This window comes from Exiguobacterium sp. EF_C8, from assembly GCF_054956715.1.
On sequence record NZ_CM143264.1, the window covers coordinates 90,001 to 147,671 of the forward strand.

Consider the following 57,671-nt stretch of genomic DNA (forward strand, 5'->3'; position numbering starts at 1 on the left):
CCCGCGACAGGACGGAAAGACCCCATGGAGCTTTACTACAGCCTGATATTGAGGCTTTGTGCATGATGTACAGGATAGGCGGGAGACGTCGAGCCCGGAGCGCCAGCTTCGGAGGAGTCACCCTTGGGATACCGCCCTTCATGCATAGAGTCTCTAACTCGCAGCCGTGATCCGGCTGGAGGACCGTGTCAGGCGGGTAGTTTGACTGGGGCGGTCGCCTCCTAAACAGTAACGGAGGCGCCCAAAGGTTCCCTCAGAATGGTTGGAAATCATTCGTAGAGCGCAAAGGCAGAAGGGAGCTTGACTGCGAGACCTACAAGTCGAGCAGGGACGAAAGTCGGGCTTAGTGATCCGGTGGTTCCGCATGGAAGGGCCATCGCTCAACGGATAAAAGCTACCCTGGGGATAACAGGCTGATCTCCCCCAAGAGTCCACATCGACGGGGAGGTTTGGCACCTCGATGTCGGCTCATCGCATCCTGGGGCTGGAGTAGGTCCCAAGGGTTGGGCTGTTCGCCCATTAAAGCGGTACGCGAGCTGGGTTCAGAACGTCGTGAGACAGTTCGGTCCCTATCCGTCGTGGGCGCAGGAAATTTGAGGAGAGCTGTCCTTAGTACGAGAGGACCGGGATGGACGCACCGCTGGTGTACCAGTTGTTCCGCCAGGAGCATCGCTGGGTAGCTACGTGCGGACGGGATAAATGCTGAAAGCATCTAAGCATGAAGCCCCCTCCAAGATGAGATTTCCCTTTGAGTAATCAAGAAAGACCCCTCAGAGACGATGAGGTAGATAGGTCACGGGTGGAAGCATGGCGACATGTGGAGCTGAGTGATACTAATCGGTCGAGGCCTTGTTCTAGCAGATGCTTGTTGATAACTTCAGTTTTGAGGGCGCGAGCCCGTCGTCTGGTGACGATAGCCAAGTGGTCACACCCGTTCCCATGCCGAACACGGAAGTTAAGCACTTGAACGCCGAAAGTAGTTGGGGGCTTCCCCCTGTGAGGATAGGACGTTGCCAGGCACTTGACCGATCTGCAGATTGCAGGTCGGTCTTTTTGTGTAATTATTTTAAAGGAAAAGGAGCTTTTTCATGAAACACGAACTTCCTATTGTACATGCACTTCAACGTCACTTAGATCGAACGCCCATCTCATGGCATGTTCCTGGACATAAGAATGGAACTCTGACACCTCTTCCTGACTTTTTTAAATGGGACGTCACAGAATTACCTGGTCTAGATGATTTTCATCATCCGGAAGAGGCTATTGCAGACGCAATAGCTTTGCTTCAAAAAGTCTACGATGCAAAAGCGAGTCATTTCCTTGTGAATGGTTCGACTGTTGGGAACTGGGCGATGCTTGCAGCTGTAGCAATAAGAGGAGAGCGTGTTTATGTACAGCGTAATTCGCATAAATCGGTATTTAATGCACTCGAATGGTTAGGAATCGAACCGATCTTTCTTGAACCAGATACCCATAAAGAAACGGGAATCAGTGGTCATGTTTCACGTGAAACATTAAAGGAAGCGTTTACGAAATATCCAGGAGGAGTTAGCGTGTTTATCACTTCACCGACATATTACGGAGAAGTGGCTGATATCACGTCACTCGTTCAGCTCACGACGTCGCACGGACTCCCTTTATTAGTGGATGAAGCACACGGTGCACACTTCGGTAAAGCATTTGGTGTTCGTTCTGCATTTGAATTAGGAGCAACCGCTGTTGTCCAGTCTGCCCATAAAACGCTTCCTGCACTGACGATGGGAGCATGGATGCACGAGCGATTTTCGGAAAAGATGAGAAGAAAGTTACAGCGAGCGCTCCAAGCGTTTCAAACCTCAAGTCCTTCGTATTTGTTACTGGCTTCATTAGACTATGCCCGTTCCTATCGTGAACAATGGACAGTTGAAGGTATGTCAGATATTCAGGTTAGTCACGATGCGTTTATCGAATCACTTCAACGGTTCGATCATATGACCGTCCTTCGCTTCGATGATTGGTCACGGATGACATTAACGTATGAGGGATATTCAGGAGATGCGTTGTTGCACGCGTTACGAGCTGTTCAACTCGATGCGGAATTTGCTCTAGGAGATCACGTCGTCTGTATTTTGCCACTTCGTCCGCTAGCAAAGTCTGAGCAGGATGACTGGGTTCATCGTGTCGAACGCGCTATTCAAATGATGAAATCAGAAGGAATTCCTTTGAAAAGGTATATCGAGCAACCAATTATGGGTAAAATACAGGTATCTGCTTTAGCTTGTTCTTATGAACAGTTAGAACAAGCAACAGGTACGTTCCGTCAGCTGGATGAGTGTATCGGTCATGTTTCACTCGAAACCATTATTCCGTACCCGCCAGGCATTCCGTTGATCGTCAGAGGCGAACGCATTACGGCGGAACAGGTACTATGTTTACGACATTATCAAACCGTAGCCGTTCATTTGCAAGGGGGCGAACAATTGCAACAAGGAGCGTTACGCGTCATAGAGGAAGGGTTTGAAAGATGAAAGGTACGTTCATTACTGTCGAAGGACCGGATGGTGCCGGGAAAACGACACAACTACAATTGCTTAATGATGTGTTAAAAGAAAAGGGTTATAATGTCATGATGACCCGTGAGCCAGGTGGCACACGCGTTGGGAACGAAATTCGTTCATTGATTTTAAATCCTGATTTTGAAGAAATGAAAGAGATGACGGAAATTCTGCTGTATGCAGCGTCTCGTGCCCAGCATGTCGAAGAATTGATTCGACCGGCGTTAGAGGCAGGCACAATCATCTTATGTGACCGATTCGTTGATGCCTCACTTGCCTATCAAGGATATGGACTTGGACATCCGATTGATCTCGTGCGTCATATTAATGATTCTGCAACAGGTGGATTAGCGCCAGACCGGACGTATTTATTTGATTTAACGGTAACGGATTCTAAAAAACGAATGATGGACCGGGGAGCACTTGATCGAATCGAGCAACGAGATGATGCGTTTCGTGCCCGTGTCTATGATGGTTTCAAACAGATTGCGGCATCGGACCCAGAACGGGTACAGATTGTACAAGCCAATCGATCGATTGAAGTGATTCATCAGGACTTAGTGGAAGATGTCATTACGTATTTAGAAGAAAAGGAGAGATTCTCATGAAAATGGTCATTACGATTGTTCAAGATAAAGACAGCTTACGTTTGGCGGAAGCGCTTGTCGAGCATGATTTCCGAGCAACGAAACTAGCAACGACAGGTGGTTTTCTTAAAGAGGGAAACACGACGTTCATGATTGGTGTACAGAGTGAGCGTCTCGATGATCTGTTACGATTGATCAAAAAGAATTGTTCGAGTCGTGAACAGATGGTCTCTCCAATCTCACCAATGGGTGGTCATGCCGATTCTTATATCCCGTACCCTGTTGAAGTCCAGGTAGGCGGGGCAACGGTCTTCGTCTTGCCAATCGAAGGGTTTCACCAATTCTAATGCAGACGTTTCATGAACTGGAACAGACACAATCGGTCATTTCGACGATTCTTCAAAATTCGTTACGAAACGATCGAATCAATCACGCTTATATCTTCACTGGAGACTATGAGCCGCTTCTACTTGAAGCGGCTCACTTGTTCGCGAAAAGCCTTTTTTGTGAGACCCCGGTCGATGTGGAGCCATGTGGTGTCTGTCGTAGCTGTCGGCGGATGGAAAGTGGTAACTTGGTCGATTATTATGAAATCGAACCAGATGGCGCGACCATCAAAAAAGAACAGATTCAACAATTGATGCATGATCTCTCACTCCGAGGACTTGAAGGCGATCGTCAGATTTATGTCATTACACAGTCCCATAAGATGACTCCCCAAGCAGCGAACAGTTTGCTGAAGTTCTTTGAGGAACCAGGAGAAGGAAAAGTTGCCTTATTGTTGACGAATCAACCTCAACTCCTTTTACCTACGATTCGATCGCGGGGACAGTTATTAAGTTTTCGTCCAGCAGATCGTCAAATGATTGGCGAGGTTTTATCTGAAAAAACGGGACGGGACCACGAGTTGACGCAACTGGCAGCGCGTGTCTATCCAAAAGTCGAGGATGCAGAAGAAGCATTACTCGAAGACTGGTTTGTAAATGCGCGAGCGTCAGTGTTACAATTGATGGAGGAATTAGCGAATCGTCCGGCTGATTTACCACTGTTCGTACAAGAGAAATGGATGGGACAATTCAAGAACCGTCAGGATGTCCGAATTGGTCTTGAACTCGTCACTTGTTTCTTCGAGGATGTCTTACGCCTGAAACTGAATCCGGCGTGGGAAGGTATGACCTATACGAATAGTAAACCCCAACTTGAACAGATGGGGTCCAAGAGCCAGACGACGATCACCCGCTGGTTACAAGCTGTGCTTGCCGCAGTCCGACGGGTCGAAGCGAATGTTAATCCCCAATTAACAGTTGAGCGTCTCATGTTTGACTTACAGAAAGGGTAGAGCGACATGCTAGAAGTAGTAGGCGTTCGCTTTAAAGAAGCGGGCAAAATTTATTATTTTGCACCTGGACAAGAGTCATTATCACGAGGACAAGCAGTCATCGTTGAGACGGTACGGGGCATTGAATATGGCGAAGTGGTCATCGCCGATAAACAAATGGACGAAGAAGATGTGGTGTTGCCACTGAAATCCATTCTTCGAATTGCTGACGATAAAGATGCAATGATCGTCCGCGAAAATAAAGTCGCAGCGCTTGATGCGCATGCGGTATGTGTCGAAAAAATCCGTGAACATAAACTCGATATGAAATTGGTCGATGTCGAGTACACGTTTGACCGCAATAAGGTCATCTTCTACTTCACGGCAGAAGGACGTGTTGACTTCCGTGAGCTCGTCAAAGATTTAGCGGCTGTTTTCCGGACACGCATCGAACTCCGTCAAATCGGTGTTCGAGATGAAGCGAAGTTACTTGGAGGCATTGGTCCATGTGGTCGTGTCTTATGTTGTTCATCTTTCCTTGGTGAGTTCGAACCGGTCTCGATCAAGATGGCAAAAGATCAAAACCTGTCGTTGAATCCGACGAAGATTTCAGGGGTGTGTGGTCGTTTAATGTGCTGTCTAAAATATGAGAACGATACGTATGAAGAGATGCGCCGTGACTTGCCGGACTATGGAAAACGTTTGACGGTACCTGAAGGCGAAGGACGCGTCGTTGGCTTGAACATCCTCGATCAAGTCGTTCAAATTGAACTGAAGGATCGTTCCCGCGTCTTGACGTATTCGATGGAAGAACTATTATCCGTTGGTGCCGTAAAACCAAAACGACCAAAAGAATAACGGGGTGCATACGCGTGGAGAGAGTCGATAAAAAAGAAATCATTACGCGTGTCGATGCGATTGAGCAACAGATTCATTTGCTGACTGAGCATCTGAGCGTGTTAAAGGATCAGCTGGCTTACATGATGGAAGAGAACCAACATCTGTATCTGGAGAATCATCATCTTCGGGAAAAAGTCGAACGCGATGAACAACAGCCGGTCACGGAAGCGGAAGAAGCGGAAGCAGGCGTTGGTGCGGGCTATGACAATCTCGGACGATTGTACCAGGAAGGGTTCCACATCTGTAACTTGCATTATGGACAAGTACGAAAAGACGGCGATTGTCTCTTCTGCTTATCCATGTTAACGAAACATTGAGAGGCTGACTTCTACATGAGTCAGTCTTTTTTTCGGAAAGGAAGGCACGACATGTTTGAACTATTACCAGACGAACGACTTGATTATCTCTTAGGACAAGAAGGGAAAATCATTCAAAGTCCATCCGTCTTCTCCTATTCACTCGATGCGGCATTGCTCGCACGATTTGCATGGGTTCCAATTCAACAGGGGCGGATTGCCGATCTTTGCTCTGGGAACGGTGCGATCCCACTCTTTTTATCCTACCGGACGAAAGGGCAGATCACGGGTCTTGAAATTCAGCCGCGACTAGCGGAGATGGCGCGACGTAGCATTAACTTGAATGAACTGAACGACCAGATTGAGATGATTGATGGTGACGTCAAAGAGGCGGGGGCACGTCTTGGATACGGCATCTATGATGCTGTCACCTGTAATCCGCCTTATTTTTTAGCCAACGAGACATCAAACCAAAACCAAAGTGAACATTATACGATCGCAAGGCATGAAGTCCTCTGTACACTTGAAGACTGTATTCGTGGTGCATCTGATTTGTTAAAACAAGGCGGAAAGGCAGCGTTCGTGCATCGACCGGAACGACTGCTCGATATCGTCACTTTGATGCGAACATACCGCTTGGAACCGAAACGGATGCAGTTGATTTATCCGAAGGCAGGGAAGGAAGCGAACATGCTTTTGATCGAGGGGATCAAGGATGCAAAACCTGGACTGAAGGTTCTTTCCCCGTTCATCGTCTATGAAGCGGACAACTCGTATGCGGCTCAGATGAAGGAACTGTTCGATGTCTGAGCATGCAGTCTATATCGTTCGTTGCCAAGATGATACGTATTATACGGGTTACGCAGTAGACGTCACGCAACGCATCGCAACACATAATGCAGGCAAGGGGGCGAAGTATACACGTGCCCGTCTGCCGGTCGTCCTCGTTCATGAGGAAATTTTCGCGACAAAATCAGAAGCGATGAAGCGGGAATACGCGATTAAACAATTGACACGTTCACAGAAAGAGCGTTTGATTCAAGGAGGAACCTCATGAAAGCGACAAGTAGCTATCAACAGCAAGGAGTCGGTCTCTATATCGTCCCGACACCAATCGGCAATTTAGAAGACATGACGTATCGAGCTGTCCGGATCTTACAGGAATCTGATATCGTCGCAGCAGAAGATACCCGGCAGACGATGAAACTGTTTCGGCATTTTTCGATTGAGACGAAGCTGGTCAGTTACCACGAACACAATAAACAAACAAGTGGCGAACGACTACTCGCTGATTTAGAGGCGGGAAAGCAAATTGCCCTCGTCTCCGACGCCGGGATGCCCGGTATTTCGGACCCGGGAAGCGATTTGATCCGCCAAGCGATCGCAGCAGATATTCCTGTCATCGTTCTTCCGGGTGCGAACGCTGCATTGACAGCCCTTGTCGCGTCCGGTCTGTCGACAGAACGCTTTTTGTATTATGGTTTTTTGCCACGAAAGAAAAAAGAACGCCGCGAAGCGTTAGAGCAATTGAAATACGAATCAGGAACACTCATCTTTTATGAAGCACCGCATCGATTGAAAGAGATGTTGCAAGGGATCGAAGAAGTACTTGGTGATCGCCAGGTGACGTTAGCCCGAGAACTAACGAAACGGTATGAAGAGTATATTCGTGGAAGTGTGAGTGAATTACGCGCTTGGGCAGCAGAAGACGTTCGAGGTGAGTTCGTCGTCCTTGTCGAAGGATCAAACGAAGAACGACCGGATGCCGTCATTCAAGACAGTGATCCGCTCGAGCAAATCCGTCGGTATATCGAAGAGGGCGAAAAGCCGAATGCAGCGTTGAAGCGTGTCGCAAAAGAACGAGGACTGGATCGTCAGGAATTGTACCTCGCGTTTCACGAAGCAGATTAAAAAAAGAAGCCCCGTTAAGGAGCTTCCTTTTTTGTTTATTCGTTGCTTGCGTAATGACGATCGAGGAAATCTTTTAATTCAACGAGAACGCGTTGTGCGCCATCTGGTGAAAGAATCAATTTACCATCAGCCAATTTGAAGTTATCTTCTGATACTTCACCTGTCACTTGGCAAGTCATGTTTGGTTTATATTTTTTAAGGATGATCTGTTCGTTGTCGACATAGATCTCGAGGGCATCCTTTTCTGCGATTTGAAGTGTACGGCGTAATTCGATTGGAATTACGACACGACCGAGCTCGTCTACTTTACGTACAATACCTGTTGATTTCATTTTGTTGTTCCTCCTTTGATGTCATGGATCTCTTTTTCTTTTGAAAAATCGTCAAAATTCGACATCGTTTCTATAGAATGTAGAATACTAGACTTTCCAAAAGTAGTCAACCAATCTGAATAGCTTGAAATCAAAATGTCATTTATTTCTCAAAAAACCCATATTTGAAACGATTTATTAATATATTTTCCCTTTTTAAAGGAAATGAAACTATAGAGTGTGTTTTTTTGTAATTTGATGTCTGATGTCAAAAAATGTTTCGATTCGACAAAAAGTGAATTTCGACATCAGTCCCGTAACAGCGTATAATAGCCTATAATGAAGATGGAAATAAGAGAACGGAGGAATAACATGGCAAAGACATTTTATATCACGACCCCGATTTATTATCCAAGTGCAAAACTACATATCGGTCACGCGTATACGACGGTGGCTGGAGATGCAATGGCACGGTACAAACGACTTCAAGGATTCGACGTCCGGTATTTGACAGGTAGCGATGAGCACGGTCAAAAGATCCAGGAAAAAGCAGCAGAAGCAGGTATCTCGGAACAGGCATTCGTCGATGGTGTAGTCGAGCAGATTAAAGTCTTATGGGATCGTCTTGACATCTCGTACGATGATTATATCCGGACGACAGAACCACGTCACAAGAAAGTCGTCGAAAAAGTGTTCGAGACACTTCTTGAATCAGGCGATATCTACCTAGGTGAATACGAAGGTTGGTATTCGATTCCGGATGAGACGTACTATACGGAATCACAACTCGTCGACGGAAAGAGCCCCGATAGTGGACACCCAGTCGAACTCGTTCGCGAAGAATGTTACTTCTTCCGGATCAGCAAGTACGCGGACCGTCTGCTTGAGTACTTTGAAGCGAATCCGTCATTTATCTTGCCAGAATCACGTAAACACGAAATGATCAATAACTTCATTAAACCGGGTCTCCAAGACTTAGCGGTCTCACGGACGACATTCAACTGGGGTGTACAAGTCCCATCGAATCCGAAGCACGTCGTCTACGTCTGGATCGATGCGTTGACGAACTATATCTCGTCACTCGGTTATGGTACGGACGATCATGGTAATTTCGATAAGTACTGGCCAGCAGATGTTCATCTCGTCGGAAAAGAAATCGTTCGTTTCCACACGATCATTTGGCCGGCACTCTTGATGGCACTTGATCTCCCATTACCGAAGAAAGTCTTCGCACACGGTTGGTTGTTGATGAAAGACGGAAAAATGTCGAAATCAAAAGGGAACGTCGTTGATCCGATCCCATTGACGGATCGTTACGGTCTTGACGCCCTTCGTTATTACTTGTTACGCGAAGTTCCATTCGGTTCAGATGGTATGTTCACACCTGAAGCATTCGTTGAGCGGATGAACTACGATTTAGCAAACGACCTTGGGAACTTACTCAACCGAACGATCGCGATGGTCACGAAATACTTTGACGGTGAGATCCCAGCCTATACAGGCAATGTGACACCGTTTGATGCGACACTCTCGGATCTTGCAAAAGAAACGGTCACGAAAGTCGAAGCATCGATGGAACACATGGAATTCTCTGTCGTGCTATCGAACATTTGGCAATTAATCAGCCGTGCCAATAAATACATCGATGAGACACAACCGTGGGTTCTTGCAAAAGACGAATCCAAAACGGCGGAACTCGGTTCGGTCATGGTGCATCTCGTCGGCGTCTTACGTCACGTGGCGATCATGTTGCAACCGTTCATGACACGTTCACCAAAAGAGATCTTCGCGCAACTTGGTCTCTCCGGACAAGCGATGGACTGGGCAGCGCTCGAGAAATTCGCAGACATCACACCAGGAACAAAAGTTGGTACAGCGACACCGATTTTTCCACGTCTCGATGTCAAAGAAGAGGTCGCAGCAATCGTCGACATGATGCATCAAGCTTCTGCAGCACGTGTGGAGGAAGAGGAAGTCGAAGAGGCTGATGAAGACATTCGTCCGGAAACGACGATCGATGTCTTTGATCAGATCGAGTTACGTGTCGGTGAAGTCGTGACGGCTGAAAAGATCAAGAAGGCGAAAAAACTACTGAAGTTACAAGTCGATATGGGCAAAGAAACACGCCAAATCGTCTCTGGTATCGCGCAGTGGTATGAGCCGGAAGATTTAGTCGGACGTAAGGTCATCGTCGTAGCGAACTTAAAACCGGTCACGTTACGTGGCGAACTCTCCCAAGGAATGGTCCTTGCTGCTGAGAAAGCAGGAAAACTTGAACTCGCGACGGTCCCATCAACGATGGCAAACGGCGCAAGCGTAAAATAAAACCGATGCCTGTGGACTTCATGTCACAGGCATTTTTTTAAAGAAGGAGTCGAATAAGATATGTTAATCGATACACACACTCACTTGAATGCAGACCAATTCGCGGAAGACGTTCATGAAACGATCGAGCGGGCACGTGCAAACGGCGTTTCACCGATGATCGTCGTCGGATTTGATCATAAGACAATCGACCGCGCGATGGAACTCGTCGAAGCGTACGATGATCTTTATGCGGTCATCGGATGGCATCCCGTCGACTCGATTGATTTTGATGAGGAAGCCTATCAAAAGGTCGAACGATTGATGGATCATGAAAAAGTCGTTGCGCTTGGAGAAATCGGACTCGACTACCACTGGGATACGTCACCGAAAGACGTCCAACAGGAAGCTTTCCGCAAACAGATCCGTCTCGCGAAGCAGAAGAAAAAACCGATCGTCATCCATAACCGGGAAGCGACAGAAGATACGTTACGAATCCTCGAAGAAGAGGATGCAAAAGAAGTCGGTGGTATTTTGCATAGCTACAGTATGAGTGCTGAATTGTTACCGCGTTGCCTAGCGATGAACTTCTATATTTCACTTGGTGGACCTGTTACGTTCAAAAACGCGAAAATGCCAAAACGTGTTGCACAGGAAGTACCGCTCGATCGTTTACTCGTTGAGACGGACTGTCCGTATCTGACACCAACACCACACCGCGGTAAACGCAACGAGCCGGCTTACGTTCGGTTCGTCGCTGAAGAAATTGCGCAGCTCCGTGGCATGATGTATGCCGATGTGGAAGCAGCAACGACGGAAAATGCAAAACGGGTCTTCCGTTTGCCATGATGCGTTCGTTGACGTTCATTACAATCGGGTGCAGCCTGCTACTTGCGGCTGCACTCGTCTATGGGATGATGGATCATCCACGAACCGTGACTGTTTTGATTGATGGACAAGAGCAGCAGGTGAAGACAATGGCTGATTCCGTTTATGGCGTTCTCAAAGAAGCCGGTATTACGACGCGTGACAATGATGTGATTGAACCGGCTCTTAGTGCCGACCTGCCGAAAAAACGATTAATCGTCATTCAGCGGGCAAAAGAAATCACATTGATCATGGGCTACGGTGAGTCCCGTCGCGTCCGAACGCAGGCGCGTCAAGTAAAGGATCTACTTGCAGAGCGCGGTATCAAGAAAGCCGACACGGATGATATCTATCCGTCTTCTGACGCTGTATTGACGAGTGGTATGACGGTGCGGTACCGCGAAGCTTTTCCTGTTGATCTCGTCGTCGGGGGAAAAGCCCGACAACTCTACACGTATGAAACGACGGTCCGCGAATTGTTAGAACGGGAAGGAATCCGTCTTCAAAAGGAAGATCGGGTCGCTCCAAATCCCGATACCCGCGTGACGGAAGGGACGTTGATTACGGTCAACACGACACGTCGTGCGACGTTGACACAGGATCAACTCGTTCCGTTTGAGGTCGAAGAAGTCGAGGATCCGACCTTACCGGAAGGCGAGCAACTGGTGACGACATCAGGTCGTCCGGGTGTCCGAACGAAAAAGTATCAATTGACGTTAGCTGACGGTCTTAGTAAAGAGAAAAAACTGATTGATGACCAAGTGACACGGACGCCGATCAAACAAGTCGTCAAAGTCGGGACAAAACCGATTGAGACACCAATCGAAGCGCCCGTCTTCAACGAAAAACAAGCGACCAATCCGCTAACTGAAACACCGAAAGCCGATGCGGATCTTGATTTTGAGAGTGCGAAGAGCTTGATGGTCGAAGCGACAGCGTATACGAACGACCCAGCTTCGAACGGCAGTCGTTTGTACAATGGTCGTGCCTTGACAGCGACCGGGTATGACGTGACCGATACGATCACCTATCAAGGTTTGCCGATCATCGCGGTTGATCCGAAGGTCATTCCGCTTGGCACGAAGGTCTACGTCGAAGGGGTTGGTCTTGCGATCGCTCTCGATACAGGTGGTGCCATTAAAGGCAATAAGATTGATATTTTAGTCGATGGTGAACAAAAAGCAAAGACGTTCGGTCGAAAACAACTGCAAGTCTGGGTCATTCCTAGTGCAACGGAAGCGGACACGTGACGCTTCCTTGTTTTTTTCGTGGAAACAGGTACAATTACGAGAGTGTTTGAAGAAGGTGGAGAGATCATGCGGAAACGCTTAAAAGAAGTCATCGTCGTCGAAGGACGAGATGATACGACACGATTACAAGAAGTTTTTGATGTCGATACAATTGAAACGAACGGTTCAGCCGTTAATGAACAGACGATGCAACGCATTGAGAAGGCCCTCGAACGACGCGGTGTCATCATTTTCACGGATCCTGATTTTCCAGGAGATCGTATCCGTGCCCGAATCAATGAACGTGTACCAGGCTGTAAACATGCCTATCTTCCGCGCGCTCAAGCAAAAGATAAGCGCGGTAAAATTGGTGTTGAACATGCCTCACCTGCCGCAATCGAAGAGGCGCTCGCTGCTGTCTATGAGACGGAAGAAGCACCGGTTGCCGAAGTGACACGTGAGATGATTTTGGCAGCTGATTTGATTGGTGGACCAGCAGCCTCGATCCGTCGTCGTCGTCTCGGTCAGATTCTTGCGATTGGTGAACCGAATGCAAAACAACTCGTCAAACGTGTCGCATCGATCCGGATCACGCTGGCGGAATGGGAAGCAGCGTTGAAACAACTAGAGGAGGAAGAAGTTTGAAAGACATTGCTACATTGCACCGGACGAAAGAAATTTTAGCGAAACATGGCTTTTCGTTTAAAAAATCGTTAGGGCAAAACTTTTTAATCGATTTAAATGTATTAGGAAACATCGTCGGAGCAGCTGGATTAACGCCTGAGAGTGGTGTACTCGAGATCGGACCAGGAATCGGCTCATTGACGGAACAATCGGCGAAACAGGCGAAAAAAGTCGTTGCTCTTGAAATCGATCAACGATTGTTACCGATTCTTGATGATACACTTGCACCATATCCCCATACGAAGGTCATTCACGGTGATGCTCTTGAACTCGATCTTTCGACGATCGTTGCTGAAGAGTTCACGCAAGAAGGCATCACCGACATTGCCGTCGTCGCGAACCTCCCGTATTATGTCACGACACCGATTATCATGCGGATCCTTGAAGCGAAAGCACCGTTTCGGACGCTCGTCATGATGATTCAAAAGGAAGTCGCTGAACGAATCGGTGCAAAACCAGGCACGAAAGCATATGGATCTCTATCGATCGCGATTCAATACTATGCGGAAGCTGAAGTCTGCTTCACGGTCCCAAAACAAGTCTTCATTCCAGCACCAAACGTCGATTCAGCAGTCATCCGCTTGAACATTCGAAAAGAGCCGGCGGTACAGACACAGGATGAGGCACTCTTCTTTGAAATCGTCCGAGCAAGTTTTGCACAACGTCGGAAAACGATTTTAAACAACTTGACGACACACTTCGGGAAAACGGAAAAAGCAGCGGTCGAAGCGGCGTTGTTAGAAGCTGGGGTTGAACCACGTCGTCGCGGAGAAACGCTCAGCCTGCAGGAATTCGCACAGTTAGCAGATGCACTTTTGCCAATTAAAAAACGTTGACGGATACGATTAGAACAGATATAATATTTCCCCTTTCTAATATTTATTTAATATGCTATAATAAATATTAGTGAGGTGAAGCGTATGCCAAAGACGTTGAACGAAATCAGACATGTTTTCGAAACACATGTTGGTGAAAGACTGACGCTAAAAGCAAGCGGCGGTCGTAAAAAGGTCGTAACCCGAATCGGAACGCTCGTTGAGACGTATCCTTCGGTGTTTGTAGTCAAGCTAGACGCAGAGCGCCACAATGTCGAGCGAGTTTCTTATAGCTACGCCGACGTGCTAACAGACTCCGTACAAATCGAATTTGCGAATTCGTAAACTTACCTTCCGAAGCGGACAAAATGTTCGCTTCTTTTTTTGTGGAAAGGTTGATACAATTCCTACAGGAAACGAACTAGAGGAGGAACGGCACGATGACGATTATTGTAAAGGCTCCGGCCAAGATCAACCTAGTCCTGGATGCGACGGCAAAGCGCCCGGACGGCTATCACGATGTACATATGGTGATGACGACAGTCGATTTGGCAGACCGTCTAGAATTGACGGAGCTGCCGTCAGGAGAAATTCGAATGAATGCCCAGCATGCTTACGTTCCGAACGACGAACGTAATCTTGCTTATAAAGCAGCAGCGATCTTAAAAGAAAAATACGACGTCAAGACAGGAGTAGAGATCTTCTTAGAGAAACACATTCCAGTTGCAGCCGGACTCGCTGGTGGATCCAGTGACGCGGCAGCGACCTTACGCGGATTAAATGAGTTGTGGCAACTCGGTTTGACGCTTGAAGAGTTGGCGGAAGTCGGCGCAGCAGTGGGCTCTGACGTCCCGTTTTGTGTCATGGGTGGAACAGCGATTGCAACGGGTCGCGGAGAGAAGCTAGAAAAACTTGTCTCACCACCCCCATGCTGGGTTGTTCTTGCTAAACCGACGATCGGTGTTTCAACAGCTGACGTCTATGGTGCCCTCGACTTGAACACGGCAAAACGTCCGAACGTCGAAGCAATGATTGATGCGGTGAAGGCGCAAGATTTCCAAGCCATCTGCCAATCACTCGGTAATGTTCTCGAAGCGGTCACGTTGCCGATGCACCCAGAAGTCGAGCAAATCAAGGAATTCATGGCAAGTTGTGGCGCAGAAGGCGTCTTGATGAGCGGAAGTGGTCCGACGGTCTTTGCTCTAACGGAGCATGAAAATCGGGCACAACGTCTCTATAATGGATTACGCGGCTTTTGTAACGAAGTCTACGTCGTTCGTCTTTTAGGCGAAAACCATTGATAATATCCGTATGAAAATGATATATTCACTATTGAATATTCGGAATTACGGAGAGGTGGAACGAAACAAATGAAAATTCGGAGAAGTGGTCGATTGGTCGACATGACGCGGTACTTGCTTGACCATCCCCATCATCTCGTCTCATTGACGATTTTTGCAGAACGTTATAAATCGGCGAAATCGTCGATCAGTGAAGATTTAGATATCGTCAGCGAGATGTTAGAACATGAGGGAACAGGTCGTCTCGTTACAGTACCAGGTGCTGCGGGTGGCGTCATGTTCATTCCGACGTGGAGCAGTAAGAAGGCGTTACCGTTCATCGATGATCTATGTGAACGTGTCGCTCGTCCAGACCGACTGTTACCGGGGGGATACCTTTATTTGACGGACTTACTTGGAGATCCGAAGATGGTCAAACAAATGGGACAAGTGTTTGCATCTGTCTTTAGCCAAAAGAAAGTCGATGTCGTCATGACGATCGCAACGAAGGGGATTCCACTTGCTTATGCAGTCGCTGAGCAACTTGGTGTACCGTTCGTCATCGTGCGTTCAGATAGTCGTGTTACGGAAGGATCAACAGTCAGCATCAACTATGTCTCGGGTTCTTCAAAAGCGATCCGGACGATGGCACTCGCGCGTCGAAGTTTACCACGTGGAGCGAATGTCTTATTGATTGATGACTTCATGAAAGCCGGCGGAACGATTCGCGGAATGATGAGTCTCTTAAGCGAGTTCGAAGCAAAGGTCGCAGGTGTTGGTGTTTTGATCGAGGCAGAAGGTGCTGAGAAGAAGATGGTCAACGAATACGTCAGCTTAATGAAATTAGCGGACGTCGACGTCGACCTTGGTCAAATCCAAGTTAAGCGTGGAAACGTCGACCACTATTTCTCGGAAGCTGAGACTACCTGAAATTGACAGCCGCATGGATTGTAACTATACTGTAATTATCAAACTTTTGGAAATTATGCGTAAAAAGATTGGGAAAGACTAAACCTTTGTTTGTTTTAAGCCGTAAGTAGAAGTAGACAACGAAGAGTTGTGACAACGGTTAAAGGGGTGCGGACAAAATGAACGTTACGGACGTTAAAATTCGTCGCGTCGTAGCAGAGGGTCGAATGAAAGCACTTGCCTCTATTACGCTCGACCACGAATTCGTGGTACATGATTTGCGTGTCATCGAAGGGAACAGTGGTCTCTTCGTCGCCATGCCAAGTAAACGAACGCAAGAAGGTATCTTCCGGGATGTCGCTCATCCAATCAATGCATTAATGCGAAAAAAGGTCGAAGATTCAGTACTCGAAGCCTATACGGCACGTGAGGATCAAGAAGAAGGCGTCTGTTACGAAGTCTCTTCTGCCCAAACGACAGATCAAGCATAAGAAAAAGACAGGTTTCTCTTCTTGGGAAAACCTGTCTTTTTCTCGTTTTTTCATCGATTCCGCTTCGTCCCATCATTGAATAACGATGCCATTTTCGTTATAGTTGGAACGAGTGTACTATTTCAGAACGAAATCAACACTAATTTACGTGGAGGAGCGACAAGGATGAATCATTTCGCGGTAATTCTAGCAGCGGGTAAAGGAACTCGGATGAAATCTAAGCTTTACAAAGTACTTCACCCAGTCGCTGGGAAACCTATGGTACAGCACGTCGTCGATCAATTAGCGACGCTCGGCGTCAAGCGACAGGTCGTCATCGTCGGTCACGGTGCGGAATCCGTCAAAGAAGTGCTTGGCACATCGGTGGAATACGCACTTCAAAGTGAGCAGCTTGGCACAGGACATGCTGTTCAAATGGCAGAACCCGTACTCGGGAACGAACAGGGAGCAACGCTCGTCGTCTGTGGCGATACACCACTCTTGACGAGTGACACACTGGCTTCATTGTTACAACATCATGCGGAGACAAACGCAAAAGTGACCGTCTTGACGGCACTCGCTGACGATCCGACAGGTTACGGACGTATCGTTCGTGGCGAAGACGGAAACGTCTCGAAAATCGTCGAGCATAAGGATGCGAATGCAGAAGAGCTCGCGATTCGTGAAATCAATACCGGTACGTATGTATTCGATAATGAGATGTTGTTCGCGACGCTGAAGCAGGTTAAGAACGATAATGCGCAAGGTGAGTATTACTTACCAGACGTGATTGAGATTGCAAAGGCAGCAGGCGAGACGATTGCAGCGTATGCGGCACCTACGTTCGAAGAGACGATCGGTGTCAATGACCGCGTCGCACTTGCACAAGCAGAAACATCGATGCGCAAGCGAACGAATGAGTACTGGATGCGTCAAGGTGTCACGTTCGTTGATCCGTCTTCGACGTACATCGGACCAGACGTCACGATTGGTTCAGATACTGTTCTCTATCCTGGTACGCAGTTGCTCGGTCAGACGGTCATTGGTTCAGAATGTACGATTGGTCCGAACTCGGATATCCGTAACAGTGAAGTGGCAGATGGCGCCATTGTTCGTCAATCCGTCGTCACGGATAGCAAGATTGGTCCAGCGGCACAAGTCGGTCCATTTGCGCATTTACGTCAGCAAGCGGTTCTCGGTGCGAACACACGCGTCGGAAACTTCGTTGAGATCAAGAAATCAACATTTGGCGAAGGTAGCAAATCAGCCCACTTGAGCTATGTCGGAGATGCAACAATCGGAGAGAACGTCAACCTCGGTTGTGGATCGATCACGGTCAACTATGATGGAAAAAATAAATTCCAGACGATCATTGAGGACGATGCCTTCATCGGCTGTAACGTCAACTTGATTGCACCGGTCACGGTCGGCAAGAATGCCCTTGTTGCTGCCGGATCAACCGTCACAGACGATGTGCCGGAAAACGGTCTCGCGATCGCACGGGAACGTCAAACGACGAAACCCGATTATCGTTAATTCATTACTTGTCGCTCTACTCGTCTAAACCCAAACAAATGGAGGCCACCTACACATGTCTACTGTCTTAGAACATGAAATTCGTATTTTCGCACTCAACTCGAACAAACCACTGGCAGAGGAAATCGCTAAAGTCATCGGAATCCCGGTGAGCGAAAGTTCAGTCAAACACTTCAGTGATGGCGAAATTTCGATGAACATCGAAGAAAGTGTCCGGGGGGATGATATTTACATCATTCAATCGACAAGCCAACCAGTCAACGAAAACCTGATGGAACTTCTCATCATGATCGATGCACTGAAACGGGCGTCTGCACGGACGATCAACGTCGTCATTCCGTATTACGGTTATGCGCGTCAAGATCGCAAAGCACGTTCACGTGAGCCAATCACGGCGAAACTCGTTGCGAACTTGCTTGAAGTAGCAGGGGCGACACGCGTCGTGACGATGGATCTCCATGCAGCACAAATCCAAGGGTTCTTCGATATTCCAGTAGATCAATTGATGGGTGTACCGCTTCTCGCTTCATATTTCGAGAAAAAGAACATCGATCCAAACGAACTCGTCATCGTTTCTCCAGACCATGGCGGTGTCACACGGGCACGTAAATTAGCAGAGCAATTAAAAGCACCAATCGCGATCATCGACAAACGCCGTCCGAAACCGAACGTCGCAGAAGTCATGAACATCGTTGGTCAAGTCGATGGCAAGATTGCCATCATCATCGATGACATCATCGATACAGCGGGTACGATCACACTTGCAGCGAACGCTTTGATCGAAAACGGAGCGAAACAAGTCTATGCATGTTGTACACACCCTGTTCTTTCAGGTCCGGCAATGGAGCGAATTGAGAACTCAGCGATCGAAGAACTCGTCGTCTTGAACACGATCGATTTAACACAACGCGAATGTGCAAGCAAAATCAAACAAATCTCTGTGGCACGCTTGCTTGCAGAAGCAATCATCCGTGTACACGAACAGAAATCAATCAGCCCGCTCTTCAGCTGATTGCTTATGCATACGAACGATGTGGTCCGGTTTATTGAAATCGGACCCTTGTTCGTTTACTTTTTTAAACAGAAATGAGGAATCGATATGAAATGTATCGTCGGATTAGGGAATCCTGGCGCGAAGTACGCGAATACGCGCCACAACATCGGTTTTCTTGCGATCGATGCCTTAGCGGAGAAACACGGGATCACGCTTTCAGAATCGAAGTTTAAAGCCCTCTTCGGAACGGGAATGATAAACGGAGAACGTGTCGTGCTCGTCAAGCCATTGACGTATATGAATTTATCAGGTGAAGCGGTGCGACCGTTACTTGATTTCTACAAGATCGCGGTCGAGGATGTGCTCGTCATCTATGATGATCTGGATTTACCACTTGAGAAATTGCGCTTGCGTTCGAAAGGCAGTGCAGGCGGTCATAACGGCGTCAAGTCGTTGATCCAGCACCTCGGTACGCAGGAAATCAAGCGTCTTAAACTCGGTGTTGGTCGACCACCGGCACCAATCCAAGTCATCGACTGGGTGTTAATGAATTTTTCGAAGGCGGAACAAGGAAGTCTGCAACACGTACTCAATGCGTCTGTCGATGTAGCGACGGACTTTATAGACACACCGTTTCTCGCTTTGATGAATCGGTATAACTGAACGCAACGCTTTGGGGGTTCCAAAGCGTTTTTGCTGTCGTGTTTTAGGAGGAAGAAGATGAAACAATTACAAGAACTCTTATTAGCGATTCCTGAAATCAAGACGGTTCGGGAACGCTTCCGGGACGGTGTCAACGCTCAGTTGATTACTGGTCTGATGAATAGTGGAAAGGCATTGTTCGTCGCCGGGATTTATCAGGAGACGAAACGTCGATTCGTACTCGTGACACATAATATGTTCCAAGCGCAAAAGTTGTACGATGATTTGATTGAACTCGTGCCGGAAGAAGACGTCATGCTCTATCCGGTTGATGAGACATTAGCCGCGGAACTCTCCTATGGGGCGAGTCCGGAACTGCGGGCAACACGGATCGAAACTCGTCACCGTTTATTGACGACGGACGACGGGATCCTAATCATTCCGCTCGTTGGCTTACGCCGATATGTTCCGGGTGCAGAGACGTTCTTGTCGCACGTCAAACAGGTGAAGCCAGGCGATATCTTGTCGATTCCAGACTTCGTCCAGGATTTAGTTGATGCGGGGTACGAGCGGACAGCGACCGTGACGACACCAGGTGAGTTTGCCGTTCGCGGGAGTATCATCGATATTTATCCGCTCACGGTTGAACGCCCGTACCGGCTCGATCTATTCGATGAGGAAATCGACTCGATCTATACATTCGATGCGGAGACCCAACGTTCGCTCGGTGTTGTCGCAGAAGCATGTTTGATGCCAGCAGCCGAACACTTCGCGACCAAGGATCAGTTAAAGGAGGCTGGCGAAAAAGTCCGTCGTCTTTATGAGGTGACGAAAGAGCGCGTCCAAAGTACGGAAGTCCTCGCGGCACTCGAAGAGGGGATCGCTTACGACGTCGAGTTGTTAGAAAACGGCGATCGTCCGAAACAGTTCGCTAAGTATGCACCAATCCTCTACACGTCGACGTTACGTCAAGACGTGACGGGCAGCGTCTTGATCGTCGATGAAGTCGCGCGGGTCGAAGAAGCGGCAGAAGTCCAGGATGCAGAGGAAGCAGAATGGATGGCGTCGCTCATTGAACGCGGACAAAGCGTCAGTGATTACGTCCTGTCCGTTCCGATGACACATGTCTTTGAAGGACAACCATTGTTGTACCTCTCGCTCCTTCCGACTCGTCGGAGCGGTGTACCGGAAAGTGCGGCAATCCATTTCAGCATCAAACCGATTGCGCCGTTCCATGGTCAGATGGAACGCCTGAAGCAAGAAGTCGAGCGATATCGTCGCGCTGACATGTGGATAGTCTTCTTAGCGAGTAACCGAGAACGTGCCGAGCGGATGCGCCAGACGTTATCCGATTATGGGGTTGAAGCCTCGATTGTAACGAAAGAAGGTATCACTCGTGGTCAACCAGCGATCTTGATTGGCGGAATTCATGGTGGATTCGAGATGACGAATGCGCGCCTCGTCGTCATCACAGAAGAAGAAGTCTTCAAGCAACCGGCGCGTCGCCGGAAGCAGACGACGAAGCTGACGAACGCTGAACGGATCAAGAGTTACCAAGAATTGAAGACAGGTGATTACGTCGTTCATATTCATCATGGAATTGGGCGGTACCATGGCATCAAGACGATTGATGTAGCCGGTAATCATCAGGATTATCTCCATCTCGTCTACGCAGGAGAGGACTCGTTGTATGTTCCTGTCGATCAGATCGACTTGATTCAAAAGTACGTCGGGGCTGAAGGGAAAGAGCCGAAAATCTATAAACTCGGTGGAACGGAATGGAAAAAGGTCAAAGCGAAGGTTCAAAAATCGGTCGAGGATATCGCTGATGAATTGATCAAGCTCTATGCGGCTCGTGAAGCTGCCGTCGGTTTTGCTTTCCCAGAGGATGACGATAACATGCAAGCGTTCGAGGCTTCCTTCCCATATGAGGAAACGGTCGATCAATTGCGATCAATTGCCGAGATCAAGAAAGATATGGAACGTCCGCGTCCGATGGATCGTCTATTATGTGGCGACGTCGGGTACGGGAAAACGGAAGTGGCGATTCGTGCAGCCTTTAAAGCAGTCATGTCTGGAAAACAAGTGGCATTGCTCGTACCGACGACCGTCCTTGCGCAACAACACTACGAAACAATGCTTGAACGATTCAGTGAATGGCCGATTCGTGTGTCGGTCATGAGCCGGTTCCGTTCGCCAGCAGAATTAAAGGCAACGAAACAAGGGTTAAAAGAAGGAACGATTGATGTCGTCGTTGGGACACACCGTGTGCTGTCGAAAGACGTCCAATTCGCTGATATCGGATTGTTGATCATTGATGAAGAGCAACGATTCGGTGTTAAACACAAAGAACGTCTGAAACAGTTGAAGACAAACGTCGATGTCTTGACGTTGACAGCGACACCGATTCCGCGGACATTGCACATGTCGATGATCGGAATCCGTGATCTCTCTGTCCTTGAGACACCACCGGAAAACCGTTATCCGGTCCAGACATACGTCATGGAATACGACGGAATCGTCATGCGGGAAGCACTCGAACGGGAACTCGGACGTGGTGGACAAGCATTCTTCCTCTACAACCGTGTCGAGGGCATCGAGCGAAAGGCAGAAGAGATTCGCGCCCTCGTACCGGAAGCACGAATTGTCACGGCTCACGGTCGAATGACGGAAACCGAACTCGAAAGTCAGCTAATCGCCTTCTTCGAAGGAGATGCCGACGTCCTTGTCAGTACGACGATCATTGAGACGGGGATTGATATCCCGAACGTCAATACGTTGATCGTTCATGACGCCGATCAAATGGGCTTATCACAGCTTTATCAATTACGTGGCCGTGTCGGTCGTTCAAGTCGCGTCGCCTACTCGTACTTTACGTACCGTCCGCAAAAACGATTGACGGAAGTGGCAGAAAGTCGTCTGCAGGCGATCAAGGAGTTCACGGAGCTCGGTAGCGGTTTTAAAATCGCAATGCGTGACTTGTCGATTCGCGGTGCCGGGAACTTACTCGGTTCGCAACAATCTGGATTCATCGATTCTGTTGGTTTCGATCTCTATTCGCAGATGCTTGCAGAAGCAGTCGAGGAGCGGAAAGAACGGATGAAAGGTAAAAAACGCATCCAGAAATTCGTTCCTGAGTTCACATTCAGCCTTGATGCCTATATTCCATCGCACTACATGACAGACTCCGAGCTGAAAATCGAGTTCTACAAACGTTTGAAATATGTTGATACCGTCGATAGTCTCGAACAACTCGAAACGGAAATGCTTGAACGATTCGGTGAGTTTCCGGATGAGGTCGCGCGTTTGATCCAGTTGACGCGAATGCGCATTTTCGCTGAACGGGCGCGTGTCGAGCGTGTTAAACAAACCGATCCGAAAATTGAGATCGTCTTATCGCTCCAATCGACACAACAACTCGATGTGGCGGACTTCGTTAAATGGACTGTTCCACTGGGACGTGGTCTTGGAATGGGACAACAAGAGGAGAAACTCGTCTTAACCCTCAACCGCAACAAACAGTCGACGCAACAGATGACGATGCAGGCAGAACAATTATTGGCGGAACTTGATCGCCGGCTCGTCGGGCGATGAATAGACGAACGATTGCGCAAGGCGCAGCACTGCTTGCGATCTCTAGTTATATCTCAAAATTGCTCAGCTTCTTTTACCGGATTCCGTATCAGAACCTCGCTGGTGATTTCGGATTGTACGTCTATCAGACCGTCTATCCATTATTTGCGATTGCGGCAGCGCTCGGCATTTATGCGCTGCCTGTCATCGTGGCGAAGTTGACGCTTCACCACCCGGATGAGAAACGAGAAGTTCTCTGGTCGATTTTTTATGTCTTACTTGCCATGACCGTCTTTTTCGGTCTGCTCGGATGGTGGATCGCCCCGACGCTCGCTGGGTGGTTCGGGGATGCAAAACTGGTTGTGCCCCTGCGTGCGGTAACATGTACGTTTTATTTACTACCCGTGATTGCTGTTCTACGAGGAATGTTCCAAGCAGATCTTGAGATGCGACCGACGGCTGTATCCCAAGTCTCTGAAAATGCCGTCCGTGTCGGACTATTGTTGCTTGTGACGTATATCGGTGTCTCGATGCAGGCGGACCCCTACTGGATTGGTGCGAGCGCTCATTTAACGGCGATTGGCGGCAGCATCGTTTCGTTATTCGTCCTGTTACGCTTTGCGAAAGGGAAAATCGGTCGTCCGGTATTTTCGAGTATTCATATAAGACGTGTCGGAAAAGTGCTGGTGACAAGCGGTGTAGCAGTTAGTATCGCGTCACTTGCATTGTTGCTGATGCAATTGATTGATGGATTAACGTTCGTCAATCTACTTGGCAATACGACGGAAACAAAAATCGAAAAAGGAATACTCGACCGTGGGTATCCGTTACTGCAATTTGCGATTCTGTTTGCGACGTCGATGAGCCTTGCGAGTGTGCCAGCCTTGTCGACCGCATACCGGAAACACGATCCACAGATGATGCGTCAACAACTCGAGACATTACTCCGTTCCGGTTTATTGATTGCCGCTGCAGCGACGATCGGGCTAATGGGTGTGATGCGTCCGCTCAATATTGCGTTATATCAAAATGATCAAGGAACAGCGGGATTGATTTGGCTCGCAGCGACGGCATTTGCCGCATCGATCGCGATGATGATCGTCTCTTGTCTCCAGTCGGTTGATGCCGAGAAGTATGCGCTTGTTGGTGTTCTTATCGGATTAGGGGCGAAGCTTACTCTGAACCTCTATTTCATTCCCCGATATGGTATGATCGGGGCGGGTATGGCGACATTTGGCGGTTTTGCCGTCATGGCGGCAGCACAATGGATTTTATTGAACCGGAAGTTCGGTCGTGTATCTGCGGGAACTGTTTTTTATCGAAGACTGGTCTTACCTGTGCTTACCATGGGTGTGTTTCTGTATCTGATCGAGACGTTTTTCCAGCTGTTTGAGCTTGAGACACGAATCGGTGCGGCACTCGAAGTCGGCGTTCTTGTCGTCGGTGGTGCCATCATTTATGGCAGTATGGCGTTACGCTTTCGTGCCTTATCAGAACAAGAGTGGGCGTTATTGCCTTTAGGAGATAAGTTATATCAGATGTACCAACGTAGGAGGAGCATATGACACACCGAATTACGATCGTCGGCCTTGGCGTCGGCGAACTCGAACAATTGCCGTTTGGCATCTATCGATTATTAAAAAACACGACACAACCTGTCTATTTGCGGACAGTGGATCATCCAGTCGTTTCAGAACTTGCAGCAGAGGGAATGAACTTTACATCATTTGACTCAGTTTATGAACGACATAGTCGGTTTGAAGACGTATATACAGAAATCGTCGAGGAATTGCTTCGTCTTTCTGAAACGACGGATATCATCTATGCCGTTCCAGGACATCCATTAGTCGCTGAGAGTACTGTGCAACAGTTGTTGCAACGGACAGACAATGTCGATGTCGTAGGGGGACAAAGTTTTCTCGATCCGATGTTCGCTGCACTTGGCGTGGATCCGATTGAAGGATTCCAGTTACTTGATGCGACGGCATTTGCTGTCGATGAAGCACAGATTCGTCAACATCTACTGATTGGGCAAGTCTATGACGCGCTCGTCGCTGGCGACTTAAAAGTCCAGTTGATGGAACGGTATCCGGACGAACATCTCGTCACTCTTGTCACAGCAGCAGGTACGAGTCAGCAAACCGTTCAAAACGTACCGTTATATGAACTCGATCATGTGACGACGCTCAGTAACTTAACGACGGTCTATGTACCACCGGTTACGGATGAGCAGACGTTGAATCGTGACTTCGCGACTTTAAAAGAGATTATCGCGCGATTACGCGGTGAAGGTGGTTGTCCGTGGGATCAAGAGCAGACGCATGAGTCCTTAAAACGACATTTAATCGAAGAATCTTACGAATTACTGGAAGCAATCGACCTTCAGGACGATAACTTAATGATAGAAGAACTAGGAGACGTCCTCTTACAGGTTATGCTCCACGCACAAATTGGTCTAGATGAAGGGTATTTTGATATTCGAGACGTCATCGGAAGCGTCAGCGATAAGATGATTCGTCGCCATCCCCATGTCTTCGGGGAAACGACTGTTGATTCTTCAGCAGACGTTGTGTCGAACTGGCAAGACATCAAAGCACAAGAAAAACCGGAGCGGACTTCTTTACTTGATGGTGTGACAAAAGGAGCACCTGCTTTGATGCGCGCAGAAGACATTCAAAAGAAAGTGGCGAAAGTCGGTTTCGAGTGGGAAGACGTCGAGGGGGCACTTGAAAAAGTGATCGAAGAGTTACATGAATTGAAAGAAGCAGCCCCAGAAGAACGACTCGGAGAATTTGGAGACGTCCTGTTCTCGATAACACTCGTCGGAAAATACCTCGGTCTATCGGCAGAAGAAGGATTACAACGAACGAATGATAAATTTATTCGCCGTTTTACACGGATGGAACAACTAGCGGATCGACCGCTCGTTGAGATGACGCTTGAAGAGCAAGATTCACTCTGGCATCAAGCGAAGCAGGAGGAACAGTCATGAGACTTGATAAATTTTTAAAAGTATCGCGTCTGATCAAACGACGGACGCTTGCGAAAGAAGTCGCCGATCAAGGTCGGATTACGATCAATGGTAATGTAGCGAAAGCAAGTAGCACGGTAGCAGCAGGTGATGAGATGACGATTCGGTTCGGAAATAAGATCGTGACAGTTGCGATTTCAAGCATTAAAGAACATGCGAAAAAAGAAGAAGCATCTGATATGTATGAAATCATCCGTGAAGAAAAGGTGAATTCCGAAGAATCGATGTAATTTACCGGAAAAAGGAAGTATACTAAAGAGTGTCAGGGATGACCACTCAGAAAGAGGAGGGATGATATGCCAACACCGCTCGAATCAGGGCGTCAAACGCCAAAGATCAAGCCGCTCAATGACCGTAAGAAGCAATTGAGTCAGAATGCTATTGAAAACCGTCGACGTCTCAAAAATCGCTTTTTCTTGTGTCTGACCGTCTTTTTGCTCATCTTTTCCCTCATGGGGTGGTCATACATGGAAAAACGGCAATTGATCGCAGAACAAAAGCAGTCATTTCAAGTAGCTGAACAGGAGCAGACGAAAGCAAAAAAAGAGACTGCTCGTCTGAAAGAAGAAATCAATCGTCTCAATGATAAAGAATATGTGGCGAACTTAGCCCGGAGCGAGTTGCTCTATTCGAAAAAAGGGGAAACGATCTTCTACTTTTCACCTGAAGACTAATTGAAGGTTGCCGATTGATTGAAAAAAGAATGAATCACTCGTATAATAAGAAACGAATCAACTAAAAAGGAGCAATACAATTTATGTCGATTGAAGTAGGCAGCAAAGTGCAAGGGAAAGTAACAGGCATCACGAATTTCGGAGCGTTCGTTGAGTTACCAACAGGGAAAACTGGTCTTGTTCACATTAGTGAAGTGGCAGATTCTTATGTTAAGGACATCAATGATGTATTAACGGTTGGTCAAGAAATCACCGTTAAAGTCTTAAGTGTTGAAAACGATGGTAAGATTGGTCTTTCCATTAAAAAAGCCGTCGATCGTCCAGAAGGTGAACGCCCACGTCCAGCACGTCAGTTCGATCGTGGACCACGTCCAGCAGGACAAGATCGCGGACCACGTTCGTTCGATAACAAAGGACCGCGTGGAGGCGGTAATCGTGGAGGCTTCAACAAAGGTGGCCGTAATACACCACCACCGCGCAAAGAACAATCGTTCGATACGTTGATGTCTAGTTTCCTGAAAGATAGTGAAGATCGTCTTGCTACATTGAAACGTCAAACGGATTCAAAACGTGGCGGGCGCGGCGCAAAACGTCAATAACTTGCTGACCTGTTCTTTATAAGAATAGAGATGGAATGACGCCGTTCATTCCATCTTTTATTTTTTTAAAATTATTTTTATAAAAAGCGTTGACTTTCATTTGACCTGCCCGTATTATAGAAAATGTGCTTAAGACGCACGAGTTAAAAATATGGCGGTGTAGCTCAGCTGGCTAGAGCGTACGGTTCATACCCGTGAGGTCGTGGGTTCGACTCCCTCCGCCGCTACCATATTTTTTTTGGCCCGTTGGTCAAGCGGTTAAGACACCGCCCTTTCACGGCGGTAACACGGGTTCGAATCCCGTACGGGTCATTCTCAAAAAGCTATCTCTATTATATAGAGATAGCTTTTTTTAGGTTTTAACGGAAAGGGATGAAGTCGTAATGGAAGGTGTGCCGTTTGAACCGCTCCTAGTCGGAGTGTCTGGAGGATGTGACTCGATGGTACTCGTCGATCGGTTGTATCGAGAAGGGTATGACATTGCAATTGCACATGTGCATCACGGATTACGAGAAGCATCCGACGAAGAAGCACATTTTATCGAAGACTGGGCAGCAACTCGAAAGATTTTGTTTTTCATGACGCGTTTGGACTGGGCAGGACGTACGAGCTCTCAAGCAGCATGTCGTGAGGAACGGTATGCATTTTTTGAGCGCATCATGGAAGAGACCGGACGCTCGCGTCTTGTTCTCGCCCATCATCAAGATGATCAAATCGAGACGTTGCTCATTCAGCTCGTTCGAGGAGAAGCACAAGTTGATGGGATTCCTGTCATTCGTCCGTTTGGTAACGGCTGGTTACATCGACCGTTACTACATGAATCGAAGCAAGCATTACTCGATTATGCATGGCAACATGAGGTACCGTGGCGAGAGGATGCATCAAATGCAGAAACGACCTATTTACGAAATCAAATTCGGCATAAGATTCTTCCGCCACTACGAGACATTCGTCCTGGTTTTGAACAGGCAACAGCAGCAGCAGCACATGCGCGACAGCAAATCATGCGTGAGCAGGCAACATTCGTCGCGACCTATCTCGACCGGTGTAAGGAAACAAACGGAATTCCGGTCGCACGTATTTTAGAATTGCCGACGGATTTACAACGGCTCGTCTTGCCGACGTTAACGGGCGATACGTTTTCTTCCGAAACGATTCGTCACTTTGTTACATGGCTTCAGGTGGATAAGGGCTCGGACGAAGTGTATTATGGAAACTGGAGGATGCGACGTGCATATGGCTTTTTAATGCAAGATCGTGTGATACGGTCAATGAATGACGATTTACCGTTTCAAGTAGGGGAGAATTTGGGAACGTATCATTATGGTGAACAAATGCTTCGCTTCTCAATTGGAACGCACGGGATCCCACTGGACGCGATTACGTTTCCGTTGACGGTACGTCCGCCACGTCCGGGAGATCGGATTCAACTTGCTGTTGGTTCGAAAAAAGTCAGTCGAATTCTGATTGATGCGAAGGTTCCACGTTATCTCCGGGAACAAGTGCCGGTCGTCGTCGATGCAAATGGAGTGATTTTAGCCGTCATTGGACATCGAATTGCAATATTCGGGTCATTTGAACTCCTCGCAAAATCTTATTTAATGATAGAATGGTAATGTAGTGTTTATTATGGAGGAGGAATACCTAGCATGACCTTGATGAACGATATGGAAAAAGTATTGATTTCAGAAGAAGAGATCCAAAATAAAGTGGGCGAACTAGCCGGCGATTTGACAGCGGATTATCACGATCGTTTTCCGTTGCTTGTGTGTGTCTTAAAAGGCGCAATGCCTTTCATGTCCGATCTTGTCAAAAAGATGGATATGCACCTTGAAATGGACTTCATGGACGTTTCGACGTATCACGGTGGGACAACATCAACCGGTGAAGTCAAGATTGAAAAAGATTTGAACACATCGGTAGAAGGACGCGACATCTTGATTGTCGAAGATATCATCGACAGCGGATTGACGCTTGGTTACCTCGTAGACCTCTTCAAGTACCGGAAAGCGAAGTCCGTTAAAATCGTGACATTGCTCGACAAACCGACAGGACGGAAAAATGACTTGCATGCAGATTACAGCGGCTTCGTCATTCCACACGAATTTGTCGTCGGGTATGGTCTGGATTACGAAGAGAAATACCGTAACCTTCCGTATGTAGGTGTCTTGAAACCTGCAGTCTACGGTGGCTAATTATTTTTAATCTCGTCTGTCCCATGATAAGATGAAACCAATTACAAAGCGCGCCCTGTCGCGCCAGGATTCGTATTCATCCATTAGAAAAACGAGATGGATGCGGAGAGGAGGCATAAGATGAACCGAGCAGTGAAGAATACCCTCGTGTTTGGGGTCATTTTTCTAGCTTTGATCTTGTTTCTGCAATACTTGCAGAGTCCAGTGAACAAAAGCAAAGAAATCAATTACACACAGTTTGTCGAGTCTGTTGAAAAAGGTGAAATCAAGACGGCTACCTTCCAGTATGAAGGCCAGACGTATAATGTGACAGGAGATTTGCGTGCAAAAGATTCGACGTATGAAACAGTCGTACCGGCTGTTGATACGGAACTAACGGATCTCTACACGCAATTGAAAAGCCAAGGAGTCAAGATGGACTTCAAGGCAGCAGAAACGAATGGTGGTTGGATCGCGTTACTAACGACGATCGTTCCATTCATCATCATCTTCATCCTCTTCTTCTTCTTGATTAATCAAGCACAAGGTGGCGGTGGTGGCGGTCGCGTCATGAACTTCGGGAAATCGAAGGCACGCCTCTACGATACAGAGAAGAAAAAGATTACGTTTGATGATGTAGCCGGCGCAGACGAAGAGAAACAAGAACTCGTCGAAGTCGTCGAATTCTTAAAAGATCCGCGTAAATTCGCGAAGCTCGGTGCCCGTATTCCGAAAGGGGTTCTCCTCGTGGGTCCTCCAGGTACAGGTAAAACGTTGCTCGCGCGTGCTGCAGCTGGTGAAGCTGGCGTACCATTCTTCTCGATTTCAGGTTCTGACTTCGTTGAGATGTTCGTTGGTGTCGGGGCATCACGTGTTCGTGACTTGTTCGAAAACGCGAAGAAAAACGCACCATGTATCATCTTCATTGATGAAATCGATGCTGTCGGTCGTCAACGGGGCGCAGGTCTCGGTGGTGGACATGATGAGCGTGAGCAGACATTGAACCAACTTCTCGTCGAGATGGATGGATTCAGTGAAAACGAAGGCATCATCATGATCGCAGCAACGAACCGTGCTGATATTCTTGACCCTGCGTTACTCCGTCCAGGTCGTTTTGACCGTCAAATCACGGTTGATCGTCCAGATGTCGTCGGTCGTGAAGCAGTCTTGAAAGTACACGCGCGGAACAAACCGCTTGATTCAACGGTTGATTTAAAAGCCATCGCACAACGGACGCCTGGCTTCTCGGGTGCGGATCTTGAAAACCTTCTAAACGAAGCAGCACTTGTTGCCGCTCGGGCAGATCGTGATAAGGTCTCGATCGTTGATCTCGAAGAAGCGATTGACCGTGTTATCGCTGGACCAGCGAAGAAGAGCCGGATCATCTCGCCGAAAGAGAAAAAGATCGTCGCATGGCATGAAGCTGGACATACGATCATCGGTGTCACGCTCGACGATGCGGACGAAGTACACAAAGTAACAATCGTTCCTCGTGGTAACGCGGGCGGATACGTCGTCATGTTGCCAAAAGAAGATCGTTACTTCATGACGAAGCCGGAACTCGAAGATAAGATTACTGGATTGCTCGGTGGTCGCGTTGCAGAGGACATCGTCTTCGGAGAAGTCTCGACTGGAGCAAGCAATGACTTCCAGCGTGCGACAGGTCTTGCACGGAAAATGGTCATGGAGTTCGGAATGAGTGAAAAACTCGGACCGCTTCAATTCGGATCAGGTCAAAGCGGTAACGTCTTCCTCGGCCGTGATTTCCAAAACGAACAGAATTACTCGGATGCGATTGCACACGAAATCGATACGGAAATCCAAGCGATCATCAACCGCTGTTACCAAAAAGCGAAAGATATCTTGACTGAGAAACGCGATCAGCTCGACTTGATTGCAACGACGTTGCTTGAAGTCGAAACACTTGATCAAAAACAAATTCACCATCTCTTAGAGACAGGCGAATACAAAAAACATGAACCAGAAGCAACGACTCCAAAAGCAGAAGAGAAAGCACCGGAATCGACAGATGCAACCGTCGATCAACCGACAGAGTCTCCAACGCAAATGGGTTCAGTCGTTGACGAAGGACAAAATGTAGATACGGATACACCAGATACGCCGCGTCGCGACGATCAAGTGTAAACGGATGGAACGGATTCGATCTCGCATCGAATCCGTTCTTTTTTGTTACAGATCGAGCGAATACACATCGGTAGGTGTGACCATACGAGCATGGTATAATCACAACGTATATCATTCCGAGCGTGAAACGACGGAATATAAAAAAAGCATGAAAATCGAGAAGAAGCGGGGAAATAAGCAAATGATTTTAGTCATCGATGTCGGAAATACGAATATCGTCTTAGGTGTCTATCAAGGACAAGAGTTGATCGAGCATTGGCGGATTGCGACAGACCGGACACGGACGACGGACGAATACGGTATGCTCGTCAAAGCGTTGTTTCGTGACGCAGAGCTAAACGTGGAAGAAATCGAGGGAATCGTGTTATCATCTGTCGTACCCCCCGTCGTGTTTCCACTAGAAAATATGTGTGTGCGTTACTTTAAACGCCGTCCGTTTTTGATTGGACCAGGAATCAAGACAGGACTCGATTTAAAAGTCGATAATCCACGGGAAGTGGGAGCCGATCGAATCGTCAATGCAGTAGCGGCGACGGCGAAATACGAGGGACCGATGATCATCGTCGATTTTGGAACAGCGACGACGTACTGTTACATCGATGCACAAAAACGGTATTACGGTGGCATCATCTCACCGGGTGTGATGGTTGCGACCGAGGCACTCTATAATAAGGCAGCAAAATTGCCGCGAATTGAAATTGCGAAACCGCAGTCAACCATCGGACGAAATACGATCCATGCGATGCAATCGGGTACGTATTTCGGATATGTGGCGCAGGTGGACGGACTCGTTCACCGGATGAAAGAAGAAATGGGTGAATCGAAGGTCATTGCGACCGGTGGTTTAGCCCGACTAATCAGCGAGGAATCCACGATGATTGAGATCGTCGATCCATTCTTGACGTTAGATGGATTACGGATTATCTACGAACGAAATAAGTGAGGGATTAAGATGAAACGGGAAGAATTATTAGCACAATTAAAAGATGACTATTTAGTACGGGCGTTAGGCTTTAACGGAGAAGTTCGTGCATTTGCGATCCGTTCGACAAAAACGGTCTATGAAGCACAACTTCGTCACCAGACGACACCGGTCGTCACGGCAGCGCTCGGTCGGACACTAACAATCGGCGCGATGATGGGTACGATGCAAAAAGGCGATACACGTGTCACATTAAAAGTCGAAGGCGATGGACCAATCGGAAAAATCATCGTCGATGCCGATGCAAAAGGGGTCGTTCGTGGATATGTCAGTCGTCCCCGCGTCGAGATGGATACGTACGTCAATGCAGACGGTCTGACGAAATTAAAAGTCGGTGAAGCGGTCGGTCGCGGAAACATCTCTGTCATCAAGGATCTCGGGTTGCGTGACTTTGTCGGTGGTCAATCTCCGATTCAAACGGGTGAGATCAGCGAAGACTTCACGTATTACTTCGCTGTATCGGAACAAAGTCCATCAGTCGTTGGAGCTGGCGTTCTCGTTTACCCAGAAGACGAATCGGTCATTGCAGCAGGTGGTTTGATCGTTCAATTGATGCCGGGTGCATCGGAAGAGACGATCGCAGCGCTTGAAAAACGTGTCGGAGCTCTTAAACCAATCTCCATTCTCGTCGGTGAGGAAAAAACACCCGAAGAAATGTTAGAACTCGTTCTCGGTGACTACGAACATCTTGATACGATTCCGGTGTCATTCGAATGTACGTGTGACCGCGACAAATTAGCAACAGCGATTATTGCCCTTGGACCAGATGAGATTCAAGCGATGATTGATGAAGATGGTGGCGCGGAAGCTGTTTGTCACTTCTGTTCAGAGCATTATCACTATGATGTTCCAGAATTAGAGGAACTTCGCGAAAAATCACTCGAAAGAGCATAAGAGGGATCCGATATGGGGAATGTACAACCTAAGTACTTGTGGATGTTGATCTTCATCTTATTGTTGACGAATTTCATGACCGGCGCTTATGCCTTCATGGGTGAGCTCCCTAAGGTCGATTCTCCTAAAATCGTTCAGGACAGTATTGGTGGTCCGCTTGAGGATGTCATCGCCGAAGTCGGTGATGAAAAAATCACCCGAGCAATGGTCTATCAGACGATGCGAACGGAACAAGAGAAGCAGACAATCGATCGTTTGATTCAAGAAGCGGTCGAGCGCCAGACAAAGGATGGAAAAAAGCCGGAAGTTAAACGCTTTGATTGACAGATTTCATCCAGTCCGCTGATAATTAATCTATCGGATTACTTGGAATTCAAGCGGTTCACTAATGAGGAGGAATGGTCATGCGTATTGCGAATTCAGTATTAGATTTAGTCGGTCGGACACCGATCGTCAAGTTACATCATCTAACGGGTCCTGAGGATGCAGATGTATATCTGAAACTGGAGTACATGAACCCTGGATCGAGCGTAAAAGACCGGATCGCGTTATCAATGATTGAAGCGGCAGAAGAAGCAGGTCAACTTAAAGAGGGAGATACGATCATCGAGCCGACGAGTGGGAACACGGGTATCGGACTAGCGATGGTCGCTTCGGCGAAGGGATACCGTTCCATCCTCGTCATGCCGGAAACAATGAGCATGGAACGTCGGACGTTGCTTCGCGCCTATGGTGCGGAATTGATTTTGACGCCAGGTCCTGAAGGGATGAAGGGTGCGATCGCTCGCGCGACAGCGGAAGCGGAAGAGCACGGTTACTTCATGCCGCAACAATTCAATAACGGTGCCAATCCAGTCGTTCATGAAAAAACGACAGGTCCTGAAATCGTCGAAGCGTTCGAAGGCATGCAACTCGATGCGTTCATCGCGGGAATCGGAACCGGTGGAACGATCACGGGTGCTGGTAAAGTGTTGCGCGATGCTTTCCAAGGCATTGAAATCATTGCTGTTGAACCAACGGATTCACCGGTCTTATCAGGTGGTAAACCGGGGCCGCATAAACTGCAAGGTATCGGTGCTGGATTCGTACCGTCGATTCTCGATACAGATATTTATGATGGTGTCGAGCAAATCACGACGGAAGAAGCATTTGATCACGCACGCCGAGCAGCGAAGACGAACGGTGTCTTAGGCGGTATCTCGTCAGGTGCTGCGATTGCAGCGGCACTCAAGACGGCAAAACGTCTCGGTAAAGGAAAAAATGTTCTCGCGATCATTCCTTCGAATGGTGAGCGGTACTTAAGTACACCGCTGTATCAAGTCGAGGAAGAAGCAGATCAATCGAAGTAATCCATCATACGTACACGGAAGTCATTCGGCTTCCGTGTACTTTTTTGCGTATAATGAGAGCAGAATAGTGTGAAGTGGGGGACGCGTATGCGACAGACGAAATATAAAGCAATACCATGGACGAAAGAACAATTCTACAATCGGTATGTCGAACAGACGATTGGAACAACAGGACACGTCTGGCTCGAAAGCGGTCGAATCGGACGGTATACGATGGCGGCGACTCGTCCTGTCGGATACGTCCGGACAAAGGACGGGATGACGACGATTGAGACAGATGGAAAAGTCGAGACATCGACGGCAAACCCGTTTGATCTACTCGAACGACTCCGCGTCGAACGTGAATCCATCCGACCGGATGGAATGCCACCATTCTTTGGTGGATTTGCCGGATACGTCAGTTATGATGCTGTCCGTTATTTAGAAAAGCTACCGGAGCAAGCGATGGATGATCTACAAACACCTGATCTATCGTTCTACTGGTACGATGAAGTTGCCGTGTTTGATGAGGAAACGAAGCAATTGTTCATTGCCGTGACGCGAGACACAGCAGAGGAAGCAACACAGATTCTTGAAGAAGAAGTCGCGCGTTGGTGCGTCAAGACAAATAGACCGCAGTTTACAACAACCGGTTCATCCGGCGAGCGAGAACGAGCTTTCGGACAGGAAGCGTTCATGACAGCGGCACACCGGATTAAATCGTATATTGAGGATGGTGACGTCTTCCAAGTCAATTTGTCCGTTCGTCAACAAGAGCCGCTAGGGACGACAGCGGAACATTTGTATGATGTATTACGACAAGTCAATCCTTCTCCATACATGGGTTACTTCGCAGATGAGGATTTAACACTCGTGTCCGCCTCACCCGAGTTGCTCGTCGAAAAAATCGGCGATGCGTTAGCCACACGCCCGATTGCGGGAACACGACCACGCGGGAAGGATGAAGCAGAAGATTTACGACTTGCGAAAACCTTACTCGATAATGAAAAAGAACGGGCGGAGCATGTGATGCTTGTTGATTTAGAGCGCAATGATTTAGGGCGCGTTAGTCGTTATGGTACGGTCCATGTCGATGAGCTGATGGTGATCGAGAAATACTCCCACGTGCAACATATCGTCTCAAATGTCAGAGGCGAAGTGGCTCCGGAACACTCCGGGAGTCAAGTGCTCGCCGCAATGTTCCCAGGTGGGACGATCACCGGCGCGCCAAAAATCCGGACGATGGAAATCATTGAAGAACTGGAACCGGTCCGGCGTGGCATCTACACTGGATCGCTTGGCTTCATCAGTTGGGCGGATGATGTCATTTTCAACATCTTGATTCGGACACTCGTTGCAAAAGATGGGATGGCATATGTCCAAGCAGGTGCTGGAGTCGTCACGGACTCGGACGCAGCACATGAATACGAAGAGTCACTTAGTAAAGCCAAAGCGTTATGGGTGACAAAAGAAACGGCGGAGGGAACGCAATGATTGTATTGATTGATAACTATGATTCCTTTACGTATAACTTAGTCCAGTATTTCGGCGAACTTGGACAAGACATCCGGGTATTTCGCAACGACGCGATTACGCTTGCAGAAATCGAAGCGTTGCAACCTGATCATCTCGTCATCTCGCCGGGTCCCTGTACACCGAATGAAGCGGGGATCAGTTTAGAGGCGATTGCTTACTTTGCGGGGAAGGTACCGATCCTAGGAGTTTGCTTGGGTCATCAAGCGATTGGACAAGTATTCGGTGGTAAAGTCGTCCGAGCGAAGGAATTGATGCACGGAAAAGTTTCGCCACTTACGCATGATGGACAAGGGATCTTTGAACGGATCCCACAAGCGACACCGGTGACGCGTTACCATTCACTTGTCGTTGAACGTAAGACATTCCCGGAAGTACTCGAAGTGACAGCGGAAGCCGGCGGAGAGATCATGGCACTCCGTCACCGGACGTTACCGATTTTAGGTGTCCAGTTCCACCCGGAAGCGATTTTGACACGAGACGGTAAACAGATGTTAAAAAATTTCTTGGAGTTGACGCATTATGTATCTCTGGCATGACGGAATCATCAAACGAGAAGAAGAGATAAGAATCTCCCCACTTGATCATGGATTCGTCTATGGGATGGGTATATTCGAGACGTTTCGGACGTATAACGGACATCCGTTTTTGTTCGATGATCATATCGAACGTTTGCGGATGAGTTGTGTCGCACTCGGGATACAGTTAGCGTATGACCGGGAAGCCTTACGGCAAGCAATCCAAGATTTATATGAAGCATATGAGGCGAACGATCTCTATATCCGGTTGAATGTTTCGGCTGGTCCGCGTGAGATTGGGTTATCAATTGACCCTTACGATACGCCAACCGTGTTGATCTATGCGAAACCAATCGCTCCACGAAAACGGGCGGAACGTGCACTCGAAACGATTCGTTTGCCGCGCAGTACGCCGGAAACGACATATCGCTTAAAGTCACATCATTACATGAACAATCTAGTCGCGAAACGTCAATTGTTCAATCCAGAAGCAGAAGGGCTGTTCTTGACGAAGGAAGGTCATGTCTGTGAAGGCATTACGTCAAATATCTTTTGGCGTTACGGAAGTACATGGTATACGTCGCCCCTTGAGACCGGTGCATTGAACGGGATTACCCGTCAGTTCCTCATGCAACATTTACCGGTCGAAGAACGTCTGGCATATTTACCACAGCTCGAAGAGTCAGATGAGATCATCTATACGAATTCCGTTCAGGAAGCGGTCGCCATTTCGTCACTTGACGGACGCCCTTTCCCCGGAATCAACGGAACAGCATATGCGGAGATTATGAAACTCTTCGATCAATCTGTCGAACATGTAACAACAAGGAGGGAACAACCATGACTTACATCATGGGTATTTTGAACGTGACACCGGACTCTTTTTCGGACGGTGGACAATATGTTGATATCGAGCAAGCGATGCGGCAAGCGCGTCAGCTTGTCGCGGATGGAGCAGATGCGATCGATATCGGTGGAGAATCGACACGACCGGGTGCGGCGTTCGTGTCAGTTGAAGAAGAACTCGCTCGTGTCTTACCGATCATTAAGCGCATCAAACGAGAGCTGAACGTCCTCGTGTCGATCGATACGTATAAACCGGTCGTCGCAGAAGCTGCTATTCAAGCAGGAGCGGACATCATCAATGACGTCTGGGGTTCGAAGTGGGGCGATCGTTCGATGGTCAAGGTCGCTGCGCAGTATGAAGTACCAATCATTTTAATGCATAACCGGGAAACGGCGCATGGGACAGATATGCTTGCGGAAGTCCGGGCTGACCTTGAGGAATCAATCCGGTTAGCGAAACAGGCAGGCGTGGCGGAAGAGCACATTTGGCTCGACCCAGGCATTGGATTCATGAAAACGCAGGAAGAGAACTTGTACTTGATGCGTTACCTGTCCATCGTCACGGACTTCGGGTATCCGGTTTTACTTGGAACGTCCCGTAAATCGATGATTGGTCTCGCGCTTGGATTGCCAACGGAAGAACGACTTGAAGGAACGATTGCTACGGTTTGCTACGGGATTCAACAAGGATGTGACTGGGTGCGTGTGCATGACGTCAAAGAAGTCAAACGGGCAGCGCAGATGATGGACATCATGTTAGCTGCGACGAAAGGGGAATGACGGTGGATCGAATTCATGTAACAGGAATGCGGTTTTATGGGTATCACGGTGTATTTGCAGAAGAGACGAAACTCGGTCAACGCTTCAATGTCGACTTATCGATCGGACTTGCATTGGCAGAAGCCGGTCGGACGGATGATTTGACGAAAAGTGTCAATTACGCTGAATTGTATGAAGCGACAAAACGTGTCGTCGAAGGAGAACCGCTCCAACTCGTCGAAGCCTTGGCGGATCGTATTGCAAAAGAAGTCTTTGCGTTAGACGGGCGGATTGAAGAAGCATCGATCAAAGTTATCAAACCGGATCCGCCGATTGCTGGTCATTATGAACATGTGGCAGTCGAGATCAATCGACTCCGGGGGGACTATGCATGAAGGAAGCTTACATTGCACTCGGTTCAAACATTGGTGATAAAGCGGCTCACTTAAGAGCAGCGATCGCTCGCCTGAGAGCCTTATCGTCTGTTCATGATGTAAAGGTCTCTTCCATTTATGAGACTGTACCTGTCGGGTATCTCGATCAGGATTTATTTTATAATATGGTCGTCCGGATTCAAACGACGGACGAGGCAGATGTCTTACTTGAGCGACTGCAGGAAATCGAACAGCTAGAAGGACGCGAGCGTCTGTTCAAAAATGGACCGCGGACGCTTGATTTAGATATTTTGTTATATGGGGGAGAACGTATTGACCTTGAAGGATTAACCGTTCCGCATCCGCGGATGCAAGAGCGGGCATTCGTCCTCGCGCCATTACGGGAACTAGCAGCAACATGCGTCATACCTGGTCTTGGGCAAAGTGTCGAGCAATTGTACCAGCAGTTACCAGAGACAGAACGAAACGGTGTGCGACGCTTAGGTGGTCTTTTAGAAGCGGAGGAACAATAATGGAATTTAACATTGGTGATGTCAAATTGAAGAATCAAGTCATCTTGGCACCGATGGCAGGCGTCTGTAATCCCGCGTTTCGGTTGATCGCAAAAGAATTCGGCGCGGGACTCGTCTGTGCGGAGATGGTCAGCGATAAAGGGATCTTGTACGAGAACGAACGGACGCTACAGATGCTGTACGTGGATGAGCGGGAAAAACCGCTGAGTCTTCAAATCTATGGTGGTTCAAAGGAGACACTCGTTCAAGCAGCGCGATATGTCGAAGCGAACACGAATGCCGACATCATTGATATCAATATGGGGTGTCCGGTCCCGAAAGTCACGAAAAGTGATGCTGGAGCGAAATGGTTGCTTGATCCGGATAAGGTCTATGAGATGGTCCATGCGGTGACACAAGCGATCGATAAACCGGTGACGGTCAAAATGCGGACCGGCTGGGACAGTCATCACATCTATTGTGTCGATAATGTCAAAGCGGCAGAAGCAGGTGGCGCGAAGGCTGTTGCCATTCACGGACGGACACGTTCACAAAAATATGAAGGTGTCGCAGACTGGAACATCATCGGTGAAGCAAAAAAAGCGGTTAATATTCCAATCATCGGAAACGGGGATGTTCAAACCCCACAAGATGCTAAACGAATGATTGATGAGATTGGTGTCGACGGTGTCATGATCGGACGGGCCGCTCTCGGAAACCCATGGATGTTGTATCAGACAATCCAGTATCTCGAATCAGGAACGCTTCCGGCAGAACCGACGGCGCGCGAGAAGATTGATATTTGTCTCTTGCACGCTACACGACTGGTCGCGCTAAAAGGAGAAGAACTCGCCGTGCGCGAAATGCGGACACATGTCGCCTGGTACTTGAAAGGAATGAAGGGGAACGGTCGCATTCGCAATGCGTTATTTAACATCGACACGCATACGGGACTCGTTGAACTGTTACAGCAGTACTTGCAGACACTCGAAGAAGACGTAGCGTATGCCTAACAGGTAAAGTATAGTCGGACAGAGTCGTTTTGTGGTACGCTAGTTGCATTGAAGATGAGCGTATCGGTTTTCTAAAGGGCTGTCGGTCATTCCGGCAGCTTTTTATTCGAGAGAATCGTCGTGAACCATTATTAAAAGGAGTGAAGACAGTGAGTCAGGATATGGAAATGAACGATCAAATGCAGGTGCGTCTCAGTAAGATGAACGCCATGCGTGAACAAGGTCTCGATCCATTCGGCGCACGTTTTGAACGTTCGACGGATACTGCGAGCATTCGTGCATCATTTGGTGAACATACAAAAGAAGAATTGGCTGAACTGAAACCGGAAGTTGCCATCGCAGGTCGTGTCATGACGACACGTCGTAAAGGGAAGGTTGGCTTTACGAATGTTCAGGATGTACAAGGTCAAATTCAGTTGTATGTTCGTAAAGATGACGTCGGTGAAGAGGCGTATGAGATCTATAAGACATGTGACTTAGGTGACATCGTCGGGATCCAAGGATACGTGTTCAAGACGAATGTTGGTGAACTCTCTGTTCACGTCACAGCATTTACGTTATTGACAAAAGCGTTACGTCCGCTTCCGGATAAATATCATGGATTAAAGGATATCGAGCAACGTTACCGTCAGCGCTATCTCGACCTTATTACGAACCAAGAATCACGTGAGACATTCATCGCGCGGAGTAAAGTCATTCGTGGAATCCGTCAATATCTTGATAACCTCGGATACTTGGAAGTCGAAACACCAATGTTGCATACGATCGCGGGTGGAGCATCGGCGCGTCCGTTCATCACGCATCATAATGCACTCGACATGACGCTTTACATGCGGATTGCGATTGAGCTTCATTTGAAACGTTTGATCGTCGGTGGACTTGAGAAAGTCTACGAAATCGGTCGTGTATTCCGTAATGAAGGAATCTCAACACGTCATAACCCAGAGTTTACGATGATCGAACTCTATGAAGCGTATGCGGATTATAAAGACATCATGAACTTAACAGAGAATCTGATTGCTCACGTCGCACAAGAAGTACTCGGTACGACACAAGTCACTTACGGAGAAGACGTCATCGATTTATCTGTCGGTTGGAAACGAGCGCACATGGTAGATCTCGTTAAAGAAGCAACAGGTGTCGACTTCTTCGAACAGATTTCGAACGAACGTGCCCTTGAACTCGCGCATGAACACGGTGTTGAAGTCCAGTCGCACATGACGACGGGACATATCTTGAATGAGTTCTTCGAACAAAAAGTAGAAGAAACACTCGTTCAACCAACATTCGTCTATGGTCATCCTGTTGAAGTATCACCACTTGCGAAGAAAAATCCAGAAGATCCACGCTTTACGGATCGCTTTGAATTATTCATCGTCCGTCGTGAGCATGCGAATGCCTTCACGGAATTGAACGATCCAATCGATCAACGTGAACGTTTCGAAGCACAACTCGTCGAAAAAGAAGCAGGAAACGACGAAGCACATGAAATGGATACAGACTTCATTGAAGCACTCGAGTACGGTATGCCGCCAACGGGTGGTCTTGGAATCGGGATCGATCGTCTCGTCATGTTGTTGACGAATGCGCCATCGATTCGTGATGTATTACTCTTCCCAACGATGCGTCACCAACAAAATTAATGAGTAGAGCTCTGTTCTTTCTATACTGTATAGAAGGAACGGAGCGTTCTTTTTGGAATCAACACAGGAATAAACAAGTCAAAAAACGGGTAAACAAAAGTTTTTAAATGTTTTTCTAATAAAATGCTTGTACGATTCAAAAAGCCATGGTATATTACTTCTTGTGCCGCGAATGGTCGTGACACACAAAAATAAATATCAAAAAAAGTTGTTGACAATCGGGTTGATAACTTGTTAAGATATTAAAGTCGCTGAAAACGACACGACGAACTTTGAAAACTGAACGATGAGGCAAAAATCGTATTCTACGGAATACAAACATGAATGAAGCGCAAGCTTCGTCAATCGTGACTTCGGTCACAACAACGAGCAAGTCAAACACTTCATGGAGAGTTTGATCCTGGCTCAGGACGAACGCTGGCGGCGTGCCTAATACATGCAAGTCGAGCGCAGGAAGCTGACGGAACTCTTCGGAGGGAAGGCAGTGGAATGAGCGGCGGACGGGTGAGTAACACGTAAGGAACCTGCCTCAAGGATTGGGATAACTCCGAGAAATCGGAGCTAATACCGGATAGTTCAACGGACCGCATGGTCCGCTGATGAAAGGCGCTCCGGCGTCACCTTGAGATGGCCTTGCGGTGCATTAGCTAGTTGGTGGGGTAACGGCCCACCAAGGCGACGATGCATAGCCGACCTGAGAGGGTGATCGGCCACACTGGGACTGAGACACGGCCCAGACTCCTACGGGAGGCAGCAGTAGGGAATCTTCCACAATGGACGAAAGTCTGATGGAGCAACGCCGCGTGAGTGATGAAGGTTTTCGGATCGTAAAACTCTGTTGTAAGGGAAGAACACGTACGAGAGGGAATGCTCGTACCTTGACGGTACCTTACGAGAAAGCCACGGCTAACTACGTGCCAGCAGCCGCGGTAATACGTAGGTGGCAAGCGTTGTCCGGAATTATTGGGCGTAAAGCGCGCGCAGGCGGCCTTTTAAGTCTGATGTGAAAGCCCCCGGCTCAACCGGGGAGGGCCATTGGAAACTGGAAGGCTTGAGTACAGAAGAGAAGAGTGGAATTCCACGTGTAGCGGTGAAATGCGTAGAGATGTGGAGGAACACCAGTGGCGAAGGCGACTCTTTGGTCTGTAACTGACGCTGAGGCGCGAAAGCGTGGGGAGCAAACAGGATTAGATACCCTGGTAGTCCACGCCGTAAACGATGAGTGCTAGGTGTTGGGGGGTTTCCGCCCCTCAGTGCTGAAGCTAACGCATTAAGCACTCCGCCTGGGGAGTACGGCCGCAAGGCTGAAACTCAAAGGAATTGACGGGGACCCGCACAAGCGGTGGAGCATGTGGTTTAATTCGAAGCAACGCGAAGAACCTTACCAACTCTTGACATCCCATTGACCGCTTGAGAGATCAAGTTTTCCCTTCGGGGACAATGGTGACAGGTGGTGCATGGTTGTCGTCAGCTCGTGTCGTGAGATGTTGGGTTAAGTCCCGCAACGAGCGCAACCCCTATCCTTAGTTGCCAGCATTGAGTTGGGCACTCTAGGGAGACTGCCGGTGACAAACCGGAGGAAGGTGGGGATGACGTCAAATCATCATGCCCCTTATGAGTTGGGCTACACACGTGCTACAATGGACGGTACAAAGGGCAGCGAGACCGCGAGGTGGAGCCAATCCCATAAAGCCGTTCCCAGTTCGGATTGCAGGCTGCAACTCGCCTGCATGAAGTCGGAATCGCTAGTAATCGCAGGTCAGCATACTGCGGTGAATACGTTCCCGGGTCTTGTACACACCGCCCGTCACACCACGAGAGTTTGCAACACCCGAAGCCGGTGAGGTAACCGCAAGGAGCCAGCCGTCGAAGGTGGGGTAGATGATTGGGGTGAAGTCGTAACAAGGTAGCCGTATCGGAAGGTGCGGCTGGATCACCTCCTTTCTAAGGAAAACGTCCCTTACGGGACATGCCCATCGTTCAGTTTTGAGAGCTCGTCTCTCAGTCTCGCAAGAGACACTCGCACCTTGAAAACTGAAGACATCAACAAGACATCAAACTTTTAATTAACCATGTCATTTAAGACGTGTGTTCTTAGAATACCAACGCTAGATCAAGGTATGAAGGGCGTACGGTGGATGCCTTGGCACTAGGAGCCGATGAAGGACGCGACGAACAGCGATATGCTTCGGGGAGCAGTAAGTATGCTTTGATCCGAAGATTTCCGAATGGGGGAACCCACCATCTGTAATGGGATGGGACATGTTACGTGAATACATAGCGTAGCGTGAGGCAGACCCGGGGAACTGAAACATCTAAGTACCCGGAGGAAGAGAAAGCAAATGCGATTCCCTGAGTAGCGGCGAGCGAAACGGGAACAGCCCAAACCGGAGAGCATGCTCTTCGGGGTTGTAGGACACTCTATACGGAGTCAAAAAGGAAGACAGTAGGTGAAGGACCTGGAAAGGTCGGCCGAAGAAGGTGACAGCCCTGTAGCTGAAACTGTTTTCCCTCCAGAGTGGATCCTGAGTACGGCGGGACACGTGAAACCCCGTCGGAATCCGGGAGGACCATCTCCCAAGGCTAAATACTCCCTAGTGACCGATAGTGAACCAGTACCGTGAGGGAAAGGTGAAAAGCACCCCGGAAGGGGAGTGAAATAGATCCTGAAACCGTATGCCTACAAGTAGTCAGAGCCCGTTAACGGGTGATGGCGTGCCTTTTGTAGAATGAACCGGCGAGTTACGATAACGCGCGAGGTTAAGCCGATGAGGCGGAGCCGTAGCGAAAGCGAGTCTGAACAGGGCGTTCAGTGCGTTGTCGTAGACCCGAAACCAGGTGATCTACCCATGTCCAGGATGAAGGTCAGGTAACACTGACTGGAGGTCCGAACCCACGCACGTTGAAAAGTGCGGGGATGAGGTGTGGGTAGCGGTGAAATGCCAATCGAACCTGGAGATAGCTGGTTCTCCCCGAAATAGCTTTAGGGCTAGCCTCGAGGTTGAGAGTTCTGGAGGTAGAGCACTGATTGGACTAGGGGCCCCCACAGGGTTACCGAATTCAGTTAAACTCCGAATGCCAGCAACTTATACTCGGGAGTCAGACTGCGAGTGATAAGATCCGTAGTCAAGAGGGAAACAGCCCAGACCGCCAGCTAAGGTCCCCAAGTGTATGTTAAGTGGAAAAGGATGTGGCGCTGCCTAGACAGCTAGGATGTTGGCTTAGAAGCAGCCACCATTCAAAGAGTGCGTAATAGCTCACTAGTCGAGTGGCGCCGCGCCGAAAATGTAACGGGGCTAAACATACCACCGAAGCTGCGGATTCCGTAAGGAATGGTAGGGGAGCGTTCCAAACCGCTGTGAAGCTGTACCGGAAGGAGCAGTGGAGCGTTTGGAAGTGAGAATGCCGGTGTGAGTAGCGAAAAGAGGGGTGAGAATCCCCTCCGTCGAAAGCCCAAGGTTTCCTGAGGAAGGCTCGTCCGCTCAGGGTTAGTCTGGACCTAAGCCGAGGCCGAAAGGCGTAGGCGATGGATAACAGGTTGATATTCCTGTACCGCCGATCCACCGTTTGAACAATGGGGGGACGCAGGAGGATAGTGACGCATGCGGATGGAAGTGCATGTGCAAGTTTCAAGACCGTCTGATTGGCAAATCCGTCAGGCATCACAGTCAAGGAACGATGCGGAGTCCCGTAGGGACGTAGGTCACGATTTCACACTGCCAAGAAAAGCCTCTAGTGAGGGGGAAGGCGCCAGTACCGTAAACCGACACAGGTAGGCGAGATGAGAATTCTAAGACGCGCGGGATAACTCTCGTTAAGGAACTCGGCAAAATGGTCCCGTAACTTCGGGAGAAGGGACGCTCTACACATGTAGAGCCGCAGTGAATAGGCCCAAACGACTGTTTAGCAAAAACACAGGTCTCTGCTAAATCGCAAGATGACGTATAGGGGCTGACGCCTGCCCGGTGCTGGAAGGTTAAGGGGATGGGTTAGCGCAAGCGAAGCTTTGAACCGAAGCCCCAGTAAACGGCGGCCGTAACTATAACGGTCCTAAGGTAGCGAAATTCCTTGTCGGGTAAGTTCCGACCCGCACGAAAGGCGTAACGATTTGGGCACTGTCTCAACGAGAGACCCGGTGAAATCATAGTACCTGTGAAGATGCAGGTTACCCGCGACAGGACGGAAAGACCCCATGGAGCTTTACTACAGCCTGATATTGAGGCTTTGTGCATGATGTACAGGATAGGCGGGAGACGTCGAGCCCGGAGCGCCAGCTTCGGAGGAGTCACCCTTGGGATACCGCCCTTCATGCATAGAGTCTCTAACTCGCAGCCGTGATCCGGCTGGAGGACCGTGTCAGGCGGGTAGTTTGACTGGGGCGGTCGCCTCCTAAACAGTAACGGAGGCGCCCAAAGGTTCCCTCAGAATGGTTGGAAATCATTCGTAGAGCGCAAAGGCAGAAGGGAGCTTGACTGCGAGACCTACAAGTCGAGCAGGGACGAAAGTCGGGCTTAGTGATCCGGTGGTTCCGCATGGAAGGGCCATCGCTCAACGGATAAAAGCTACCCTGGGGATAACAGGCTGATCTCCCCCAAGAGTCCACATCGACGGGGAGGTTTGGCACCTCGATGTCGGCTCATCGCATCCTGGGGCTGGAGTAGGTCCCAAGGGTTGGGCTGTTCGCCCATTAAAGCGGTACGCGAGCTGGGTTCAGAACGTCGTGAGACAGTTCGGTCCCTATCCGTCGTGGGCGCAGGAAATTTGAGGAGAGCTGTCCTTAGTACGAGAGGACCGGGATGGACGCACCGCTGGTGTACCAGTTGTTCCGCCAGGAGCATCGCTGGGTAGCTACGTGCGGACGGGATAAATGCTGAAAGCATCTAAGCATGAAGCCCCCTCCAAGATGAGATTTCCCTTTGAGTAATCAAGAAAGACCCCTCAGAGACGATGAGGTAGATAGGTCACGGGTGGAAGCATGGCGACATGTGGAGCTGAGTGATACTAATCGGTCGAGGCCTTGTTCTAGCAGATGCATTGTTGATGACTTCAGTTTTGAGGGCGCGAGCCTTTCAAAAAAAAATGAAAAAAGTCTTGACGTTATGTGAACATAATGTTAAGATAATAAATGTCTGGTGGCGATAGCCAAGTGGTCACACCCGTTCCCATGCCGAACACGGAAGTTAAGCACTTGAACGCCGAAAGTAGTTGGGGGCTTCCCCCTGTGAGGATAGGACGCTGCCAGGCGATACATATGGAGGATTAGCTCAGCTGGGAGAGCACCTGCCTTACAAGCAGGGGGTCGGCGGTTCGATCCCGTCATCCTCCACCATTTTTATTACACTTGCCGGTGTAGCTCAGCTGGTAGAGCAACTGACTTGTAATCAGTAGGTCGCGGGTTCGACTCCTGTTGCCGGCACCATTTTCATCTTCAATGATCACCAGAATTCAATTATGAATGAAGGTTCTACCTTTTATATCCCTGCCGGGGTGGCGGAACTGGTAGACGCACAGGACTTAAAATCCTGCGGGGGTTTCCCCGTGCCGGTTCGATTCCGGCCCTCGGTACCATTTTCATTTTGATGTTTGCTGTTTGATCCTTATATTCCGCACCCTTAGCTCAGCTGGATAGAGTACTTGACTACGAATCAAGGGGTCGGGAGTTCGAATCTCTCAGGGTGCATTTTCGGGAAGTAGCTCAGCTTGGTAGAGCACTTGGTTTGGGACCAAGGGGTCGCAGGTTCGAATCCTGTCTTCCCGACCATCTTCAATTTCATCCCTTTAATGGGGCCTTAGCTCAGCTGGGAGAGCGCCTGCCTTGCACGCAGGAGGTCAGCGGTTCGATCCCGCTAGGCTCCACCATTTTTATGACGAACTTTGAAAACTGAACGATGAGGCAAAAATCGTATTCTACGGAATACAAAAACGAATGAAGCGCAAGCTTCGTCAATCGTGACTTCGGTCACACAACGAGCAAGTCAAACACTTCATGGAGAGTTTGATCCTGGCTCAGGACGAACGCTGGCGGCGTGCCTAATACATGCAAGTCGAGCGCAGGAAGCTGACGGAACTCTTCGGAGGGAAGGCAGTGGAATGAGCGGCGGACGGGTGAGTAACACGTAAGGAACCTGCCTCAAGGATTGGGATAACTCCGAGAAATCGGAGCTAATACCGGATAGTTCAACGGACCGCATGGTCCGCTGATGAAAGGCGCTCCGGCGTCACCTTGAGATGGCCTTGCGGTGCATTAGCTAGTTGGTGGGGTAACGGCCCACCAAGGCGACGATGCATAGCCGACCTGAGAGGGTGATCGGCCACACTGGGACTGAGACACGGCCCAGACTCCTACGGGAGGCAGCAGTAGGGAATCTTCCACAATGGACGAAAGTCTGATGGAGCAACGCCGCGTGAGTGATGAAGGTTTTCGGATCGTAAAACTCTGTTGTAAGGGAAGAACACGTACGAGAGGGAATGCTCGTACCTTGACGGTACCTTACGAGAAAGCCACGGCTAACTACGTGCCAGCAGCCGCGGTAATACGTAGGTGGCAAGCGTTGTCCGGAATTATTGGGCGTAAAGCGCGCGCAGGCGGCCTTTTAAGTCTGATGTGAAAGCCCCCGGCTCAACCGGGGAGGGCCATTGGAAACTGGAAGGCTTGAGTACAGAAGAGAAGAGTGGAATTCCACGTGTAGCGGTGAAATGCGTAGAGATGTGGAGGAACACCAGTGGCGAAGGCGACTCTTTGGTCTGTAACTGACGCTGAGGCGCGAAAGCGTGGGGAGCAAACAGGATTAGATACCCTGGTAGTCCACGCCGTAAACGATGAGTGCTAGGTGTTGGGGGGTTTCCGCCCCTCAGTGCTGAAGCTAACGCATTAAGCACTCCGCCTGGGGAGTACGGCCGCAAGGCTGAAACTCAAAGGAATTGACGGGGACCCGCACAAGCGGTGGAGCATGTGGTTTAATTCGAAGCAACGCGAAGAACCTTACCAACTCTTGACATCCCATTGACCGCTTGAGAGATCAAGTTTTCCCTTCGGGGACAATGGTGACAGGTGGTGCATGGTTGTCGTCAGCTCGTGTCGTGAGATGTTGGGTTAAGTCCCGCAACGAGCGCAACCCCTATCCTTAGTTGCCAGCATTCAGTTGGGCACTCTAGGGAGACTGCCGGTGACAAACCGGAGGAAGGTGGGGATGACGTCAAATCATCATGCCCCTTATGAGTTGGGCTACACACGTGCTACAATGGACGGTACAAAGGGCAGCGAGACCGCGAGGTGGAGCCAATCCCATAAAGCCGTTCCCAGTTCGGATTGCAGGCTGCAACTCGCCTGCATGAAGTCGGAATCGCTAGTAATCGCAGGTCAGCATACTGCGGTGAATACGTTCCCGGGTCTTGTACACACCGCCCGTCACACCACGAGAGTTTGCAACACCCGAAGCCGGTGAGGTAACCGCAAGGAGCCAGCCGTCGAAGGTGGGGTAGATGATTGGGGTGAAGTCGTAACAAGGTAGCCGTATCGGAAGGTGCGGCTGGATCACCTCCTTTCTAAGGAAAACGTCCCTTACGGGACATGCCCATCGTTCAGTTTTGAGAGCTCGTCTCTCAGTCTCGCAAGAGACACTCGCACCTTGAAAACTGAAGACATCAACAAGACATCAAACTTTTAATTAACCATGTCATTTAAGACGTGTGTTCTTAGAATACCAACGCTAGATCAAGGTATGAAGGGCGTACGGTGGATGCCTTGGCACTAGGAGCCGATGAAGGACGCGACGAACAGCGATATGCTTCGGGGAGCAGTAAGTATGCTTTGATCCGAAGATTTCCGAATGGGGGAACCCACCATCTGTAATGGGATGGGACATGTTACATGAATACATAGTGTAGCGTGAGGCAGACCCGGGGAACTGAAACATCTAAGTACCCGGAGGAAGAGAAAGCAAATGCGATTCCCTGAGTAGCGGCGAGCGAAACGGGAACAGCCCAAACCGAAGAGCATGCTCTTCGGGGTTGTAGGACACTCTATACGGAGTCAAAAAGGAAGACAGTAGGTGAAGGACCTGGAAAGGTCGGCCGAAGAAGGTGACAGCCCTGTAGCTGAAACTGTTTTCCCTCCAGAGTGGATCCTGAGTACGGCGGGACACGTGAAACCCCGTCGGAATCCGGGAGGACCATCTCCCAAGGCTAAATACTCCCTAGTGACCGATAGTGAACCAGTACCGTGAGGGAAAGGTGAAAAGCACCCCGGAAGGGGAGTGAAATAGATCCTGAAACCGTATGCCTACAAGTAGTCAGAGCCCGTTAACGGGTGATGGCGTGCCTTTTGTAGAATGAACCGGCGAGTTACGATAACGCGCGAGGTTAAGCCGATGAGGCGGAGCCGTAGCGAAAGCGAGTCTGAACAGGGCGTTCAGTGCGTTGTCGTAGACCCGAAACCAGGTGATCTACCCATGTCCAGGATGAAGGTCAGGTAACACTGACTGGAGGTCCGAACCCACGCACGTTGAAAAGTGCGGGGATGAGGTGTGGGTAGCGGTGAAATGCCAATCGAACCTGGAGATAGCTGGTTCTCCCCGAAATAGCTTTAGGGCTAGCCTCGAGGTTGAGAGTTCTGGAGGTAGAGCACTGATTGGACTAGGGGCCCCCACAGGGTTACCGAATTCAGTTAAACTCCGAATGCCAGCAACTTATACTCGGGAGTCAGACTGCGAGTGATAAGATCCGTAGTCAAGAGGGAAACAGCCCAGACCGCCAGCTAAGGTCCCCAAGTGTATGTTAAGTGGAAAAGGATGTGGCGCTGCCTAGACAGCTAGGATGTTGGCTTAGAAGCAGCCACCATTCAAAGAGTGCGTAATAGCTCACTAGTCGAGTGGCGCCGCGCCGAAAATGTAACGGGGCTAAACATACCACCGAAGCTGCGGATTCCGTAAGGAATGGTAGGGGAGCGTTCCAAACCGCTGTGAAGCTGTACCGGAAGGAGCAGTGGAGCGTTTGGAAGTGAGAATGCCGGTGTGAGTAGCGAAAAGAGGGGTGAGAATCCCCTCCGTCGAAAGCCCAAGGTTTCCTGAGGAAGGCTCGTCCGCTCAGGGTTAGTCTGGACCTAAGCCGAGGCCGAAAGGCGTAGGCGATGGATAACAGGTTGATATTCCTGTACCGCCGATCCACCGTTTGAACAATGGGGGGACGCAGGAGGATAGTGACGCATGCGGATGGAAGTGCATGTGCAAGTTTCAAGACCGTCTGATTGGCAAATCCGTCAGGCATCACAGTCAAGGAACGACGCGGAGTCCCGTAGGGACGTAGGTCACGATTTCACACTGCCAAGAAAAGCCTCTAGTGAGGGGGAAGGCGCCAGTACCGTAAACCGACACAGGTAGGCGAGATGAGAATTCTAAGACGCGCGGGATAACTCTCGTTAAGGAACTCGGCAAAATGGTCCCGTAACTTCGGGAGAAGGGACGCTCTACACATGTAGAGCCGCAGTGAATAGGCCCAAACGACTGTTTAGCAAAAACACAGGTCTCTGCTAAATCGCAAGATGACGTATAGGGGCTGACGCCTGCCCGGTGCTGGAAGGTTAAGGGGATGGGTTAGCGCAAGCGAAGCTTTGAACCGAAGCCCCAGTAAACGGCGGCCGTAACTATAACGGTCCTAAGGTAGCGAAATTCCTTGTCGGGTAAGTTCCGACCCGCACGAAAGGCGTAACGATTTGGGCACTGTCTCAACGAGAGACCCGGTGAAATCATAGTACCTGTGAAGATGCAGGTTACCCGCGACAGGACGGAAAGACCCCATGGAGCTTTACTACAGCCTGATATTGAGGCTTTGTGCATGATGTACAGGATAGGCGGGAGACGTCGAGCCCGGAGCGCCAGCTTCGGAGGAGTCACCCTTGGGATACCGCCCTTCATGCATAGAGTCTCTAACTCGCAGCCGTGATCCGGCTGGAGGACCGTGTCAGGCGGGTAGTTTGACTGGGGCGGTCGCCTCCTAAACAGTAACGGAGGCGCCCAAAGGTTCCCTCAGAATGGTTGGAAATCATTCGTAGAGCGCAAAGGCAGAAGGGAGCTTGACTGCGAGACCTACAAGTCGAGCAGGGACGAAAGTCGGGCTTAGTGATCCGGTGGTTCCGCATGGAAGGGCCATCGCTCAACGGATAAAAGCTACCCTGGGGATAACAGGCTGATCTCCCCCAAGAGTCCACATCGACGGGGAGGTTTGGCACCTCGATGTCGGCTCATCGCATCCTGGGGCTGGAGTAGGTCCCAAGGGTTGGGCTGTTCGCCCATTAAAGCGGTACGCGAGCTGGGTTCAGAACGTCGTGAGACAGTTCGGTCCCTATCCGTCGTGGGCGCAGGAAATTTGAGGAGAGCTGTCCTTAGTACGAGAGGACCGGGATGGACGCACCGCTGGTGTACCAGTTGTTCCGCCAGGAGCATCGCTGGGTAGCTACGTGCGGACGGGATAAATGCTGAAAGCATCTAAGCATGAAGCCCCCTCCAAGATGAGATTTCCCTTTGAGTAATCAAGAAAGACCCCTCAGAGACGATGAGGTAGATAGGTCACGGGTGGAAGCATGGCGACATGTGGAGCTGAGTGATACTAATCGGTCGAGGCCTTGTTCTAGCAGATGCTTGTTGATGACTTCAGTTTTGAGGGCGCGAGCCCGATCGTCTGGTGACGATAGCCAAGTGGTCACACCCGTTCCCATGCCGAACACGGAAGTTAAGCACTTGAACGCCGAAAGTAGTTGGGGGCTTCCCCCTGTGAGGATAGGACGTTGCCAGGCACTTGACCGATCTGCAGATTGCAGGTCGGTCTTTTTGTGTTTTCTAAAAAGCCTTATCAGTTGCATTTCTTTTTTTAGATGATTACTATTAAATCAAACAATAGTCAAAGATGGTCAGAGAGGTGGTGCCAATGCAAAACATCACAGATATCATCGAAGCCTATTTAAAGCAAATTTTACACGACGAAAAGACGATTGAAATCAAACGTCAAGAAATTGCACAACGTTTTGACTGTGTTCCATCACAAATCAATTACGTCATTAATACTCGTTTTACGGTCGAAAAGGGTTATTTTGTTGAAAGTAAGCGGGGCGGTGGTGGATACATTCGGATTCAAAAAATCGTTATGCTCGATAGTCACGATCTATTAGACGAAGTCAGTTCATGGATCGGTGATCATTTGACGGAACAAGCTGCAGAAGATTATTTGATTCGTTTGATGAACGAACAATTACTGACGCGGCGGGAAGCTATTTTGATTCAATCGCTGTTGCAAAAAGAGAGTTTGCCAATGGCGGTCGAAGATCAACACCGGATGCGTGCCCACTTGATGCGGACGCTTCTTCAAACCATGAAGCGACTCTAGTCGTCGGACATTGGAGGAATGCACGATGCGTTGTCAACGATGTGGCGAACGAGAAGCAATCGTCCGTGTCAAACTCCCACAAGAGTCAGAAACCGATGAGAAGTTCTTATGCTCGGTTTGTGTACGGGAGTTAGCATGTGAATATCAAGGGACGGCATGTCCGTCTTGTGGTATGACCCGTCAACAATTGCTTCATCTTCGTAAAGTCGGTTGCCCGACTTGTTATTCATTTTTCAAAGACGAAGTCGACGGCATGGTTCGTCAGTTCCAACACGGTCATACGCAACATTATGGTTCACGCCCTGATGAGGAATCCGTGGAGAAACGATTAAACCAGCAACTTAGTCGACTCAAAGAACAACTCAACCGCAAAATCTTAGCAGAAGATTATGAAGAAGCAGAAGTCATAAAACAACAGATTGAGAGTGTCGAGGAGGATTTGCGTCATGTTTGAAGAGTTGCTTCAACACCCTTTAAGCGAATCGATGAATCAATCTTCTCCCTTTGACGACATCGTCGTTTCGACACGAGTCCGTTTGGCGCGCAATACGACACGTTATCCGTTCTCAACGATGTTGTCAGAAGCACAAGCCAATGCACTCATTGAAGAGACGGAACGCCAACTAAATGGGATGAAAGGGTTCCGATTTGGTCGTGTCGATCAGGCGGATGTCCTGACCCGAACCGCTTTAGTAGAAAAGCATCTAATTAGTCCGGCGTTAGCGAGTCATCCACGGACAGGACTCTTCATTAGTGAAGATGAGCAGATCAGTGTCATGGTAAACGAAGAAGATCATTTCCGGATCCAGACCTTATTACCGGGGCTCCAGCTCGAAGAGGCGTTTCGGATCGCAAAACAAGTCGATCGCTTGATCAGCGAACGCTTTAAGATTGCTTTTGATGATACACTTGGTTATTTAACGACATGTCCGAGCAATGTCGGAACAGGTCTTCGTGCTTCCGTGATGTTGCACTTACCGGGACTAGTCCTGACGAATCAGATTCAAGGCTATATCAAACACTTACGACAGTTAGGATTCGCGATTCGTGGGCGTTACGGTGAGGGAAGCGATGCTTCTGGTCGCATGTTCCAACTTTCGAACCAACGGACGCTTGGGGCAAGCGAGGATATGCTGATCACGGACTATCAATTTGCGGTCGAAGCATTAATTGAAGCAGAACAGGCAGCACGAAAAGGATTATTGGAGATGTATCAAGAAGAACTAGAGGACAGACTATATCGTTCCTATGGCATCCTGACATCAGCTCGACTGATTACAGCGCGGGAAGCAACGGAACGGCTATCGGATGTCCGCTTAGCAGATAGTCTGGGACTAGAGGTCCACCTACCTCCAAACCTATTTCATCAACTGCTCGTCTCGCTACAAACAGGTTTTCTACAAAAGCATTTCGGGAAACAATTAACATCTAGAGAACGGGACATCGAACGGGCGAAACGAATTCGGACGATGTTAACCGAACAGACAAACAGGGATCACACACAAGGAGGTTTTGCATAATGATGTTTGGACGATTTACAGAACGTGCACAACGTGTATTGGCACTTGCTCAAGAAGAAGCAGTACGGTTGGGGCACCACAATATCGGAACAGAACACATTTTACTCGGACTTGTACGTGAAGGAGACGGAATCGCTGCGAAAGCCTTAACAGCACTCGGTCTCAGTTCAGATAAAATTCAGATGGAAGTCGAAGCATTGATCGGTCGCGGACAAGATGGTGCAACGACGATTCACTATACACCACGTGCGAAAAAAGTCATCGAGTTATCAATGGATGAGGCACGTAAACTCGGTCACTCTTACGTCGGAACAGAACACCTCTTGCTCGGATTGATTCGAGAAGGAGAAGGGGTTGCTGCTCGTGTCTTAAATAACTTAGGCATCAGTCTTTCAAAAGCTCGTCAGCAAGTACTCCAGTTGCTTGGGAACAGCGAAACAACAGCAAACGCATCGCAAGCAGGTTCAGGTGTCGCAACACCAACGCTTGATGGTCTTGCTCGTGATTTGACTCAACAAGCGCGTGAAACACGTCTTGACCCAGTCATTGGTCGCGCAAAAGAGATTCAACGCGTCATCGAAGTCTTGAGCCGCCGGACGAAGAATAACCCAGTCTTGATCGGGGAACCAGGGGTCGGTAAAACGGCTGTCGTCGAAGGTCTTGCTCAACAAATCATCAACAATGAAGTACCGGAGACGTTACGCAATAAACGCGTCATGGTACTCGACATGGGAACACTCGTCGCCGGTACGAAATACCGTGGTGAGTTCGAAGATCGTTTGAAAAAGGTCATGGATGAGATTCGTCAAGCGGGTAACATCATTCTCTTCATCGATGAGTTGCATACATTGATTGGAGCAGGTGGAGCAGAAGGTGCGATCGATGCATCGAACATCCTTAAACCATCGCTCGCACGAGGCGAACTCCAGTGTATTGGAGCTACGACACTTGATGAGTACCGGAAGTACATCGAAAAAGATGCGGCACTCGAACGTCGTTTCCAACCGATCCAAGTCGCAGAGCCAACAACGGATGAAGCGACGCAAATCCTATTTGGTCTTCGCGATCGTTATGAAGCACACCACCGTGTGACGATCACAGATGAAGCGATTCAAGAAGCCGTCACCTTGTCGGATCGATACATTTCGGATCGGTTCCTTCCGGATAAAGCGATTGACTTGATCGATGAAGCGGCATCAAAAGTTCGGTTGCGTTCGTATACAGCACCACCGAACTTAAAAGAAGTTGAAGCAAAACTCGAAGGCATCCGTAAGGACAAAGATGAAGCTGTCCAAAGTCAAGAGTTTGAAAAAGCAGCAAGCCTCCGCGATACGGAACAAAAACTACGTGATGAACTTGAGCGTTTGAAAGAGGAATGGCAGAATAAACAAGGCAACGAAAAACTTGAAGTCACAAAAGATGATATCGCACAAGTTGTTGCCAACTGGACAGGTGTACCGGTCACGAAGATCGCGGAAGAAGAGACGGATCGTCTCCTTCGTCTCGAAGAAATCCTTCACGATCGTGTCATCGGTCAAAATGAAGCCGTTAAATCGATTTCAAAAGCGATCCGTCGCGCACGTGCTGGACTGAAAGATCCAAAACGTCCGATCGGTTCGTTCATTTTCCTCGGTCCTACTGGGGTTGGTAAGACAGAACTCGCACGTGCGGTTGCCGAAGCAATGTTCGGTGATGAGGATGCAATCATCCGGATCGACATGTCAGAGTACATGGAGAAACATGCAACGAGTCGTCTCGTTGGTTCACCTCCAGGATATGTCGGTTACGAAGAGGGCGGTCAATTGACTGAAAAAGTTCGCCGGAAACCATACTCAGTCATCTTACTTGATGAAATCGAGAAGGCGCACCCAGAAGTCTTCAACATTCTCTTGCAGGTACTCGATGATGGGCGCCTAACAGACTCGAAAGGTCGCACGGTTGATTTCCGTAACACGATCATCGTCATGACGTCGAACGTCGGTGCAAGTGCCCTTAAACGTAATAAATATGTCGGCTTCGCTGTTTCTGAAGATACGGATCGCGAATATAAAGACATGAAAGATAAAGTCATGGAAGAACTCAAACGGGCCTTCCGTCCAGAGTTCTTGAACCGGATTGATGAAACGATCGTCTTCCATTCACTCGAGAAACAACATATCGAAGAGATCGTGAAGTTGATGGCGAAAACCCTTGAAAAACGTTTGGCTGAACAGGAAATTCATTTCGAATTGACACCAGCTGCCCTCTCGAAGATCGCCGATATCGGATACGATCCAGAGTACGGCGCACGTCCAATCCGTCGTGCCCTTCAACGGGAAGCGGAAGACCGGTTGTCAGAAGCATTGCTCGCAGGTGATATTCAAAAAGGAGAGCATGTTGCGCTTGATGTCGAAGAGAACGAATTCATCGTTCGCCGGAATCACGTGAGTTCTGCCGCAACGGAATAAGCACTGAGCACAGGGCCAGCTTTCGCACTTTCTGAGCGAAGCTGGTCTTTTTTTGAAACAGAAAGGATGAATCGATTGGCTAAGTTAAAAACAAAATTCGTTTGCCAAAGCTGTGGAACTGAATCACCGAAATGGATGGGACG

Annotated in this window: 48 protein-coding genes, 8 tRNA genes and 8 rRNA genes (2 of these 64 only partly in view); 63 read left to right on the forward strand and 1 reads right to left on the reverse strand. The window is 48.9% G+C overall.

Annotated elements, in window-relative coordinates; genetic code table 11:
• The 11 genes from ACY2IG_RS00490 to rsmI all read left to right on the forward strand — a co-directional run.
• A 23S ribosomal RNA gene (locus ACY2IG_RS00490) occupies positions 1 to 857 on the forward strand; it begins 2,057 nt to the left of the window's first position.
• 46 nt (positions 858 to 903) lie between these two features.
• Positions 904 to 1,019, forward strand: a 5S ribosomal RNA gene (rrf, locus tag ACY2IG_RS00495).
• 69 nt (positions 1,020 to 1,088) lie between these two features.
• The gene (locus tag ACY2IG_RS00500) at positions 1,089 to 2,507 is read left to right on the forward strand and encodes an aminotransferase class I/II-fold pyridoxal phosphate-dependent enzyme (RefSeq protein WP_462618244.1); all 1,419 of its coding nucleotides are present in this window, start codon (positions 1,089 to 1,091) and stop codon (positions 2,505 to 2,507) included.
• Entirely contained in the window at positions 2,504 to 3,142 is a 639-nt protein-coding gene (gene tmk, locus ACY2IG_RS00505) for a dTMP kinase (RefSeq protein ID WP_035413201.1), read from the forward strand. Before ACY2IG_RS00500 ends, tmk begins: the two co-directional genes overlap by 4 nt.
• On the forward strand, positions 3,139 to 3,468 hold the full coding sequence (locus ACY2IG_RS00510) for a cyclic-di-AMP receptor (RefSeq protein ID WP_023466519.1): 330 nt from the start codon (positions 3,139 to 3,141) through the stop codon (positions 3,466 to 3,468). The genes tmk and ACY2IG_RS00510 overlap by 4 nt, the downstream gene beginning before the upstream one ends.
• Positions 3,468 to 4,460: a DNA polymerase gene (locus ACY2IG_RS00515; RefSeq protein ID WP_035413204.1), complete on the forward strand. Its 993-nt coding sequence runs from the start codon at positions 3,468 to 3,470 to the stop codon at positions 4,458 to 4,460. Before ACY2IG_RS00510 ends, ACY2IG_RS00515 begins: the two co-directional genes overlap by 1 nt.
• 6 nt (positions 4,461 to 4,466) lie before the next feature.
• Complete coding sequence (locus ACY2IG_RS00520; RefSeq protein WP_029343044.1) at positions 4,467 to 5,297, forward strand: PSP1 domain-containing protein; 831 nt, start codon at positions 4,467 to 4,469, stop codon at positions 5,295 to 5,297.
• Positions 5,298 to 5,305: 8 nt separating this feature from the next.
• Complete coding sequence (yabA, locus tag ACY2IG_RS00525) at positions 5,306 to 5,656, forward strand: DNA replication initiation control protein YabA (protein ID WP_119182633.1); 351 nt, start codon at positions 5,306 to 5,308, stop codon at positions 5,654 to 5,656.
• A 51-nt stretch (positions 5,657 to 5,707) separates the two neighbouring features.
• Positions 5,708 to 6,445 carry a tRNA1(Val) (adenine(37)-N6)-methyltransferase gene (locus ACY2IG_RS00530; RefSeq protein ID WP_056061982.1) on the forward strand — a complete coding sequence of 246 codons (738 nt, stop codon included), beginning with the start codon at positions 5,708 to 5,710 and terminating at the stop codon, positions 6,443 to 6,445.
• On the forward strand, positions 6,438 to 6,692 hold the full coding sequence (locus ACY2IG_RS00535; RefSeq protein WP_035413209.1) for a GIY-YIG nuclease family protein: 255 nt from the start codon (positions 6,438 to 6,440) through the stop codon (positions 6,690 to 6,692). Before ACY2IG_RS00530 ends, ACY2IG_RS00535 begins: the two co-directional genes overlap by 8 nt.
• A complete protein-coding gene (gene rsmI / locus ACY2IG_RS00540; RefSeq protein WP_035413212.1) occupies positions 6,689 to 7,546 on the forward strand; it encodes a 16S rRNA (cytidine(1402)-2'-O)-methyltransferase in 858 nt (285 codons plus the stop codon). Before ACY2IG_RS00535 ends, rsmI begins: the two co-directional genes overlap by 4 nt.
• A 35-nt stretch (positions 7,547 to 7,581) precedes the next feature.
• Here the strand turns inward: rsmI and ACY2IG_RS00545 are convergent, their stop codons facing one another.
• Positions 7,582 to 7,878, reverse strand: coding sequence for an AbrB/MazE/SpoVT family DNA-binding domain-containing protein (locus ACY2IG_RS00545; RefSeq protein WP_023466531.1), 297 nt, complete (start codon positions 7,876 to 7,878; stop codon positions 7,582 to 7,584).
• A 324-nt stretch (positions 7,879 to 8,202) separates the two neighbouring features.
• Here ACY2IG_RS00545 and metG point away from each other — a divergent pair, with 324 nt between their 5' ends.
• The 52 genes from metG to radA form a co-directional block, all read left to right on the forward strand.
• Complete coding sequence (gene metG / locus ACY2IG_RS00550; protein WP_462618245.1) at positions 8,203 to 10,182, forward strand: methionine--tRNA ligase; 1,980 nt, start codon at positions 8,203 to 8,205, stop codon at positions 10,180 to 10,182.
• A 60-nt stretch (positions 10,183 to 10,242) separates the two neighbouring features.
• On the forward strand, positions 10,243 to 11,010 hold the full coding sequence (locus ACY2IG_RS00555) for a TatD family hydrolase (RefSeq protein WP_035413217.1): 768 nt from the start codon (positions 10,243 to 10,245) through the stop codon (positions 11,008 to 11,010).
• Positions 11,007 to 12,278 (forward strand): ubiquitin-like domain-containing protein, encoded by a 1,272-nt coding sequence (locus ACY2IG_RS00560; protein WP_462618246.1) that lies wholly within the window; start codon positions 11,007 to 11,009, stop codon positions 12,276 to 12,278. Before ACY2IG_RS00555 ends, ACY2IG_RS00560 begins: the two co-directional genes overlap by 4 nt.
• A gap of 66 nt (positions 12,279 to 12,344) precedes the next feature.
• Entirely contained in the window at positions 12,345 to 12,902 is a 558-nt protein-coding gene (gene rnmV / locus ACY2IG_RS00565) for a ribonuclease M5 (RefSeq protein WP_035413223.1), read from the forward strand.
• Complete coding sequence (gene rsmA, locus ACY2IG_RS00570; RefSeq protein WP_035413227.1) at positions 12,899 to 13,777, forward strand: 16S rRNA (adenine(1518)-N(6)/adenine(1519)-N(6))-dimethyltransferase RsmA; 879 nt, start codon at positions 12,899 to 12,901, stop codon at positions 13,775 to 13,777. The genes rnmV and rsmA overlap by 4 nt, the downstream gene beginning before the upstream one ends.
• Positions 13,778 to 13,861: 84 nt before the next feature.
• Complete coding sequence (locus ACY2IG_RS00575; protein WP_012368950.1) at positions 13,862 to 14,101, forward strand: Veg family protein; 240 nt, start codon at positions 13,862 to 13,864, stop codon at positions 14,099 to 14,101.
• Between the two features lie 95 nt (positions 14,102 to 14,196).
• Positions 14,197 to 15,057: a 4-(cytidine 5'-diphospho)-2-C-methyl-D-erythritol kinase gene (gene ispE / locus ACY2IG_RS00580; RefSeq protein ID WP_035413228.1), complete on the forward strand. Its 861-nt coding sequence runs from the start codon at positions 14,197 to 14,199 to the stop codon at positions 15,055 to 15,057.
• A 69-nt stretch (positions 15,058 to 15,126) separates the two neighbouring features.
• Positions 15,127 to 15,966 (forward strand): pur operon repressor, encoded by an 840-nt coding sequence (gene purR, locus ACY2IG_RS00585; RefSeq protein ID WP_023466544.1) that lies wholly within the window; start codon positions 15,127 to 15,129, stop codon positions 15,964 to 15,966.
• 158 nt (positions 15,967 to 16,124) lie between these two features.
• Positions 16,125 to 16,436: a septation regulator SpoVG gene (spoVG, locus tag ACY2IG_RS00590; protein WP_329469708.1), complete on the forward strand. Its 312-nt coding sequence runs from the start codon at positions 16,125 to 16,127 to the stop codon at positions 16,434 to 16,436.
• A gap of 165 nt (positions 16,437 to 16,601) precedes the next feature.
• Positions 16,602 to 17,951, forward strand: a complete 1,350-nt coding sequence (gene glmU / locus ACY2IG_RS00595; RefSeq protein WP_290787796.1) for a bifunctional UDP-N-acetylglucosamine diphosphorylase/glucosamine-1-phosphate N-acetyltransferase GlmU — start codon at positions 16,602 to 16,604, stop codon at positions 17,949 to 17,951.
• A gap of 55 nt (positions 17,952 to 18,006) precedes the next feature.
• Complete coding sequence (locus ACY2IG_RS00600; RefSeq protein ID WP_012368955.1) at positions 18,007 to 18,963, forward strand: ribose-phosphate diphosphokinase; 957 nt, start codon at positions 18,007 to 18,009, stop codon at positions 18,961 to 18,963.
• 87 nt (positions 18,964 to 19,050) lie between these two features.
• A complete protein-coding gene (pth, locus tag ACY2IG_RS00605) occupies positions 19,051 to 19,608 on the forward strand; it encodes an aminoacyl-tRNA hydrolase (RefSeq protein ID WP_035413235.1) in 558 nt (185 codons plus the stop codon).
• Between the two features lie 57 nt (positions 19,609 to 19,665).
• The gene (mfd, locus tag ACY2IG_RS00610; protein ID WP_329469711.1) at positions 19,666 to 23,181 is read left to right on the forward strand and encodes a transcription-repair coupling factor; all 3,516 of its coding nucleotides are present in this window, start codon (positions 19,666 to 19,668) and stop codon (positions 23,179 to 23,181) included.
• Positions 23,178 to 24,725: a putative polysaccharide biosynthesis protein gene (locus tag ACY2IG_RS00615; protein ID WP_056062004.1), complete on the forward strand. Its 1,548-nt coding sequence runs from the start codon at positions 23,178 to 23,180 to the stop codon at positions 24,723 to 24,725. Before mfd ends, ACY2IG_RS00615 begins: the two co-directional genes overlap by 4 nt.
• A complete protein-coding gene (yabN, locus tag ACY2IG_RS00620) occupies positions 24,722 to 26,152 on the forward strand; it encodes a bifunctional methyltransferase/pyrophosphohydrolase YabN (RefSeq protein ID WP_056062007.1) in 1,431 nt (476 codons plus the stop codon). The genes ACY2IG_RS00615 and yabN overlap by 4 nt, the downstream gene beginning before the upstream one ends.
• Positions 26,149 to 26,421, forward strand: a complete 273-nt coding sequence (locus tag ACY2IG_RS00625) for an RNA-binding S4 domain-containing protein (RefSeq protein WP_023466556.1) — start codon at positions 26,149 to 26,151, stop codon at positions 26,419 to 26,421. Before yabN ends, ACY2IG_RS00625 begins: the two co-directional genes overlap by 4 nt.
• A 66-nt stretch (positions 26,422 to 26,487) precedes the next feature.
• The gene (locus ACY2IG_RS00630) at positions 26,488 to 26,865 is read left to right on the forward strand and encodes an FtsB family cell division protein (protein WP_035413247.1); all 378 of its coding nucleotides are present in this window, start codon (positions 26,488 to 26,490) and stop codon (positions 26,863 to 26,865) included.
• Positions 26,866 to 26,948: 83 nt separating this feature from the next.
• A complete protein-coding gene (locus tag ACY2IG_RS00635) occupies positions 26,949 to 27,464 on the forward strand; it encodes a S1 domain-containing RNA-binding protein (protein WP_035413250.1) in 516 nt (171 codons plus the stop codon).
• 153 nt (positions 27,465 to 27,617) lie between these two features.
• Positions 27,618 to 27,694 (forward strand) — tRNA-Met (locus ACY2IG_RS00640).
• A gap of 10 nt (positions 27,695 to 27,704) precedes the next feature.
• Positions 27,705 to 27,776, forward strand: a tRNA-Glu gene (locus ACY2IG_RS00645).
• Between the two features lie 128 nt (positions 27,777 to 27,904).
• On the forward strand, positions 27,905 to 29,080 hold the full coding sequence (gene tilS, locus ACY2IG_RS00650; protein ID WP_462618247.1) for a tRNA lysidine(34) synthetase TilS: 1,176 nt from the start codon (positions 27,905 to 27,907) through the stop codon (positions 29,078 to 29,080).
• A 33-nt stretch (positions 29,081 to 29,113) separates the two neighbouring features.
• Positions 29,114 to 29,659, forward strand: coding sequence for a hypoxanthine phosphoribosyltransferase (hpt, locus tag ACY2IG_RS00655; RefSeq protein ID WP_035413256.1), 546 nt, complete (start codon positions 29,114 to 29,116; stop codon positions 29,657 to 29,659).
• A gap of 120 nt (positions 29,660 to 29,779) precedes the next feature.
• Entirely contained in the window at positions 29,780 to 31,783 is a 2,004-nt protein-coding gene (ftsH, locus tag ACY2IG_RS00660) for an ATP-dependent zinc metalloprotease FtsH (RefSeq protein ID WP_035413259.1), read from the forward strand.
• Between the two features lie 181 nt (positions 31,784 to 31,964).
• A complete protein-coding gene (locus ACY2IG_RS00665) occupies positions 31,965 to 32,726 on the forward strand; it encodes a type III pantothenate kinase (RefSeq protein ID WP_462618709.1) in 762 nt (253 codons plus the stop codon).
• A gap of 9 nt (positions 32,727 to 32,735) precedes the next feature.
• The gene (gene hslO / locus ACY2IG_RS00670) at positions 32,736 to 33,659 is read left to right on the forward strand and encodes an Hsp33 family molecular chaperone HslO (protein ID WP_023466563.1); all 924 of its coding nucleotides are present in this window, start codon (positions 32,736 to 32,738) and stop codon (positions 33,657 to 33,659) included.
• Between the two features lie 12 nt (positions 33,660 to 33,671).
• Positions 33,672 to 33,983, forward strand: a complete 312-nt coding sequence (locus tag ACY2IG_RS00675) for a hypothetical protein (RefSeq protein WP_035413262.1) — start codon at positions 33,672 to 33,674, stop codon at positions 33,981 to 33,983.
• 80 nt (positions 33,984 to 34,063) lie between these two features.
• Positions 34,064 to 35,008 carry a cysteine synthase A gene (gene cysK, locus ACY2IG_RS00680; RefSeq protein WP_056062013.1) on the forward strand — a complete coding sequence of 315 codons (945 nt, stop codon included), beginning with the start codon at positions 34,064 to 34,066 and terminating at the stop codon, positions 35,006 to 35,008.
• A gap of 87 nt (positions 35,009 to 35,095) precedes the next feature.
• A complete protein-coding gene (locus ACY2IG_RS00685) occupies positions 35,096 to 36,481 on the forward strand; it encodes an anthranilate synthase component I family protein (RefSeq protein ID WP_462618248.1) in 1,386 nt (461 codons plus the stop codon).
• Entirely contained in the window at positions 36,478 to 37,059 is a 582-nt protein-coding gene (locus ACY2IG_RS00690) for an anthranilate synthase component II (RefSeq protein WP_035413271.1), read from the forward strand. Before ACY2IG_RS00685 ends, ACY2IG_RS00690 begins: the two co-directional genes overlap by 4 nt.
• Positions 37,043 to 37,882, forward strand: coding sequence for an aminotransferase class IV (locus tag ACY2IG_RS00695; protein ID WP_308102498.1), 840 nt, complete (start codon positions 37,043 to 37,045; stop codon positions 37,880 to 37,882). The genes ACY2IG_RS00690 and ACY2IG_RS00695 overlap by 17 nt, the downstream gene beginning before the upstream one ends.
• Entirely contained in the window at positions 37,879 to 38,664 is a 786-nt protein-coding gene (gene folP / locus ACY2IG_RS00700; RefSeq protein WP_035413278.1) for a dihydropteroate synthase, read from the forward strand. Before ACY2IG_RS00695 ends, folP begins: the two co-directional genes overlap by 4 nt.
• Positions 38,665 to 38,666: 2 nt before the next feature.
• Positions 38,667 to 39,038, forward strand: a complete 372-nt coding sequence (gene folB, locus ACY2IG_RS00705) for a dihydroneopterin aldolase (RefSeq protein WP_035413281.1) — start codon at positions 38,667 to 38,669, stop codon at positions 39,036 to 39,038.
• Positions 39,035 to 39,550: a 2-amino-4-hydroxy-6-hydroxymethyldihydropteridine diphosphokinase gene (gene folK / locus ACY2IG_RS00710; protein ID WP_308102499.1), complete on the forward strand. Its 516-nt coding sequence runs from the start codon at positions 39,035 to 39,037 to the stop codon at positions 39,548 to 39,550. Before folB ends, folK begins: the two co-directional genes overlap by 4 nt.
• A complete protein-coding gene (gene dusB / locus ACY2IG_RS00715; protein ID WP_462618249.1) occupies positions 39,550 to 40,542 on the forward strand; it encodes a tRNA dihydrouridine synthase DusB in 993 nt (330 codons plus the stop codon). Before folK ends, dusB begins: the two co-directional genes overlap by 1 nt.
• 161 nt (positions 40,543 to 40,703) lie before the next feature.
• The gene (lysS, locus tag ACY2IG_RS00720) at positions 40,704 to 42,185 is read left to right on the forward strand and encodes a lysine--tRNA ligase (RefSeq protein ID WP_155960241.1); all 1,482 of its coding nucleotides are present in this window, start codon (positions 40,704 to 40,706) and stop codon (positions 42,183 to 42,185) included.
• 382 nt (positions 42,186 to 42,567) lie between these two features.
• Positions 42,568 to 44,129 (forward strand): 16S ribosomal RNA (locus tag ACY2IG_RS00725).
• A gap of 167 nt (positions 44,130 to 44,296) precedes the next feature.
• A 23S ribosomal RNA gene (locus ACY2IG_RS00730) occupies positions 44,297 to 47,210 on the forward strand.
• 103 nt (positions 47,211 to 47,313) lie between these two features.
• Positions 47,314 to 47,429 (forward strand): 5S ribosomal RNA (gene rrf, locus ACY2IG_RS00735).
• Between the two features lie 9 nt (positions 47,430 to 47,438).
• Positions 47,439 to 47,514: transfer RNA gene (locus tag ACY2IG_RS00740), tRNA-Val, on the forward strand.
• 14 nt (positions 47,515 to 47,528) lie between these two features.
• Positions 47,529 to 47,604 (forward strand) — tRNA-Thr (locus tag ACY2IG_RS00745).
• 62 nt (positions 47,605 to 47,666) lie between these two features.
• Positions 47,667 to 47,753 (forward strand) — tRNA-Leu (locus ACY2IG_RS00750).
• A 38-nt stretch (positions 47,754 to 47,791) separates the two neighbouring features.
• A tRNA-Arg gene (locus tag ACY2IG_RS00755) sits at positions 47,792 to 47,865 on the forward strand.
• A 4-nt stretch (positions 47,866 to 47,869) separates the two neighbouring features.
• A tRNA-Pro gene (locus ACY2IG_RS00760) sits at positions 47,870 to 47,946 on the forward strand.
• Positions 47,947 to 47,968: 22 nt separating this feature from the next.
• Positions 47,969 to 48,044: transfer RNA gene (locus ACY2IG_RS00765), tRNA-Ala, on the forward strand.
• Between the two features lie 124 nt (positions 48,045 to 48,168).
• Positions 48,169 to 49,730: ribosomal RNA gene (locus tag ACY2IG_RS00770) — 16S ribosomal RNA — on the forward strand.
• 167 nt (positions 49,731 to 49,897) lie between these two features.
• Positions 49,898 to 52,811 (forward strand): 23S ribosomal RNA (locus tag ACY2IG_RS00775).
• Positions 52,812 to 52,858: 47 nt separating this feature from the next.
• Positions 52,859 to 52,974: ribosomal RNA gene (rrf, locus tag ACY2IG_RS00780) — 5S ribosomal RNA — on the forward strand.
• Together the 16S, 23S and 5S rRNA genes with 6 tRNA genes alongside form the textbook arrangement of a ribosomal RNA operon.
• Before the next feature lie 131 nt (positions 52,975 to 53,105).
• A complete protein-coding gene (locus ACY2IG_RS00785; RefSeq protein WP_308102484.1) occupies positions 53,106 to 53,561 on the forward strand; it encodes a CtsR family transcriptional regulator in 456 nt (151 codons plus the stop codon).
• Positions 53,562 to 53,586: 25 nt separating this feature from the next.
• Entirely contained in the window at positions 53,587 to 54,015 is a 429-nt protein-coding gene (locus tag ACY2IG_RS00790; RefSeq protein ID WP_462618250.1) for a hypothetical protein, read from the forward strand.
• Positions 54,008 to 55,081: an ATP--guanido phosphotransferase gene (locus tag ACY2IG_RS00795; protein WP_426272579.1), complete on the forward strand. Its 1,074-nt coding sequence runs from the start codon at positions 54,008 to 54,010 to the stop codon at positions 55,079 to 55,081. Before ACY2IG_RS00790 ends, ACY2IG_RS00795 begins: the two co-directional genes overlap by 8 nt.
• Entirely contained in the window at positions 55,081 to 57,528 is a 2,448-nt protein-coding gene (gene clpC, locus ACY2IG_RS00800; RefSeq protein ID WP_035413120.1) for an ATP-dependent protease ATP-binding subunit ClpC, read from the forward strand. Before ACY2IG_RS00795 ends, clpC begins: the two co-directional genes overlap by 1 nt.
• 75 nt (positions 57,529 to 57,603) lie before the next feature.
• A protein-coding gene (gene radA / locus ACY2IG_RS00805; RefSeq protein ID WP_029343076.1) for a DNA repair protein RadA crosses the window boundary here: on the forward strand, positions 57,604 to 57,671 show its 5' portion. The gene runs 1,309 nt beyond the window's last position; only the first 68 of its 1,377 coding nucleotides appear in the window; the start codon lies at positions 57,604 to 57,606; the stop codon falls past the right edge of the window.

Excerpts from the sequence above, each read along its gene's own strand:
- rsmI (WP_035413212.1), top strand. The coding sequence starts at position 6,689 with ATGAAAGCGACAAGTAGCTATCAACAGCAAGGAGTCGGTCTCTATATC.
- yabN (WP_056062007.1), top strand. The coding sequence starts at position 24,722 with ATGACACACCGAATTACGATCGTCGGCCTTGGCGTCGGCGAACTCGAA.
- glmU (WP_290787796.1), top strand. The coding sequence starts at position 16,602 with ATGAATCATTTCGCGGTAATTCTAGCAGCGGGTAAAGGAACTCGGATG.
- hslO (WP_023466563.1), top strand. The coding sequence starts at position 32,736 with ATGAAACGGGAAGAATTATTAGCACAATTAAAAGATGACTATTTAGTA.
- ACY2IG_RS00515 (WP_035413204.1), top strand. The coding sequence starts at position 3,468 with ATGCAGACGTTTCATGAACTGGAACAGACACAATCGGTCATTTCGACG.
- clpC (WP_035413120.1), top strand. The coding sequence starts at position 55,081 with ATGATGTTTGGACGATTTACAGAACGTGCACAACGTGTATTGGCACTT.
- ACY2IG_RS00535 (WP_035413209.1), top strand. The coding sequence starts at position 6,438 with ATGTCTGAGCATGCAGTCTATATCGTTCGTTGCCAAGATGATACGTAT.
- ACY2IG_RS00690 (WP_035413271.1), top strand. The coding sequence starts at position 36,478 with ATGATTGTATTGATTGATAACTATGATTCCTTTACGTATAACTTAGTC.
- spoVG (WP_329469708.1), top strand. The coding sequence starts at position 16,125 with ATGAACGTTACGGACGTTAAAATTCGTCGCGTCGTAGCAGAGGGTCGA.
- metG (WP_462618245.1), top strand. The coding sequence starts at position 8,203 with ATGGAAATAAGAGAACGGAGGAATAACATGGCAAAGACATTTTATATC.
- purR (WP_023466544.1), top strand. The coding sequence starts at position 15,127 with ATGAAAATTCGGAGAAGTGGTCGATTGGTCGACATGACGCGGTACTTG.
- lysS (WP_155960241.1), top strand. The coding sequence starts at position 40,704 with ATGGAAATGAACGATCAAATGCAGGTGCGTCTCAGTAAGATGAACGCC.
- ACY2IG_RS00630 (WP_035413247.1), top strand. The coding sequence starts at position 26,488 with ATGCCAACACCGCTCGAATCAGGGCGTCAAACGCCAAAGATCAAGCCG.
- ACY2IG_RS00500 (WP_462618244.1), top strand. The coding sequence starts at position 1,089 with ATGAAACACGAACTTCCTATTGTACATGCACTTCAACGTCACTTAGAT.
- ACY2IG_RS00520 (WP_029343044.1), top strand. The coding sequence starts at position 4,467 with ATGCTAGAAGTAGTAGGCGTTCGCTTTAAAGAAGCGGGCAAAATTTAT.
- ACY2IG_RS00790 (WP_462618250.1), top strand. The coding sequence starts at position 53,587 with ATGCGTTGTCAACGATGTGGCGAACGAGAAGCAATCGTCCGTGTCAAA.
- mfd (WP_329469711.1), top strand. The coding sequence starts at position 19,666 with ATGAAACAATTACAAGAACTCTTATTAGCGATTCCTGAAATCAAGACG.
- ACY2IG_RS00685 (WP_462618248.1), top strand. The coding sequence starts at position 35,096 with ATGCGACAGACGAAATATAAAGCAATACCATGGACGAAAGAACAATTC.
- ACY2IG_RS00555 (WP_035413217.1), top strand. The coding sequence starts at position 10,243 with ATGTTAATCGATACACACACTCACTTGAATGCAGACCAATTCGCGGAA.
- tilS (WP_462618247.1), top strand. The coding sequence starts at position 27,905 with ATGGTACTCGTCGATCGGTTGTATCGAGAAGGGTATGACATTGCAATT.
- ACY2IG_RS00795 (WP_426272579.1), top strand. The coding sequence starts at position 54,008 with ATGTTTGAAGAGTTGCTTCAACACCCTTTAAGCGAATCGATGAATCAA.
- ACY2IG_RS00635 (WP_035413250.1), top strand. The coding sequence starts at position 26,949 with ATGTCGATTGAAGTAGGCAGCAAAGTGCAAGGGAAAGTAACAGGCATC.
- folK (WP_308102499.1), top strand. The coding sequence starts at position 39,035 with ATGAAGGAAGCTTACATTGCACTCGGTTCAAACATTGGTGATAAAGCG.
- ACY2IG_RS00615 (WP_056062004.1), top strand. The coding sequence starts at position 23,178 with ATGAATAGACGAACGATTGCGCAAGGCGCAGCACTGCTTGCGATCTCT.
- rnmV (WP_035413223.1), top strand. The coding sequence starts at position 12,345 with ATGCGGAAACGCTTAAAAGAAGTCATCGTCGTCGAAGGACGAGATGAT.
- ACY2IG_RS00600 (WP_012368955.1), top strand. The coding sequence starts at position 18,007 with ATGTCTACTGTCTTAGAACATGAAATTCGTATTTTCGCACTCAACTCG.
- ACY2IG_RS00530 (WP_056061982.1), top strand. The coding sequence starts at position 5,708 with ATGTTTGAACTATTACCAGACGAACGACTTGATTATCTCTTAGGACAA.
- dusB (WP_462618249.1), top strand. The coding sequence starts at position 39,550 with ATGGAATTTAACATTGGTGATGTCAAATTGAAGAATCAAGTCATCTTG.
- ACY2IG_RS00785 (WP_308102484.1), top strand. The coding sequence starts at position 53,106 with ATGCAAAACATCACAGATATCATCGAAGCCTATTTAAAGCAAATTTTA.
- ACY2IG_RS00695 (WP_308102498.1), top strand. The coding sequence starts at position 37,043 with ATGTATCTCTGGCATGACGGAATCATCAAACGAGAAGAAGAGATAAGA.
- ACY2IG_RS00575 (WP_012368950.1), top strand. The coding sequence starts at position 13,862 with ATGCCAAAGACGTTGAACGAAATCAGACATGTTTTCGAAACACATGTT.
- ftsH (WP_035413259.1), top strand. The coding sequence starts at position 29,780 with ATGAACCGAGCAGTGAAGAATACCCTCGTGTTTGGGGTCATTTTTCTA.
- pth (WP_035413235.1), top strand. The coding sequence starts at position 19,051 with ATGAAATGTATCGTCGGATTAGGGAATCCTGGCGCGAAGTACGCGAAT.
- ACY2IG_RS00560 (WP_462618246.1), top strand. The coding sequence starts at position 11,007 with ATGATGCGTTCGTTGACGTTCATTACAATCGGGTGCAGCCTGCTACTT.
- tmk (WP_035413201.1), top strand. The coding sequence starts at position 2,504 with ATGAAAGGTACGTTCATTACTGTCGAAGGACCGGATGGTGCCGGGAAA.
- ACY2IG_RS00625 (WP_023466556.1), top strand. The coding sequence starts at position 26,149 with ATGAGACTTGATAAATTTTTAAAAGTATCGCGTCTGATCAAACGACGG.
- folP (WP_035413278.1), top strand. The coding sequence starts at position 37,879 with ATGACTTACATCATGGGTATTTTGAACGTGACACCGGACTCTTTTTCG.
- ACY2IG_RS00510 (WP_023466519.1), top strand. The coding sequence starts at position 3,139 with ATGAAAATGGTCATTACGATTGTTCAAGATAAAGACAGCTTACGTTTG.
- cysK (WP_056062013.1), top strand. The coding sequence starts at position 34,064 with ATGCGTATTGCGAATTCAGTATTAGATTTAGTCGGTCGGACACCGATC.
- ACY2IG_RS00675 (WP_035413262.1), top strand. The coding sequence starts at position 33,672 with ATGGGGAATGTACAACCTAAGTACTTGTGGATGTTGATCTTCATCTTA.
- ACY2IG_RS00545 (WP_023466531.1), bottom strand. The coding sequence starts at position 7,878 with ATGAAATCAACAGGTATTGTACGTAAAGTAGACGAGCTCGGTCGTGTC.
- ACY2IG_RS00665 (WP_462618709.1), top strand. The coding sequence starts at position 31,965 with ATGATTTTAGTCATCGATGTCGGAAATACGAATATCGTCTTAGGTGTC.
- hpt (WP_035413256.1), top strand. The coding sequence starts at position 29,114 with ATGACCTTGATGAACGATATGGAAAAAGTATTGATTTCAGAAGAAGAG.
- ispE (WP_035413228.1), top strand. The coding sequence starts at position 14,197 with ATGACGATTATTGTAAAGGCTCCGGCCAAGATCAACCTAGTCCTGGAT.